The sequence below is a fragment of the Cellulosimicrobium funkei genome (assembly GCF_001019615.1).
GTDB classification, from domain to species: domain Bacteria; phylum Actinomycetota; class Actinomycetes; order Actinomycetales; family Cellulomonadaceae; genus Cellulosimicrobium; species Cellulosimicrobium cellulans_E.
Window position 1 is genome coordinate 513,468 of sequence record NZ_JNBQ01000001.1, and the last position, 47,560, is coordinate 561,027.

General features: G+C 75.0%; 46 protein-coding genes and 1 pseudogene. 26 read left to right on the plus strand and 21 right to left on the minus strand.

Features of this window, described 5'->3' with window-relative positions:
• The first annotated feature begins 255 nt into the window (after positions 1-255).
• The 4 genes from FB00_RS02250 (at position 256) to FB00_RS02265 (ending at position 4,557) form a co-directional block, all read left to right on the plus strand.
• On the plus strand, positions 256-1,314 hold the full coding sequence (locus FB00_RS02250; protein WP_419865511.1) for a carbohydrate ABC transporter permease: 1,059 nt from the start codon (positions 256-258) through the stop codon (positions 1,312-1,314).
• The gene (locus FB00_RS02255; protein WP_047231132.1) at positions 1,311-2,228 is read left to right on the plus strand and encodes a carbohydrate ABC transporter permease; all 918 of its coding nucleotides are present in this window, start codon (positions 1,311-1,313) and stop codon (positions 2,226-2,228) included. The genes FB00_RS02250 and FB00_RS02255 overlap by 4 nt, the downstream gene beginning before the upstream one ends.
• 155 nt (positions 2,229-2,383) lie before the next feature.
• A complete protein-coding gene (locus FB00_RS02260) occupies positions 2,384-3,775 on the plus strand; it encodes an ABC transporter substrate-binding protein (RefSeq protein WP_047231133.1) in 1,392 nt (463 codons plus the stop codon).
• Positions 3,772-4,557, plus strand: a complete 786-nt coding sequence (locus tag FB00_RS02265) for a glycerophosphodiester phosphodiesterase (RefSeq protein ID WP_047231134.1) — start codon at positions 3,772-3,774, stop codon at positions 4,555-4,557. Before FB00_RS02260 ends, FB00_RS02265 begins: the two co-directional genes overlap by 4 nt.
• 93 nt (positions 4,558-4,650) lie before the next feature.
• Here FB00_RS02265 and FB00_RS02270 read toward each other — a convergent pair whose 3' ends face one another.
• Positions 4,651-5,331, minus strand: a complete 681-nt coding sequence (locus FB00_RS02270; protein ID WP_047231135.1) for a hypothetical protein — start codon at positions 5,329-5,331, stop codon at positions 4,651-4,653.
• 187 nt (positions 5,332-5,518) lie between these two features.
• Here FB00_RS02270 and FB00_RS02275 point away from each other — a divergent pair, with 187 nt between their 5' ends.
• Complete coding sequence (locus tag FB00_RS02275; protein ID WP_047231136.1) at positions 5,519-5,944, plus strand: ChaB family protein; 426 nt, start codon at positions 5,519-5,521, stop codon at positions 5,942-5,944.
• A 137-nt stretch (positions 5,945-6,081) separates the two neighbouring features.
• Here FB00_RS02275 and FB00_RS02280 read toward each other — a convergent pair whose 3' ends face one another.
• The gene (locus FB00_RS02280) at positions 6,082-7,023 is read right to left on the minus strand and encodes a ribonuclease Z (protein WP_047231137.1); all 942 of its coding nucleotides are present in this window, start codon (positions 7,021-7,023) and stop codon (positions 6,082-6,084) included.
• 92 nt (positions 7,024-7,115) lie between these two features.
• On the opposite strand from FB00_RS02280, the gene FB00_RS02285 reads away from it, so the two are divergent.
• The 7 genes from FB00_RS02285 to FB00_RS20850 all read left to right on the plus strand — a co-directional run bounded on the left by FB00_RS02285 (position 7,116) and on the right by FB00_RS20850 (position 16,278).
• Entirely contained in the window at positions 7,116-7,805 is a 690-nt protein-coding gene (locus FB00_RS02285) for a histidine phosphatase family protein (RefSeq protein ID WP_047231138.1), read from the plus strand.
• Between the two features lie 56 nt (positions 7,806-7,861).
• Positions 7,862-8,731: a tryptophan 2,3-dioxygenase gene (gene kynA, locus FB00_RS02290; protein ID WP_047231139.1), complete on the plus strand. Its 870-nt coding sequence runs from the start codon at positions 7,862-7,864 to the stop codon at positions 8,729-8,731.
• A complete protein-coding gene (locus FB00_RS02295) occupies positions 8,728-9,858 on the plus strand; it encodes a hypothetical protein (protein WP_052877373.1) in 1,131 nt (376 codons plus the stop codon). The genes kynA and FB00_RS02295 overlap by 4 nt, the downstream gene beginning before the upstream one ends.
• The gene (locus FB00_RS02300; RefSeq protein WP_047231140.1) at positions 9,855-11,132 is read left to right on the plus strand and encodes a kynureninase; all 1,278 of its coding nucleotides are present in this window, start codon (positions 9,855-9,857) and stop codon (positions 11,130-11,132) included. Before FB00_RS02295 ends, FB00_RS02300 begins: the two co-directional genes overlap by 4 nt.
• Positions 11,129-11,989 carry a PaaX family transcriptional regulator C-terminal domain-containing protein gene (locus FB00_RS02305; RefSeq protein ID WP_047231141.1) on the plus strand — a complete coding sequence of 287 codons (861 nt, stop codon included), beginning with the start codon at positions 11,129-11,131 and terminating at the stop codon, positions 11,987-11,989. Before FB00_RS02300 ends, FB00_RS02305 begins: the two co-directional genes overlap by 4 nt.
• 215 nt (positions 11,990-12,204) lie before the next feature.
• A complete protein-coding gene (locus FB00_RS02310; protein WP_047231142.1) occupies positions 12,205-13,887 on the plus strand; it encodes a collagen-binding domain-containing protein in 1,683 nt (560 codons plus the stop codon).
• Between the two features lie 228 nt (positions 13,888-14,115).
• Positions 14,116-16,278, plus strand: coding sequence for a purple acid phosphatase family protein (locus tag FB00_RS20850; RefSeq protein WP_052877374.1), 2,163 nt, complete (start codon positions 14,116-14,118; stop codon positions 16,276-16,278).
• A gap of 71 nt (positions 16,279-16,349) precedes the next feature.
• On the opposite strand, the gene FB00_RS02320 is transcribed toward FB00_RS20850, so the two are convergent.
• Positions 16,350-17,726, minus strand: a complete 1,377-nt coding sequence (locus tag FB00_RS02320; RefSeq protein WP_082140869.1) for an ADP-ribosylglycohydrolase family protein — start codon at positions 17,724-17,726, stop codon at positions 16,350-16,352.
• Between the two features lie 26 nt (positions 17,727-17,752).
• On the opposite strand from FB00_RS02320, the gene FB00_RS02325 reads away from it, so the two are divergent.
• Positions 17,753-18,232 (plus strand): heme-degrading domain-containing protein, encoded by a 480-nt coding sequence (locus tag FB00_RS02325; protein WP_047231143.1) that lies wholly within the window; start codon positions 17,753-17,755, stop codon positions 18,230-18,232.
• Positions 18,233-18,360: 128 nt separating this feature from the next.
• Here the strand turns inward: FB00_RS02325 and FB00_RS02330 are convergent, their stop codons facing one another.
• Together FB00_RS02330 and FB00_RS02335 are read right to left on the minus strand one after the other, a co-directional pair.
• On the minus strand, positions 18,361-18,891 hold the full coding sequence (locus tag FB00_RS02330; RefSeq protein ID WP_052877375.1) for an Hsp20/alpha crystallin family protein: 531 nt from the start codon (positions 18,889-18,891) through the stop codon (positions 18,361-18,363).
• A gap of 157 nt (positions 18,892-19,048) precedes the next feature.
• Positions 19,049-19,750, minus strand: a complete 702-nt coding sequence (locus FB00_RS02335) for a DUF4097 family beta strand repeat-containing protein (protein ID WP_231581664.1) — start codon at positions 19,748-19,750, stop codon at positions 19,049-19,051.
• 192 nt (positions 19,751-19,942) lie between these two features.
• On the opposite strand from FB00_RS02335, the gene FB00_RS02340 reads away from it, so the two are divergent.
• On the plus strand, positions 19,943-20,677 hold the full coding sequence (locus FB00_RS02340; RefSeq protein WP_047231145.1) for a GbsR/MarR family transcriptional regulator: 735 nt from the start codon (positions 19,943-19,945) through the stop codon (positions 20,675-20,677).
• A gap of 18 nt (positions 20,678-20,695) precedes the next feature.
• On the opposite strand, the gene FB00_RS02345 is transcribed toward FB00_RS02340, so the two are convergent.
• Positions 20,696-21,706, minus strand: a complete 1,011-nt coding sequence (locus FB00_RS02345; RefSeq protein WP_047231146.1) for a hypothetical protein — start codon at positions 21,704-21,706, stop codon at positions 20,696-20,698.
• Entirely contained in the window at positions 21,703-23,043 is a 1,341-nt protein-coding gene (locus tag FB00_RS02350) for an exonuclease domain-containing protein (protein WP_047231315.1), read from the minus strand. Before FB00_RS02350 ends, FB00_RS02345 begins: the two co-directional genes overlap by 4 nt.
• A 208-nt stretch (positions 23,044-23,251) precedes the next feature.
• Between FB00_RS02350 and FB00_RS02355 the strand changes: the two genes are divergently transcribed.
• Together FB00_RS02355 and FB00_RS02360 are read left to right on the plus strand one after the other, a co-directional pair.
• Entirely contained in the window at positions 23,252-25,018 is a 1,767-nt protein-coding gene (locus FB00_RS02355; RefSeq protein ID WP_082140871.1) for a M28 family peptidase, read from the plus strand.
• 178 nt (positions 25,019-25,196) lie between these two features.
• Positions 25,197-26,366 (plus strand): hypothetical protein, encoded by a 1,170-nt coding sequence (locus tag FB00_RS02360; protein ID WP_047231147.1) that lies wholly within the window; start codon positions 25,197-25,199, stop codon positions 26,364-26,366.
• A gap of 3 nt (positions 26,367-26,369) precedes the next feature.
• Here the strand turns inward: FB00_RS02360 and FB00_RS02365 are convergent, their stop codons facing one another.
• The 8 genes from FB00_RS02365 to FB00_RS02400 form a co-directional block, all read right to left on the minus strand.
• A complete protein-coding gene (locus FB00_RS02365; RefSeq protein WP_047231148.1) occupies positions 26,370-27,053 on the minus strand; it encodes an SDR family oxidoreductase in 684 nt (227 codons plus the stop codon).
• Between the two features lie 165 nt (positions 27,054-27,218).
• On the minus strand, positions 27,219-27,812 hold the full coding sequence (locus FB00_RS20855) for a PASTA domain-containing protein (protein ID WP_052877377.1): 594 nt from the start codon (positions 27,810-27,812) through the stop codon (positions 27,219-27,221).
• Positions 27,813-27,924: 112 nt separating this feature from the next.
• On the minus strand, positions 27,925-29,241 hold the full coding sequence (locus FB00_RS02375; protein ID WP_197088717.1) for an NAD(P)/FAD-dependent oxidoreductase: 1,317 nt from the start codon (positions 29,239-29,241) through the stop codon (positions 27,925-27,927).
• Between the two features lie 454 nt (positions 29,242-29,695).
• Positions 29,696-31,492, minus strand: coding sequence for an AMP-binding protein (locus FB00_RS02380; RefSeq protein WP_047231149.1), 1,797 nt, complete (start codon positions 31,490-31,492; stop codon positions 29,696-29,698).
• Between the two features lie 79 nt (positions 31,493-31,571).
• A complete protein-coding gene (locus tag FB00_RS02385; protein WP_047231150.1) occupies positions 31,572-32,462 on the minus strand; it encodes an aminoglycoside phosphotransferase family protein in 891 nt (296 codons plus the stop codon).
• A gap of 29 nt (positions 32,463-32,491) precedes the next feature.
• The gene (locus tag FB00_RS02390; protein WP_082140872.1) at positions 32,492-33,988 is read right to left on the minus strand and encodes an amino acid permease; all 1,497 of its coding nucleotides are present in this window, start codon (positions 33,986-33,988) and stop codon (positions 32,492-32,494) included.
• Positions 33,989-34,090: 102 nt separating this feature from the next.
• Positions 34,091-34,378: a hypothetical protein gene (locus tag FB00_RS02395; RefSeq protein WP_047231151.1), complete on the minus strand. Its 288-nt coding sequence runs from the start codon at positions 34,376-34,378 to the stop codon at positions 34,091-34,093.
• 3 nt (positions 34,379-34,381) lie between these two features.
• Positions 34,382-34,924, minus strand: a complete 543-nt coding sequence (locus tag FB00_RS02400) for a hypothetical protein (protein WP_047231152.1) — start codon at positions 34,922-34,924, stop codon at positions 34,382-34,384.
• A gap of 151 nt (positions 34,925-35,075) precedes the next feature.
• Between FB00_RS02400 and FB00_RS02405 the strand changes: the two genes are divergently transcribed.
• Together FB00_RS02405 and FB00_RS02410 are read left to right on the plus strand one after the other, a co-directional pair.
• The gene (locus FB00_RS02405) at positions 35,076-36,140 is read left to right on the plus strand and encodes a C2 family cysteine protease (protein ID WP_156186267.1); all 1,065 of its coding nucleotides are present in this window, start codon (positions 35,076-35,078) and stop codon (positions 36,138-36,140) included.
• A 3-nt stretch (positions 36,141-36,143) separates the two neighbouring features.
• Positions 36,144-36,419 (plus strand): hypothetical protein, encoded by a 276-nt coding sequence (locus FB00_RS02410; RefSeq protein WP_047231154.1) that lies wholly within the window; start codon positions 36,144-36,146, stop codon positions 36,417-36,419.
• Positions 36,420-36,441: 22 nt separating this feature from the next.
• Here the strand turns inward: FB00_RS02410 and FB00_RS02415 are convergent, their stop codons facing one another.
• Complete coding sequence (locus tag FB00_RS02415) at positions 36,442-37,062, minus strand: class I SAM-dependent methyltransferase (protein WP_047231155.1); 621 nt, start codon at positions 37,060-37,062, stop codon at positions 36,442-36,444.
• A gap of 89 nt (positions 37,063-37,151) precedes the next feature.
• Here FB00_RS02415 and FB00_RS02420 point away from each other — a divergent pair, with 89 nt between their 5' ends.
• Entirely contained in the window at positions 37,152-37,907 is a 756-nt protein-coding gene (locus FB00_RS02420) for an MOSC domain-containing protein (protein ID WP_082140874.1), read from the plus strand.
• Between the two features lie 4 nt (positions 37,908-37,911).
• Here the strand turns inward: FB00_RS02420 and FB00_RS02425 are convergent, their stop codons facing one another.
• Both FB00_RS02425 and FB00_RS02430 read right to left on the minus strand, forming a co-directional pair.
• On the minus strand, positions 37,912-38,469 hold the full coding sequence (locus FB00_RS02425; RefSeq protein WP_047231321.1) for a PH domain-containing protein: 558 nt from the start codon (positions 38,467-38,469) through the stop codon (positions 37,912-37,914).
• Between the two features lie 66 nt (positions 38,470-38,535).
• Positions 38,536-39,183, minus strand: a complete 648-nt coding sequence (locus tag FB00_RS02430; RefSeq protein WP_047231156.1) for a histidine phosphatase family protein — start codon at positions 39,181-39,183, stop codon at positions 38,536-38,538.
• 308 nt (positions 39,184-39,491) lie between these two features.
• Between FB00_RS02430 and FB00_RS02435 the strand changes: the two genes are divergently transcribed.
• From FB00_RS02435 to FB00_RS02445, 3 genes are all read left to right on the plus strand, one after another.
• Complete coding sequence (locus FB00_RS02435) at positions 39,492-40,118, plus strand: DinB family protein (RefSeq protein ID WP_047231157.1); 627 nt, start codon at positions 39,492-39,494, stop codon at positions 40,116-40,118.
• A 50-nt stretch (positions 40,119-40,168) separates the two neighbouring features.
• Complete coding sequence (locus FB00_RS02440; protein ID WP_047231158.1) at positions 40,169-40,867, plus strand: DsbA family oxidoreductase; 699 nt, start codon at positions 40,169-40,171, stop codon at positions 40,865-40,867.
• Between the two features lie 157 nt (positions 40,868-41,024).
• On the plus strand, positions 41,025-41,204 hold the full coding sequence (locus tag FB00_RS02445; RefSeq protein ID WP_047231159.1) for a hypothetical protein: 180 nt from the start codon (positions 41,025-41,027) through the stop codon (positions 41,202-41,204).
• A 78-nt stretch (positions 41,205-41,282) separates the two neighbouring features.
• On the opposite strand, the gene FB00_RS02450 is transcribed toward FB00_RS02445, so the two are convergent.
• Both FB00_RS02450 and FB00_RS02455 read right to left on the minus strand, forming a co-directional pair.
• The gene (locus FB00_RS02450; RefSeq protein WP_231581665.1) at positions 41,283-42,242 is read right to left on the minus strand and encodes a DNA-3-methyladenine glycosylase family protein; all 960 of its coding nucleotides are present in this window, start codon (positions 42,240-42,242) and stop codon (positions 41,283-41,285) included.
• Between the two features lie 119 nt (positions 42,243-42,361).
• Positions 42,362-42,949, minus strand: a complete 588-nt coding sequence (locus FB00_RS02455; RefSeq protein ID WP_047231160.1) for a ribonuclease H family protein — start codon at positions 42,947-42,949, stop codon at positions 42,362-42,364.
• A 193-nt stretch (positions 42,950-43,142) separates the two neighbouring features.
• Here FB00_RS02455 and FB00_RS02460 point away from each other — a divergent pair, with 193 nt between their 5' ends.
• Positions 43,143-43,865 carry a DedA family protein gene (locus FB00_RS02460; protein WP_047231161.1) on the plus strand — a complete coding sequence of 241 codons (723 nt, stop codon included), beginning with the start codon at positions 43,143-43,145 and terminating at the stop codon, positions 43,863-43,865.
• An 86-nt stretch (positions 43,866-43,951) separates the two neighbouring features.
• Here the strand turns inward: FB00_RS02460 and FB00_RS02465 are convergent, their stop codons facing one another.
• A complete protein-coding gene (locus tag FB00_RS02465; protein WP_047231162.1) occupies positions 43,952-44,332 on the minus strand; it encodes an FKBP-type peptidyl-prolyl cis-trans isomerase in 381 nt (126 codons plus the stop codon).
• 136 nt (positions 44,333-44,468) lie between these two features.
• On the opposite strand from FB00_RS02465, the gene FB00_RS02470 reads away from it, so the two are divergent.
• The 3 genes and pseudogenes from FB00_RS02470 to FB00_RS02480 all read left to right on the plus strand — a co-directional run.
• A complete protein-coding gene (locus FB00_RS02470; RefSeq protein WP_082140875.1) occupies positions 44,469-45,623 on the plus strand; it encodes a VIT1/CCC1 transporter family protein in 1,155 nt (384 codons plus the stop codon).
• Between the two features lie 106 nt (positions 45,624-45,729).
• On the plus strand, positions 45,730-46,884 hold the full coding sequence (locus FB00_RS22955; protein ID WP_052877378.1) for a hypothetical protein: 1,155 nt from the start codon (positions 45,730-45,732) through the stop codon (positions 46,882-46,884).
• A gap of 84 nt (positions 46,885-46,968) precedes the next feature.
• Positions 46,969-47,560, plus strand: a pseudogene (locus tag FB00_RS02480) (hypothetical protein); the annotation flags it as partial.

Consider the following 47,560-nt stretch of genomic DNA (forward strand, 5'->3'; position numbering starts at 1 on the left):
CCGACGAGTGGCGCCGCGGGCGTCGTCGTGCCGCGAGGCCGTCAGGGCTCAGGGTGTCCGGCACGTTGCCGCTCCACAGGCCCAGGTGGCACTCCGGGCACGACGCGGTGAACGTTGCCCGAAGCCTCTTTCTGCACTCGGACATTCGGGGATCAAACCGGCGTGGCCGCTTCCTATGCTCGCCGTGGCCGCCCACCCGCAGGACGGGTGCCGCGCCGGCCGTGACCACCTCCCTCGTCCGAGCGGATCTGTCCTGTGACCACCGTCTTCACCCCGGCCGCCCCGGGTTCCCCCGGCGCGCCCCGCGCGTCCTCTTCGGCCGCCGCGGCCGACCCCGCCGCCGTACGACCCGGCGGCGCCGACGCACCGACCGGCCCTCCGCCGTCGGGCCCCGCCGACCGCGAGGTCCAGGCGCTGCACCGCAGCCGCCTGGGCGCGCGCCGGCGTCGACGGAACCTGCTGTGGGCGCTGCTGCTCGCGGGCCCGAACCTCGTGCTGCTGCTGGTGTTCGTCTACCGGCCGCTGCTCCAGAGCCTCTACCTCTCGACGCTCCAGTGGAACCTCGGGTCGCCGGTCGCGCGGCCGGTCGGGCTGGGCAACTACGTCGAGTGGTTCACCGCCCCGACGACGGGCCGCATCGTCACGACGACGTTCGTTTTCACGCTCGCCACGGTCGGCGGCGCGATGGTCCTCGGCCTGGGCCTGGCGCTGCTCCTCAACCGCCGCCTCAAGGGCCGCGGCGTCGCCCGGACCGTCGCGTTCGCGCCGTACGTGCTGTCGGGCTTCGCGGTCGGGATCCTGTGGCTGTTCATGTTCGACCCGCGCTACGGGCTGGTCCAGGAGCTGCTCGGCTGGGTCGGCGTCGCGTCGCCCCAGTGGTACACCCAGCGCCCGTGGCCGCTCGTGATGATCGTCGTCGTCTACCTGTGGAAGAACCTCGGGTACGTCGCCCTCATCTACCTGGCGGGACTCCAGTCGGTGCCCCAGGACCTCAAGGACGCGGCCGCGCTCGACGGCGCGTCGTCGGCGCGGGCGCTGCGCTCGATCATCCTGCCGCTGCTCACCCCGACGACGTTCTTCCTCGTCGTGACGATGCTCCTCGCGTCGCTCCAGTCCTTCGACATCATCAAGGCGATGACGCAGGGCGGCCCGCTCGGCTCGACGACGACGCTCATGTACTCGATCTACGAGGAGAGCTTCGTCAACGGGCGCGCCGGGTACGCGTCGGCGGTCGCCACGGTCCTGTTCCTCGTGCTGCTCGCGGTGACCGCGGTGCAGATGCGGTTCGTCCAGCGGAAGGTCCACTACGCATGAGCGCCGTCGCGCCCACCACGACCGGGCGCCCCGAGACCGCGCCCGCCACGCCCGCCGCGCTCGCGCCGCGCGCCCCCCGCACCCCTCGTGGCCGACGGCGCAGCCTCCAGCCCGGCGGCTATCTTGCCCTGGTCCTCGCGACCGTCGTGCTCGGCGCGCCGCTGGCGTGGATGGTGCTCGCGAGCATGAAGACGCCCGCCGAGCTGTACACCGTCCCGCTGCAGTGGCTCCCGGGCAGCCTCAACCTCGGCAACTACGCCCAGGCGGCGGACTCGATCCCGCTCGGGCGGCTGCTCGCCAACAGCGTCGGGATCACGGTCGTGGGTGCAGGTCTCAAGGTCGCGCTGGGCCTCACGTGCGCGTACGCGCTCGTGTTCCTCGACTTCCCGTTCAAGAAGGTCGTGTTCGGCCTCGTCATCGCGACGCTCATGATCCCGCCGCAGATCACGATCATCCCCAACTACACGCTCGTCGCGAGCCTCGGGTGGCTCAACACCTACCAGGGCATCCTCGTGCCCGGCCTCGCGAGCGCGTTCGGGACGTTCCTGTTCCGGCAGCACTTCCTCACGCTGCCGCGCTCGATCCTCGAGGCCGCCGAGCTCGACGGCGCGGGCCACTGGCGCAAGCTCTGGCGGTTCGTCGTGCCGATGAGCACGCCGACGCTCGCCGCCGTCGCGCTCGTGTCCGTCGTGACGGAGTGGAACGACTACCTGTGGCCGTTCCTCGTCATCGACCGCCCGGACAAGATGACGCTCCCCGTCGGACTGACGCTGCTCCAGAACACCGACGGCATGACGAACTGGGGCGTGCTGCTCGCCGCGACGGTCGTCGTGACCCTGCCGATCCTCGTCGTCTTCCTCGTCCTCCAGCGCCGCCTCGTCGCGGGCCTCACGGCCGGCGCCGTCACCGGCTGACACCCCGCGCCGTCGTGCCCGACGACGGCGCCCGCCCTGTGCGGACCCACGCACCCGCGTGCCCGCGCACCACCACCGAGCTCCCCGGCCCGCCCGCAGCGGTCCGGGTTCCCCGAAGCGCACCGACACCCGGTGCACGACCTGAAGGAGCACCTGTGTCCCACCGCACCGCACCCGTCGGCCGGCCCGCGCGCCGCCGTCGGGCCCGCGCCGCAGCCACCGCCCTCACGGCGGTCACCGCCCTCGCGCTCACCGCGTGCGCCGGCCCGAGCGTGGCCGGGGCCGACGGCGCCGGCACCGCGGGCGACGAGTCGACGGCCGAGGCCGTCGACTGGTCCGCCGTCGAGCCCGCGTCCGAGATCACGTGGTGGAGCAACCACCCCGGCACGTCCCAGGAGATCGAGCAGGAGCTCATCGACCGGTTCGAGGAGGAGTCCGGCATCACGGTCAACCTCGTCACGGCCGGCGCCAACTACGACGAGGTGGCCCAGCGCTTCCAGGCCGCGTCGCAGACCGACGAGCTCCCCGACGTCGTCATCGCGTCCGACGTGTGGTGGTTCCGCTACCACCTCAACGACCAGATCCTGCCGCTCGACGACGTGCTCGAGTTCGTCGAGGCCGACGCCGAGGACTTCCAGCCCGCGCTCTACGCGGACTACGAGTACGACGACCAGCACTGGGCCGTGCCCTACGCGCGCTCGACGCCGCTGTTCTACTACAACAAGGACCTGTGGACGGCGGCCGGCCTGCCCGACCGCGGCCCCGAGACGTGGGCCGAGCTCGAGGAGTGGGACGCGTCGCTCACGCCGCTCGTCCCGGCCGGCGGCTCGACGTTCGGCCTGTCCACCGGGCCGTCGTGGGGCGCGTGGTGGTTCGAGAACATGATCTGGGGCCAGGGCGGCGCGTACTCCGACGGGTTCGACCTCACGCTCGACTCGGAGGAGTCGGTCGCGGGCGGCCAGTTCCTGCACGAGCTGTTCCACGAGAAGGGCGTCGCGACGCTCTCCGCGGACGACGCGATGGTCGACTTCTCGTCCGGTCTCATCGCCTCGACCATCGGCTCGACGGGCTCGCTCAAGGGCGCGCTCGACGCGGCGTCGTTCGAGGTCGGCACGGCCTACCTGCCCGACGGCCCGGCCGGCGGCGGCACCCCCACCGGCGGGACCGGTCTCGCGATCCCGTCGTCGAAGTCGCCCGAGCAGCAGCTCGCCGCGGCGATGTTCCTCGCGTTCCTCACGAACACCGAGAACACCGCGTACTTCTCGCAGAACACCGGGTACATGCCGGTGCGCACGTCGGCCGTCGAGTCCGACACGATGAAGGCCATCTACGAGACGACGCCGCAGTTCCGCACCGCCGTCGACCAGCTCGCCGACAAGGCGCGCATCCAAGACGACGTCCGCGTGTTCGTCCCCGGCGCCGACGCGCTGCTCAACGAGGCGATCGAGCAGATCGTCATCGAGGGCGCGGACCCGGCGGCCGCGTTCGAGTCCGTCGCGCCGCGCATCGAGACGGCGTACCGCGAGAACGTGGAGCCGTACCTGTGACGGCGACGGCCCTCGCGCCCACGGGCGCCGCGCCGGACCGGGCCGCGCGCCCGCGCGTGATCGCGCACCGCGGCAACAGCTCGGTCGCGCCGCAGAACACGCTCGCCGCGTTCGAGGCGGCGTGGCGGTCCGGTGCGCACAGCATCGAGATCGACGTGCAGCTCACGGCCGACGGCGAGCCCGTCGTCATCCACGACGACACCGTGGACGCGACGACGTCCGGCAGCGGCACGGTCGCGCGGCTCGACCGCGCGGCGATCCGGGCGCTCGACGCCGGGTCGTGGTTCTCCCCGGCGTTCGGCGGCCAGCGCGTGCCGACGTTCGCCGAGGTCGTCGACCTCCTCGTGCGGCGGCCGGGCACCGACCTGCTGCTCGAGCTCAAGGGGTCGTGGACGGTCGAGCAGGTGCGGCGCGTCACCGGGCCGATCCGCTTCGCGGGCATCGCCGACCGGGTCGTGGCGCAGAGCTTCTGGCCCGAGACGGTCGCGGCGCTGCGCGAGGCCGACCCGGGCCTGCGCCGCGGGCTGCTCGTCGCGTCGCTCGACGACGACGTGCTCGCGCGGTGCGCCGAGCTCGACGTCGTGACGTGCAACCCGATGGGCCTGCTCCTCCTCGAGGACCCGGGGCTCGTGCAGCGCGTGCACGACGCCGGACTCGAGGTCGCGGTGTGGACGCTCAACGAGCCCGCGCACTGGGCAGCCGCCGTCGAGCTCGGCGTGGACGCGATCATCACCGACCGCCCGGACCGCCTCGCGGGCTGGCTCTCGGCCCGCCCGGTCTGAGCGGGGGCCGCCCCCGCCGAACCCGGGGTTCCTCCTCACGCCGCGTGCTGCGTGGGGAGGGACCCCGGGTTCGGCGTCTCGTCTGGTGCCGCCTCACCGCACGACGATCGTCGTGACGACGTCGGTGACGCTCGGTCGGCGCGGCGTCGACCCGAAGCCGAACCGGACGGGCGGGTCGACGTCGCGCAGGTCGCCGAGCGGCTCCCCGTCCCACGTCGTCTCCGCCGCGACGAGCGCGTGGACGTCGGTCGCGCCGTAGTGCTCGACGCGTCCCGGCCCGGCGCTGCCGCGCGTGCGGACTCCGCGCAGCAGCACCCGCGCGACCGGGTCGGTCAGGGGAGTCAGGTGCCGCGACGTCGCGACGCGACGGGGCACCGCGCGCAGCACGTGCCCCAACGACGTCCGGGGCCCGACGGCGAGCCGCGCCTCGAGCGGCCCGGCCACCACGTGCCAGTCCGGCAGGCGGCCGCGGCCTGCCGCTGCTTCCGCCACGTTCCCGGAACCGGCGGCGAGCGCGGCGTCGGCCGCGTCCGTCGGCTCGCCCGTCACGGCGACCGGCGTCAGGACGACGCGGTCGAAGCGGTAGGTCGACGCGACGAGGTCCGCGACCTGCGGCGACGGCGCGAGCAGGAGGCGCTCGCCGTCGGGGCGCTCGACCATGACGTCGGCGAACGCGCCGAACGGCGACGCGTCCCAGCGTCCGACGACGACGCGCGTCCCGGACGCCGTGCCCCACCCCGCGATGCGGCCACGGAACCGCAGGACGCTCGACATCCCGGCAGCGTAGGTCCGCCACCCCGGGCACGCTCTCGCTCGGACGCGGGGCCGCGCACCTCTGCCCTTCCCACCGTGCTGCCTCCCTGCCCGTCACCGACGTGACCCCGCTCGGCGCGCGAGCCCCCGCGCGCGGCGCGACGCTCGGAGGAGGCGGCGACCGCCGTCGGGCAGCAGGAGGTGACCCGTGCCGAAGACCACGCGCGACGGCGACGCGAAGCAGTCCGAGATCCCGAGCACGCTGCAGCGCTCCGACGAGAAGGCGCAGCGCACGTTCGCCAAGGCCTACGACGCCGCGAGGGAGCAGTACGGCTCCGAGGAGCGCGCGCGACGCGTCGCGTTCGCCGCGCTCAAGCACACGCACGAGAAGATCGGCGACCACTGGGAGCCCAAGGACGAGCCCGGCCCGTCCGACGAGAGGGCCGAGGAGGGCGGCCTCGACTCGACCACGGACACCGCCGGCGGCGTCGACGCGAACGCGAGCAAGGCGCACCTGCTCGACGTCGCGCGCCGCCTGGACGTCGACGGCCGGTCGACCATGACCAAGGACGAGCTCGTCGAGGCGATCCAGCGCGCCAACGACCGCGCGACCCGCCGCGCCCGCGGCGACTGACCGCGGCCCCCCGCGACCACGCCTCTACCTCGCGCCACCACGCCTCTACCTCGCCGAGGTAGAGCTCTGGTCCGGCGAGGTAGAGCCCTGGTTCCGCGAGGTAGAGCCGTGGTCCTCGGGCGGTCGGCTCGTCGGCGTCAGGCGGGGCGACGGCGGTGGGGGACGCGCACGCGGTCGAGGTCCTGCGCGACGGTGAGCTCGCCGTCGAACACCTCGCGCGCCTCGCGCCAGAACTCCGTCGGGTCGGGGTAGCGCTGCGAGAAGTGCGTGAGCACGAGGGACCGCACGCCGGCCTCGGCGGCGACGGTCGCGGCCTGCCGGGCCGTGAGGTGGCCCCAGCGCTCGGCCTGGTCGCGGTCGCGGTCGAGGAAGGTCGACTCGATGACGAGCAGGTCGACGCCGTCCGCGAGCCGGTGCACGGCGTCGCACAGGCGCGTGTCCATGACGAACGCGAACGACTGCCCGGGGCGCGGCCCGCTCACCTCGTCGAGGGTGACGGTCCGGCCGTCAGGCGTCGTGGCGCTGCCCGCGCGTCGCAGCTCGCCCACGGCCGGTCCGGCGAGCCCGTGGCGGGCGAGGAGCGCGGGGTCGAGCGACCGGCCGTCGGGCTCGTCGAGGCGGTAGCCCATCGCCTCCAGCGTGTGGTCGAGGCGCTCCGCGCGCAGCGTGAACCCCGGCTCGGGGCGCCCGGCCACGGGCGGGACGACGCCGTCCGTCGTGAGCGGCTGGAGCTCGAGGTGCCCGCGGCGGAAGTGGGCGCTCGCGTCGAGCAGGTGGTCGACCCACAGCTGCCCCGACGCCGGGTACGTCACCCCGATCGTGTGCCGCACGCCGTCGCCGCTGATGCGCTGGGAGACGCCCGCGAGGCCGAGGCTGTGGTCGCCGTGCAGGTGCGTGATCGCGATGCGCGTGAGGTCGGTCGCGGACACGCCCGCATACGTCATCTGCCGCTGCGTGCCCTCGCCGGGGTCGAAGAGGATCGCCTCGTCGTCCCAGAACAGGACGTAGCCGTTGTGGTTGCGCGTGCGGGTCGGGACCATGCTGGCCGTCCCGAGGACGACGAGCTCGCGGCGGGACATGGCCCCAGCCTGCCACGGCGCCTCTGCTCGTCGGGCGGCGCGTCGGGCGGCTCGTAGGGTGGCAGGAGACCGACCCCGAGATCCGGAGAACCATGCGCCTGCTCCTCGTCCGCCACGGACAGACCCCGTCCAACGTCGCCGGCCTGCTCGACACCGCCCTGCCCGGGCCGGGCCTCACCGCCCTCGGGGCGCGCCAGGCCGCGGCGATCCCGGACGCGCTCGCGGACCGTGTCGTCGACGGAGTCGCGGTCTCGACGCTCGTGCGCACGCACCTCACGGCCGGGCCGCTGGCCGAGCGGCACGGCTACGACCTGCTCGAGCTCGACGGGTTCCGCGAGGTCGACGCGGGCGACCTGGAGATGTCCGCCGAGCACGACGACCACGCGACCTACCTGGAGACGGTGTTCGCGTGGGGCCGCGGCGAGCCCGGCCGCCGGATGCCCGGCGGCCCCGACGGTACCGAGTTCCTCGCCCGCTACGACGACGCCGTCGCGGCCGTCGCGCGGACCGGGTGGGAGACCGCCGTCGTCGTGTCGCACGGTGCGGCGATCCGCGCGTGGGCGTGCGCGCGCGCCGCGGGCGTCGACGTCGACAGGCTCGCGTGGACCCCGCTCGCGAACACCGGGCTCGTCGAGGTCGAGGGGGACCCGGCGTCGGGCTGGCGGTTCGTCGGGCTGAGCGACGGGCCGCTGGGCGGCGCGTTCCTCGACGACCTCGTCGCGGAGGACCCGACGGGCGAGTCCGTCGACGAGGAGGAGCGCCGCGCCGCGGCGGACGACTGACCTCGACGCATCGCACAGATCTAGCGGTCGTCACGTTCGTGACATACGCTCGGCGGATGGCCGACGCACCGCTGCCCGCGCCGAACGAGCGCGCGCTCGAGTCCGACATCGTCACGGACCTGCGCGAGCAGATGACGTACGGGTCGTACCTGCACCTCGACACGCTGCTCGCCGCGCAGGAGCCCGTGAGCGACCCGGAGCACCACGACGAGATGCTGTTCATCGTCCAGCACCAGACGACGGAGCTCTGGCTCAAGCTCGTGCTGCACGAGCTGCTCTCCGCGCGCGACCTGCTCGCGGCCGACGAGCTGGGCGCCGCGCTCAAGCGCATCGCGCGCGTCAAGCATGTGCAGCGCACGCTCACCGAGCAGTGGTCCGTCCTCGCGACGCTCACGCCGAGCGAGTACGCGCAGTTCCGCGGGTACCTCGGGCACGCGTCGGGCTTCCAGTCGTGGCAGTACCGCGCGGTCGAGTTCCTGCTGGGCAACAAGAACGCGCGCATGCTCGACGTGTTCGACGCCGAGCCGGACGCCCGCGCCGAGCTCGCCCGGCTGCTCGCCGAGCCGAGCGTCTACGACGAGTTCCTGCGCCACCTCGCGCGGCACGGCCACGAGGTCCCGCAGCGCGTCCTCGACCGCGACGTCACCGTCGCGCACACGCTCGACGACGACCTCGTCGAGGTCTTCCGCCGCATCTACGACGACCCGGAGACGTACTGGTCGGCGTACGAGACGTGCGAGGAGCTCGTCGACCTCGAGGACAACTTCCAGCTCTGGCGGTTCCGCCACATGAAGACGGTGCTGCGCATCATCGGCACCAAGCGCGGCACGGGCGGGTCGAGCGGCGTCGGGTTCCTCCAGAAGGCGCTCGACCTCACGTTCTTCCCCGAGCTGTTCGCGGTGCGCACCGAGATCGGGCGGTCGTGAGGCTCGGCCGGGCGGGCGACGGCGGCACGTGGCTCCCGCCGTTCGTCGACGCGCACGTGCACCTCGGCCTCGTCGACCCCGTCGCGGTGCGGCGCGGTGGGATCGCGGTCGTGCACGACCTCGGGTGGGTGCCCGACGTCGCGCGCACGTGGCCCGGCCGGCCCGGCTTCCCGGAGGTCGCGTTCGCGGGCGCGTTCCTCACCGCGCCCGGCGGCTACCCGTCGGACCGGTCGTGGGCGCCGCCGGGGTCGGTCGAGGAGGTCGGCTCTCCCGAGGCGGCCGTCGCCGCCGTCGACCGCCAGGTCGCCGCAGGGGCGTCGTTCGTCAAGGTCGCCCTGCACTCCGACGCCGGTCCCGTGCCCGACGACGTCACGCTCGCCGCGCTCGTCGGCCACGCCCACGCGCAGGGCCGGGACGTCGTCGCGCACGTGGAGGGGAAGGGCATGGCGGCGCGCGCGTTCGAGGCCGGCGTCGACCGGCTCGCGCACGCCCCGTTCTCCGAGCGCCTGCCCGACGACCTGCTCGCCGCGATGGCCCACCCCCGCCCGTCGCCCCGCCAGCGCAACGAGCCGCGGCCTCTCGCCGAGCACGACCCTGCCCGCCGTCGAGCACGACTTGACGGTCGAAAAGGGCCGGATAACGACCCTCAGGTCGTGTTCGGCGGGTCGCGGGTGAGCTGGGTGAGCACGCTCGACGTCCACGGGTGGGGGAGCCCGACGGCCGAGCAGGACGTCGCGATCGACAACGTGCGGCGCTTCGTCGCGCTCGGCGGGACGGTCGTCTACGGCACCGACCTCGGCAACGGGCCGCTCCCGCCCGGCGTGAACGCCCGCGAGCTGCGGGCGCTCGCGGCCGCCGGCCTCGACGCGCGAGCGCTGGTCGGGGCCCTCACGCACGACGCCGCGGCCGAGCGCTGCGTCTCCGCGCGAGTGCTGCGTCCCGGGACGCAGCACTCGAGCACGGACGCAGCGCTCGCGACCTGGATCCCCGGCGACCCGCCCGAGCTCGACGACCTCGACGCCGTCGCCACGTGGCTCGCGCGCGCCGTCGTCGTCCGGCGCGACCCTGCCCGCGGCCCCGTACACGGCCTCGCCCACGACCCCGCCCCGCCGGAAGGACGACCATGACCGAGGACCACGCCGCCCGTTCCGCCGCGCTCGACGCCGCCGACCCGCTCGCGCGGTTCCGCGACGCGTTCGTCGACTCGGACGAGGTGACGGCGTACCTCGACGGGAACTCGCTCGGTCGGCCCACGCGCGCGTCGGCCGAGCGGCTCGCGCGGTTCGCGACGGAGCGCTGGGGCGCGCGGCTCATCCGCGGCTGGGACGAGGAGTGGTACGACCTCCCGCTGACGCTCGGCGACCGGATCGGCGCGGTGACGCTCGGCGCGGCGCCCGGGCAGACGTTCGTCGGCGACTCGACGACGGTGATCCTCTACAAGCTCGTGCGCGCCGCGCTCTCGGCGCCGCAGGTCTCGGGCCGTGACGAGATCGTGCTCGACGCCGGGAACTTCCCGACCGACCGCTACGTGCTGGAGGGCGTCGCGCGCGAGCACGGCGCGACGCTGCGCTGGATCACGCCGGACCACGACGCCGGGGTCACGCCCGAGCAGGTCGCCGCGGTGCTCTCCGACCGCACCGCGCTCGTGCTGCTGAGCCATGTCGCGTACCGGTCGGGGTACGTGAGCGACACCGCCGCCATCACGACGCTCGCGCACGACGCCGGGGCGCTCGTCCTGTGGGACCTGTGCCACTCCGCGGGCGCGGTCCCGGTCGAGCTCGACGCGTGGGGCGTCGACCTCGCGGCGGGCTGCACGTACAAGTACCTCAACGGGGGTCCCGGCGCGCCGGCGTTCGGCTACGTGCGCGCCGACCTCCAGGGCGCGCTCACGCAGCCGATCCAGGGCTGGATGGGGAGCGCGGCGCCGTTCGAGATGGGCCCGGCGTACGCGCCGCACGACGGCGTCCGGCGCTTCCTCTCGGGGACGCCCGCGATCGTCGGGATGCTCGCGATGCAGGACATGCTCGACCTCGTCGACGCCGCCGGGATGCCGGCGGTCCGCGCGAAGTCCGTCGCGCTCACCGAGCACGCGACCGCCCTCGTGGACGACCTCCTGCTCCCGCTCGGCGCGCGGTACGCGTCGCCGCGCGACCCGGACCGCCGGGGGAGCCACGTCACCGTCGACCACGACGCGTTCGAGGCGACGCTCCCGCTCCTGTGGGAGCGCGGCGTCATCCCCGACTTCCGTCGCCCGGACGGTCTGCGCCTCGGCCTGTCCCCGCTCTCCACGAGCTTCGAGGAGGTGCGGGTCGGCGTCGAGGCGGTCCGCGACGCGCTGCTCGAGGTGCTCGGCGCCCGGGCGACCACGGGCGCGTCGGCGGGCGCGGACGGCACCGCGTGATCCTCGACGACCTCGACTCCCGGCCCGGGAGCACGACGTCGCTGCTGCGCACCGTCGTCGGGCTGTACCTGCGCGACGTCGGCGGGGTGGTCGCGGTAGCCGACCTCGTCGAGCTGCTGGGCGCGCTCGACGTCCCGCCCGTCGGCGCGCGCGGCGCGGTCTCGCGGGCGAAGGCCAGGGGGCTGCTCGCCCCGGAGACCGTCGACGGCCGGGCCGGCTACCGGCTCGCGCCTGGCGCCGGCCGGATGCTGGAGCAGGGTGACCGGCGGATCTTCGCCTACCGCCAGCAGGGCGAGGACGACCCGTGGTGCCTCGTGTCGTACTCGCTGCCGGAGGAGCGGCGCGCCGCGCGCCACCAGCTCCGGCGGCACCTCGCGTGGATCGGCGCGGGAACCGTCGCGGACGGGCTGTGGATCGCGCCGGGCCACCTCGTGGACGAGGTCGAGGAGATCCTCCTGGCGCTGGAGGTCCGCGACGCCGCGACGGTGTTCCTCGCGGGGGCGCCGCGCGTCGCGGGGTCGTTCGCGGACGCGGCGGCGCGGTGGTGGGACCTCGACCGGGTCGCGGCGCTGCACCGCGCGTTCCTCGCGCGGCACGGTGCCTCCCGTGCAGGTCGTGGCTCGGTGCCCGACGGCGGCCCGCCCGTCACGGAGGACGGCCCGCCGCGCGCCGCGTTCGCCCGGTGGGTACGCGCCGTCGACGACTGGCGGCCGATCCCGTACGCGGACCCGGGCCTGCCTCCTTCGGCGCTGCCCGCCGACTGGCCCGGCACGTCGAGCATCGCCCGGTTCGGCGACCTCCGGGCGGTCCTCGCGGCAGGCGCGCGCGAACACGTCCGCGCCGTCACGGGCCGCTGACCAGGGCAGAAGGCCGGAGCGTCGTGCTCCGCGGGTGGACCCGATCCGGAAATCGCCGACAGTTGCGGAGGCATCGGCCACCACGCGTGGTGGGGTTGCTCACACCGGTGTGACTTCACCCGGGTCTCAGACCTGGACGAGCGTCCAAGTCTGCCTACGGTGGTCGGGACGGGTCGTCCGACCCCGTCGCCCGCGACACCGAGACCCAGGTAGTGATGACCCGCTCGACCCTGACACCTGAACAGCAGACCCCCTCGACCCCCCGCCGCTCTCGCCGACGCCCGGCCGCCGCGCTCCTCTCCGTCGGCCTCCTCGCTGGTGCGGGTCTCGTCGTCCCCGCGACGAGCGCCACGGCCGCCGACGCGGTCAACCCGTTCGACCTGGCCGGTGGCTTCAGCGTCTACGCACGCGAGGACGCCCGCCTCGACAACCACGAGACGGAGGGGTCCGTCGCCGTCGGTGGCGAGCTGAGCGTCCGGGCCGAGGGCGGCATGTACGCGATCGTCCACCAGGTGGCCGGGACCGCCGACTACACGATCCCGACCGTCGACGGCGACCCGACCCGTCTGCTCGTCGGGTCCTACGCGCCGACGTCCGGGCTGGCGCAGATCACGAACGCCGGGGTCCCGGCCGACAGCGGCGCCGAGCTCGAGGGCTACCTCAAGGTCGTCGGTGACGACCCCGCGTTCGACACCTACCAGCGCGGCGACTGGGTGCGGTACCGCACCGAGGTCGACGAGGCCCCGTCGATCGATGCGACCAACCAGAAGTGGCCCGACGGCGCGACGACCGTGGCGACCCAGCGCGACTCCGTCGCCGCGTACGTGGAGGCGGGCGCCACGGAGACGGCCGAGGTGCGCCAGTGCCTCGCGGACCTGGTTCCTAGCGGCTCGGCCCACGTGCTCTCGGTGGCCGAGGACGTCGGCGACCGCGTCGTGCTCTCGGCGCTCGAGCCCGGGCGCCCGAACGTCGTCGACTACGCCACCATCGCGGACGCGTACACGGTGCAGTTCGCGGACGGCGTGCTCCCGTCGGCCGACACCCCGCTGGTCGTCTCCGTCCCCGCGGGGACGACCGACCTGCGCGGCTCGGTGTTCGGCGCCGAGGGTGCGGCGGCCCGCTCCGTCCTGTGGGACCTCTCGCAGCTCGAGGGCCCGGTCACCCTCGGCACCGGCGGGACGCGTCTCGACGGGTCGGTCTACGCGCCGACCGCGGACCTGACGGTCGAGGCGGCCCCGCTCGACGGCCAGGTCGTCGCGCAGAACCTCACGCTGCTCGGCGGCGAGGCGCACGCCTATCTCTTCGCCGGCTCGATCCCGTGCGCCACCGAGCCCGTCGTGGAGACCGGCAGCCTCACGGTCACCAAGCGCGTCGCGGGTGACGCCGCCTCCACCGTTCCGGCGGGGACGACCTTCACCGTCGCGTACGACGCCGACGGGTCGACGGGCGAGCTCACCGTGCCCGTGGGTGGCTCCGCGACCGTCGCCGACCTCCCGCTCGGCACCGAGGTCGTGCTGTCCGAGCCGGGTCTCCCCGCCGTGGACGGGGTCGAGTGGGGCGAGCCGACGTGGCAGGTCGACGGCGCCGCCGTCGAGCCGGGCGACGACGGGACCGTGCGCGTCGAGATCGGCACCACGGCGGACGTCGCGGTGGTGCTGACCAACACGGCGGACACGCCGGTCGAGCCGACGCCCACGCCTTCGACCCCCACCCCGACCGAGCCCACGCCCCCGACCGTGCCGGTCACGCCCGACGCGCCGACGCCGCCTGCCGCCGACGGCGGCTCCGACGGCCTGGCCACGACCGGCGTGCAGGCCTGGGGCGTCGCGCTCGCGGCGACCGTGCTGGTCGTGCTCGGCGTCACGGTCCTCGTCCTGCGCCGCCGCCAGGACGCCTGACCCGCGACCTCGCACGCCCGACGCCGCGTCCCCGATCTCGGGGGCGCGGCGTCGTCGTGTTCGGGCGCGCCCTGGACGGCCACCTGCGCGCCGTCGGGAGTTCACCGGGCGGACGGGTGCCCGCCACCCCGGCTCCGTACGGTGACAGCGCTTCCCACCACGGGTCCGGCGCCGCCACGGTGGTCCGACGGTCGTCGCCGCGCGGACCCCTGACCTGCGAAGGAACCCATGAACCCGCACGCCTCCCGGCCGCCCGGCGCGCTCGCGCGCGCGGCGGCGTCGGCGCTCGCCGTCTCGCTCGTCGGCACGGTGCTCGTCGCCGCGACCGCGACCTCGACGGCCGCCGCCGACGAGTCCCTGCTCTCGACGTCCGGCACGACCTGGCGCTACCTCGACGACAACACGAACCCGGCCGGTACCTCGGCCGGCACTGCGGCGGACCAGCGCGCGTGGACGACCACCGCGTTCGACGACTCCGCGTGGAAGACCGCGACCGGTGCGTTCGGCGCCAAGCGCGGTGCCGCGACGGGGATCGGCGCCGCGTTCCCCATCACCACGCTCCTCACCCAGTACATCGAGGGCACGACGACGGACGTGCCCACGTTCTTCTTCCGCACCGACGTGGAGCTCACCGCGGCGGACCTCGACGGCGTCCCCGCGTTCGAGGGCGAGATCGTCTACGACGACGCCGCGATCGTCTACGTGAACGGCGAGGAGGTCGTGCGCCTGGGCGACGACGGCCGCGAGATCACCGAGAACCTCCAGTACCACGGCAACGGCCGCACGGACCCGGTGACGGGCACGTTCGTCATCCCCTCCGACGCGTTCGCGCCGGGCGAGAACACGATCTCGGTCGCGCTCTACCAGGACGCGCCGACGAGCTCGGACATCTACCTCGACGTGCGCTCGCTCGTCCCGACGCACGGCGAGGTGCGCGACGTCGCCCTCAACGTCGGCGCGGACGAGACGCAGGCCAACGTCGCGTGGTTCTCGACCCTCCCCGGCGCGGGCGAGGTGCAGTGGACCCGTGCCGACGCAGCGGGCGGCGAGGTCGACTGGCAGGCGGCCGCGACCTCGTCGTCCCGGGACGGCACGGCCGCGGACGGCTCGACCTACCACCACGCCACGATCACCGGCCTCGAGGAGGACTCGGCCTACGCGTACCGCGTCGGCAGCGCGAGCACCGGCTGGTCCGCGCCGACGACGTTCACCACGGGCACGTTCGGCGACGAGTTCAGCGCGCTGTTCATCGGCGACGCGCAGATCGGCGCGAGCGGCAACGCGACGAACGACGCCACACGGTGGGCCGCCAACCTCGACACGATGACCGCGCGGCACCCGGACACCGCGTTCCTCATCTCCGCGGGCGACCAGGTGGAGAACGCGGGGAGCACCGCGCAGTACGCCGGGTTCCTCGCGCCGCGCCAGATGCGCGAGCTGCGCTTCGCCGTCCAGGACGGCAACCACGACACCGCGTCGGCGCTCTACGACCAGCACTACGCGATGCCGAACCTCTCGACCGAGCAGCGCCGCGACTACTGGTACGCGTACAACAACGTGCTCGTCGTCGCGATCGACTCGAACGACTCCGACCCGGCCGAGATCGCCGGCCACGAGGCCTTCCTGCGCGACGTCATCGGCACGCACGGTGACGCGTACGACTGGGTCGTCGTGACGTTCCACCACTCGCTCTACAGCCAGGCGTTCCACTCGCGCGACACCGACGTGGTGCGCATGCGCGAGGCGCTGTCGCCCGTCTTCAGCGACCTGGGCGTCGACCTCGTCCTCGCGGGCCACGACCACATCTACACGCGGTCGTACCTCATGGAGGGCGCGACGCCCGTCGTCCCGGCCGAGGCGCCGGCCGAGGGCGACGTGCTCACCCCGGACGAGGACCAGGTCCTCTACCTCACGGGCAACTCGTCGTCGGGGTCGAAGTTCTACGACTTCGACGGCGCCAAGCCGTGGACGGCGCGCTGGGAGCAGTCGCGCGAGGCCAGCTACTCCGACCTGGACGTCACGCCCACGTCCCTGACCGTCACCACCTACGCGACCGGGTCGCAGCGCGTCGTCGACCGGGTGACGCTCCAGCGCGAGGACGCGGCGGGCCCCGCGCTCGACGCCGAGACCAGCGCGCGCTGCCTCGCCGGCACGGCGTACGTCGCGGTCCGCGCGACGAACACGGGCGACGTGCCCGCCGACGTCACGCTCGCGACGCCGTTCGGCACGCGGACGTTCGCGGCGGTCGCGCCGGGCAAGGCCGCGTACCAGTCGTTCTCGACGCGGTCCGTCGCGGCCGAGGCGGGATCCGTCACCGTGAGGGGCGCGCTGCCCGACGGCGGAGCCTCCTCCGCGCAGGACGTGGCCTACCCGGCGGTCACCTGCGGCTGAACCTCCCTGCCGAACCCGGGGTCGTTCCCCAGCGCACGCTCGCGCTGGGGAACGACCCCGGGTTCGGCGTCTCAGGAGGTCGCGTCGTCGAGCGGCTCGACGACGATCCCGCCGAAGCGGGCGTCGCGCGCCCGGTGCTCGACGCCGCCGATCCAGACGCGCCCGCTCCGCACCGCGTCGGACGCGGGGGAGCGGTCGAGGTAGTGCGCCTGGTAGCCGCCGCCGAAGTCCACGTTCGTCAGCGAGACGGCGCGACCCGCCTCGTCGGTGACATCGGCCTCGCACCACGCGCACACGTGCCGCGGGTAGCGAGGGTTCTCGCGGAGCAGCGTGCCGCACAGCGGGCAGTACTGCGTGCGCACCGCCTCGGCGCCGGCCGGCGCGAGCGCGCCCGTGCGGACGAGGCCGCCCTGCGCGGTGCGCCGGGCGAGCGCGGTGAGCTGGCGCCGCGCGATCCCGGGCCAGCCGTGGACGGCCCGCGCCCACTCGTCCGGCACGGCGCGGGCTCCGTAGCGCGCGCCGAGGAGCGCGCCGGCGATGGCCGCGACCGTGTCGGTGTCGCCGCCGATCGAGACGGCGGCCTGGAGCGCGGCCGCGAGGTGGTCGCGGTGGGCGAACGTCGAACCCTGCGGCGCGGCGGTCGTCGCGATCGCGTGCCACGCCGCCTGGAGAGCGGTGACGGTGAAGCCGTTCTGCCGCAGGTCGGCCGTGGGCCGCGCGAGCTCGGCGTCCGCGATCCATGCGGACCAGCGCGCCGCCGCGTCCGGGTCGAGGAGGTCCAGCCCCGCGCGCGCGTCGAGACGCTGCTCCGTCACGGCGACGCGCACCGCCTCCGACCAGAGCACGCACGACTCGGCGGCGAGCGGGTCGGTGTGCGTGATCTCCGCGACGGCCCGGGCCGCGCGGGCGGTCGCGTCCCGGTCGTCGAGAGCGACCAGCCCGACGACGCCCGTGCGCATGAGCGCGCCGTTCCCGGCCGTGCGTCCGGTCGCCGCGTGCAGGGCGGCCGACGCCTCGCGCAGGCGCGTCGCGGCGGGTCCCCGGCGGGCGGCGGCGTCGCGCAGCACGGCGGCGGTCTGCGCCCCGACGTCGGTCGCGCCCCCGGTGCGCCACGCCTCGAACGCGGCCGCGACCTCGTCGAGCGGGGTCGCGCCGAACGCGTCCGGGACCTGGGAGAGCACGTCGTGGGCGGCCGTGACCCGGGCGACGCACACCGACATCTGGGTGTCGTCGCTCCACTCGCCGGGGGCGTACGGGCCGAGGCCGCCGCCGCGCATGACCGCCACCGCCTCCGGCTGCCCCGGGCCGGGCGGCTGCGCGAACTCGTACGGCACCCCGAGCGCGTCGCCCGCCGCCTGGGCGAGCAGCACGCCCGACGCGCGGTCGAGCAGCCCGTGGTCGAGCGGGTCGAGGGGTTCGCGGGAGGGCGGAGGCGGCGTCGTCGTCACGGCGTGATCGTGCCACGATGAGCGGCATGACGACGACGCCCGACGACCTCGCCGCCCTCATCGCCTCCGTCGAGGCGGACGAGCGTGACCTCGTGCTCCGCACCTTCACGCACGACGACGCGTGGCGGCTCGGCTGCCTGCTCGTCGAGCTCGCCGACGAGCGCGACCTGCCCGTGACGATCGACGTCCGCAAGGGCCCGCAGCAGGTGTTCCACGCCGCGCGCGAGGGCACGACCCCGGACAACGACTCGTGGGTCGAGCGCAAGGTGCGGGTCGTCGAGCGGTTCGGGGCGTCGTCGTACCTCGTGGGCCTGCGCGCCCGCGCGAAGGGGACGACGTTCGCCGAGCAGCACCAGCTCCCGCTCCAGGAGTACGCCGCCCACGGCGGCGCCTTCCCGATCCGTGTCGACGGCGTCGGGATCGTCGGCGTCGTGACGGTGTCCGGGCTCGCCCAGGGGGACGACCACGCGCTGGTCACCGAGGCCCTGCGGTCCTTCCTCCGCTGAGCCGGGCAGACGGACGGGGCCGGCACCCGAGGGTGCCGGCCCCGTCCGTGGTCCGGTCGCGCAGGGGGCGGGCGCGACCGGGGTCGGAGCGCCGACGCGACGTCGTCCGCCGCGCCGGCGGTGCGGCGTCAGGCCGCGCGCGTGACCTCGATGCGCTGGGGAGCACGGCCGGCGAACACGCCGGCGACGGTCACGGTGAGCACGCCCGCGTCGTAGGACGCGCGGACGGCGTCGGCCTCCGCGGTCTTCGGCAGGGTGACGGTGCGGCGGAACTCGCCGAACCGCACCTCACGGATGCGGCGCCCTGCCGGGGCGGCCTCGGCCGCCTCGTCGGTGCTGGCCCCGTCCGTCCCCGCCTCGGGCTGCTCGCCCTCGGTCTCGGACGTCTCGGCCGCGGGGGCCTCGACGGCACGCTGGTCGCGACGCTCGCCGCGGACGACGAGGCGACGGCCCTCGAGCTCGACAGTCACGTCGCGCTCGGGGTCGACGCCCGGCACGTCGAACCGGGCGACGAGGTCGTCGCCCTCGCGGTAGACGTCGGCGGCGGGCGCGTAGCCGGACCGCGCGGCGGGCGCGCCGACCGGGCGCGTCCAGAGCTGGCGCACGACGCGCTCGGTGGGGAGCGGGCGGAACGGCGCCACGGTGTAGGTGCTGATCATGGGGACCTCCAGGTTCCGTGCCACGGTCTGCCCGTGGCGTCCTGACCTGTCCAACCTTGAGCGGGACCGGCTCAGTCCCGAGTTCGCGCACGACGAACGCCGCCCGCCTTCTGGGTGGAAGACGGGCGGCGCGGAGAGCGGAGCTTAGAGGCCGTGCTCAGAGGCTGTGCGCGGTGATGTCGCCGTGCGTCGTGGTCGCGCGGATGTCGAGAGCGGCGGTGCCGTCGTTGCGGAGCGAGTTGCTCACCCGGCCGTACCCGGTGCTCGCGTCGAGCGTCGCGGACACCCCGGATGCTGCCGCGACCGCGACGTCGCCCAGCTGGGTGCTGAGCACGACCGTGCCGCGCTCCGCCTCGGCGACCCGGACGTCTCCCTTCGCGGTGGTGATCTCCGCGGGGCCGGTCAGACGACCGACCGAGACGTCGCCGGCCTGGGTGACCAGACGGACGGATGCCGCCTCGTCGAGCGTGATCGCGCCGTACTCGTCCGCGGCGGTGACGTCGCCGAGCCGGCCGACGCCGCGCAGCTCGCCGCTGCCCGTGACCTCGACGTGCGACCCGGCAGGAAGCTGGATCGTCACCTCGACGGCACCGGACGGTCCGAAGGCCTCGTGCTTCGCCGGCGCGGCCGCGACGCGGACGACGCCGTCGTGGTGCTCGACCGTGGTGCGCTCGGCGGCCGTCACGTCGCGGTTCTTGGACGCGTCGAGCGGGAGGACCTCGACGACGGTGTCGGCCCGGCCCGAGGCGATGAGCTGGACCCGGGCGGCGGGGGCGTCGATGACGGCGGTGATCGGGGCGGGGGTGTCGAACGTGTGCATCGTGATCAACTCCTGGAAGGTCGTCCTGGTGATTTCCAACACCGTGAACGCTACGTAGCGTTCACGGTGACGGCAAGAGCAATGTTGCTGTGAGTGGGCATATGCGCAGGTAATCGGACATAAACTGGTGCAATGGCGCAGGTGCAACGCAACGTGAGGCGTCGTCTGCGTTGCATCGATGGCAGGTGAACGCTAGCCTCGGGCGGTCGGCACGAGCGGAGGAGGACCACCATGCCCGGAGGAAGGCTCACCAGGCAGGAGCGCCAGCAGATCGCCCTCGGGCTGGCCGACGACCTCGCGTACGCGGAGATCGCCCGCCGGCTGGACCGACCGACGTCGACCGTCACGCGCGAGGTGATGCGCAACGGCGGACCCGGCGCCTACCGGCCCGACCTCGCGCAGCACGCCACCGAGCGCCGCGCGCGCCGCCGCCGGGAGCCGGGTCCGGCCACCGCGTCGTCGCCGTCCCGAGGTGCCGACGCCGTCCGCGAGTACGAGGAGACGTTCACGGCGCTCTTCATGCAGCAGGGCCTGCCGCGGATCGCGGCGGGGGTGCTGACGTGCCTCTACACCGCCGACACGGGCAGCCTCACGGCCGCCGAGCTCGTCGAGCGTCTTCGGGTGAGCCCGGCGTCGATCTCCAAGGCCATCCCCGTCCTGGAGAGCCACGGTCTGGTCGTGCGCGAGCGGGGCGAGGGCCGCCGCGAGCGCTACGTCGCCGACGGCGACGTCTGGTTCCAGTCGATGATCGCCGCGGCGCGGAACAACGCCCAGCTCGCCGAGACGGCTCGCCAGGGGGTCGCGATCCTCGGACGGAGCAGCCCCGCCGGCGCGCGGCTCGAGAACATGGCGCGCTTCCTCGACTTCGTGGGGGAGAGCATCGCCCGGGCGGCCGAGCAGGCGCGCGATCTCCTCACCACCCCGGGAGACGCCGTCGGGGAAGACCGCACCACTGCGAAGGACTGAACCGTCTGCGCACCGCGCTCACCCGCGGCGCGCGGCACGCCGGGCCTTGCGGGCGGCGGCGGCGCGCTCCTCCGCCTCGTCGAGCCGCGCGTCGGCGCCGTCGAGCGACTCCTGCGCCGCGGCCGCGGCGTCGCGCGCCTCGGCGAGCCGCGCGCGCAGGTCCTCGCGCTCGTCGGCGAGCCGGGCCAGCTCGTCCTCGACGCGCCCGAGCTTGTCCTCCACCTGCCCGACGGCGTCGCCCGCCGCGCGCACGCGCGTGTCTGCCTCGTCGCGCTCGGCCTCGAGGCGGTCGACCTCGGCCGCCGTCTCCTCGACCTCCCGCTCGGCGGCCGCCACGGCGTCCTCCTCGGGAGGCGCGCCGTCGGCCGGGCGGGTGTCGGCCCGCGCGGACCGGGCGCCGGGCGTCGTGCTCGTCTCCGGGTCCGCGGCTCCGGGCCCGCCCGCGCCCGCGGTGCCGCCGGTCCGCGCCCGGAGCTCGACGACGTCGGCGGGTTCGCCTCCCTCGTCGACGATCCCGAACCCGACGTGCTGGAGGGCCTGCGACAACCGACCGGCGCGGACGAGCGCGCCCGCGTCCGGGTCCATGACGGCGGCGGTGAGCGTCTCGGCGAGCCGGTCGAGCGCCGTCGCGGACACGGCCCGGCCGGCGACCTCTCCCGCGTCGCGCAGCTCGGCCACGACGCGCTCCACGCGCTCGCGCCGCAGCCGGTCGAGCGTCCTGATGCGCGTGCGGTCGCGGTCGGTCGTCGCGTCGCGCAGCTCGTCGCCCAGGCTGACGAGCGCGGCGACGTCGTCGGGCCGCTCGCGCGCGACCTGGTTGACGACCCACGCGGCGACGGTCGGCTTCGCGAGCCGGCCCACGCGCTCGGCGCCGACCGCGTCCCCCGACGCCTTGATCTCCTTCGCCGCCGCGGTGCGGGCGACCACGAACTGCTCGAGCGGCAGCGCGAAGAGCCCGTCGACGAGCGCGTCGACGTCGGTACCGTCCCCGACCGGGGCGTCGGCGCCGCGCGGGGCCTTCGGACTCATGACGCCCAGCGTCGCACCCCGGTGCCGGACGTGCGCCCGCTCGCCGGCTCGCCCCGGGCGGCGAGCAGCGCCGCGAAGGCCGTCTCGGTGACGACGGGGATGCCGTAACGGCGGGCGGTGCGGGCCTTGGTCGAGAGCGAGTCCGGGTCGGCGGCGACGACGAGCCGGCTCCGGCGCGTCACGTAGGGCCAGGGGGAGAGGCCGGCGGCACGCACGTCGCGCTCCCAGGCCTCGCGCGTGCGCGACATCGACCCGGTGAGCACGACCTCGTCGCCGTCCGCGAGCACGAACGCCGGGCGCGGTGCGACGGCCAGCTCCGCGGCGAGCCGTGCTCCGAGCGCCGCCTCGACGGCTCCGGCGACGTCGTCGGCGTCGAGGCCGAGCTGGCCCGCGACCTCGTGCAGGGCGGGGTCGTCGCGGACGGAGCCGCCGTCGTCGCGGTCGCCCGCGGAGGTCGCGCCGTCGAGGGCGTCGAGCTCCGCCCGGGCGAGGGCGGTCAGGTAGTCGCGGTGCACGCTCTCGACCGTGGCGCGGTCGAGCCCGGCCCGCCGCGCCTCGGCGAGGAGCGCGGCACGCTCCGAGTGCGAGACGTAGCGGTCGAGGAGCGCGGCGTCGAGCAGTCGCAGGTAGGTCGCGGTGTCGACGTCCGGGCGCTCGGTCCGTGCGGGCGCGGCACCCGCGCGGGCGCCCGGCGCCTCGTCGAGCCCGGCGAGCCAGTGACCGTGGGCGCGGCTCGCGCCCCGCAGGACCGGCTCCACGCCGGGGAGCGCGGCGGGCAGCGACCACCGCACCCCGTCGGCCGCGGCGCGCGCCACGTCCCAGCACTCGTCGTCGGCCGCCACGTCGAGGTAGTACCCGAGCAGCCCCGCGGTGGCGCGCGCGTCGCCCAGGGCCGAGTGGACGCCGTCGTGCACGACGCCCACCGCCGCGCAGCACGCGGCGAGCGCGCGCGAGCCCGTGAGGTAGCGGCTCGCGAGCTGCTGCGTGCACAGGCACGCGACGGGGTCGATCGCCGCGGCGATCCCGGCGCGCCCGATCTCGGCGCGCAGGAAGCGCGTGTCGAACGCGGCGTTGTGCGCCACGAGGACGCGCCCGGCGAGCAGGCGCAGGAGCGCAGGGGCGACGCGGTCGAACGTCGGGGCGAGCGCGACGTCGGCCGCCGCGATGCCGTGGACGTGCTGCGGCCCGAGGTCGCGCTCGGGGTTGACCAGGGTGGACCACTCGTCCTCGACCTGGCCCGCGGCGTCGACCAGCACCACCGCGACCTCGGCCACCCGGTCGCCGAGGCGAGGGGAGAACCCCGTGGTCTCGAGGTCGACGACGGCGAATCCGGGCACGGGCACAGTCTGCCCGACGCCGCCCACGTCTCGTGCCCGCCGTGCTCAGGTCGGTGCGCAGGGGATTCGCACAGGGGTTTCGCGCAAGCCCCCGTGGGCCTACGCTCGCGAGCACACGAGCCTCCGCAGCGTCGCGTCTCGTGTGCGACTCGGCCGGACCCCGACACGACCGGGGTCGGTCGGCGGGGGCCACTGTCGAGGAGGATGCGTGAGACCACGAACGATCGTCCCGTCTGCCGCCGCCGCGAGCCTCGTGCTCGCGGCTCTGACCGCAGCGCCCGTCGGCGCTGCCCCCGGAGGCGGCCTCCGAGCCGCTGACGGGCCGCCCCCGCTCGAGGACCTCGTCACCGGCGACGCGGTCATGCAGCGGCTCCAGGACTTCCAGGACATCGCGGACGCCAACGGCGGCAACCGCGCGATGGAGACGCCCGGCTACGAGGCGAGCGCCGTCTACGTCGAGGACGCCCTGCGGGCCGCGGGCTACGAGCCCGAGCGCCAGTACTTTACGTTCGAGGACCTGGTCATCGACGACCTGTCCCTCACCGCGGCCGGCGTCGAGGTGACGTCGGACGTCTACCCGGCCGAGTTCGCGCCGGACACCCCGGACGACGGCGTCACGGGCCCGATCGTCCAGCCCGCCGACGCGCTCGTCCAGGGCTGCACGGCCGAGACCTGGGACGGGGTCGCCGTCACCGGGGCCGTGGCCCTGGTCAGCCGCGGCTCGTGCCCGTTCGCGGACAAGGCCCGGTTCGCCGCGGAGGCCGGCGCCGCCGCCGTGATCCTCTACAACAACACCGACGGCGCGCTGAACCCGACCCTCGGCGAGGAGAGCGACGTCTGGGTCCCGACCGTGGGCATCACGCAGGCCGACGGCCAGGCGATCCTCGCGGCGATCACGGGCGGCGCCGAGGCGGTCGCGACCTACGACCTCCAGACGCACGTCGAGGAGTTCGAGACGTTCAACGTGCTCGCCCAGACGCCGGGCGGCCGCGACCACAACGTCGTCATGATCGGCGCACACCTCGACGGCGTCGAGGACGGGCCGGGCATCAACGACAACGGCTCGGGTTCCGCGGCGATCCTCGAGGTCGCGGTGCAGCTCGCCGCGGCGACCGACGGCGGCCAGGACGTCGAGAACGCCGTCCGGTTCGCGTGGTGGGGCGCGGAGGAGGTCGGGCTCCGCGGCTCGACCCACTACGTGAGCGACCTCGCCGCGAACGACCCCGAGGCGCTCGACGACATCGCGACGTACCTCAACTTCGACATGGTCGGCTCGCCGAACTACATCATCGGCGTGTACGACGCGAACGAGTCGACGTACCCCGCGCCCGTCGAGGTGCCGCCGGGCTCGGCGGAGACCGAGGCGGTGTTCACCGACTACTTCGACGGCATCGACCAGCCCTGGGTCGACACCGAGTTCTCCGGACGTTCCGACTACCAGGCGTTCATCGAGAACGGCGTCCCGGCGTCCGGCCTGTTCACCGGCGCGGACGGCTCGAAGACGGCCGAGGAGGTCGCGCTGTTCGGCGGCACCGAGGGCATCTTCTACGACCCGAACTACCACTCGCCGGCCGACACGATCGACAACGTCGACGCGACCGCGCTCGACATCATGTCGCGCGCGATCGGTCACGCGGTGGCGGCGCTGTCCGAGGACACGTTCGCGATCAACGGCGTGGGCAACCCGCGCGTCGACGCGATCGAGGCGGAGGCACGGTGCCTGAACGGCACCGCCTACGTCGCCGTCCGTGCGACCAACGGCGAGGACGAGCCCGTCTCGCTGCGCCTCGTCACGCCGTTCGGGCAGCGGGCGTTCGGTCAGGTCGCGCCCGACGCGAACGCGTACCAGTCGTTCGCCACGCGGTCGGCGTCGGTCGACGCCGGCACCGTGAGCGTCGTCGCGCGCCTCGCGGGCGGCGGGGAGAACCACTCGCAGACGTACGACGTCGCGTACGACGCGATCGCCTGCGGCTGACGCAGGGTCGTTAGACGGGCGGGGCCGTCCTCCACGGGGAGGGCGGCCCCGCCTGCGTCCGCGGGCGAGCGCCGAGCGCCGAGCGCCGTGCGGTGCGACGGGTCGGCGGGGTCGCCCCCGCCGGGTCTACGCTGGCCCGCGGTGCGCCGTCGGGCGGCGCGACGGACAGGGGGGTCACGTGGCGAAGGAACCGTTCCTCACGACGACGGACGACGAGCCGGGCGAGGGCCCCGACCTTCCCGGCACGACGTCGGGCGACGAGCGCAGCACCCTCGCGCGGCTGCTCGGCGAGAAGCGCCTCCTGCGCGTCCCCGCCCTCCCGGCGCTGCCGCGACCCACGCTCCCGCGGCCCCCGTTCTCGCTCCCCGTCCCGCTCCCCGGCCGACGCGCGCGGCGCGACGACGTCGACCCGGCGCGCGAGTCGGCTCCCGAACCTGACCTCGACACCGCGCTCGAGGACGCGCTCGTCGAGGCGCTCACGGACGACGCTGCCGTGGCCGACGGCGCCGACGGCGCGGACGACGGTCCGCTCGACGACGCCGCGGACGGCGGCGCGTTCGACGAGGTCGTCGCGGAGTGGGTGCGGCGCGCGATCGCGGCCTACCCGCGGCCGTCGTACCCGATCGAGCGCGAGTGGGACGTGTCGGTCCAGGGGGTCGTGCGGCTCGTCCCGTACGTGCCGAGGTTCGCGACGGCGCCGCTCGCGCTGCTCGACCGGTTCGGCGCCGTCACGATCGGCCCGCAGCGGGTGGGACTCGACGGCAAGGACGTGGACTGGGACCGCGTGGTCGAGGTCCGCACGGCGCCCGCGTGGACGTGCCTGTCGGCCGAGGCGCTGGAGGTGAACCTCGCACAGTACGTCGTGGCGCTGCCCCCGCTGCCCGGCCGCGCGTGGGTGCTGCGCAAGATCAGCGAGCTCCTGCTCTCGCTCTACCTCGCCGTGCTGCCGCCGGACGCGGACGGCGACGACGTCGTCGCCGACGCGCACGCGCTGCTCGGCGCGACCGGCGACGAGGGCGAGGCCGCGGACCGGCCCGACGGCGACGCGGACGTGGCCCACGCCGACGTGCCACCGGACCCGATGTTCGACCGGGTGGTCACGCAGGTCGTCTACCAGCGGCGGTTCGGGACGGGCGAGGCGCAGGCGAGCACGACGTCCGTCCTGCTCCAGCTCGCGCTGCGCGGCGCGACGGACACGATCGTCCGCACGGCCGCGGAGCGCGGGGTCGAGGTCGTGCACGTCCGCGCCGAGGACACGAGCGTCGGATCGGTCGTGGCGCGCGCGGCGACGTGGCGCCGCACGGCGCTCGACCTGCGCGACCGCGTGGACCGACGCCTCGGGCGCTGACGGCTACCGGTCGAGCGCCTCGAGGATGGGGGTGTCGCCGGCGGTGAACCGGACGAAGCGGCCGACCGTCGCAGGGGTGCGCACGGCCTGCGCGACGACCATCGCGACGTCCGCGCGCGAGACCTGCGAGGCCGCGCCGCCCGGGACGTCGTCGGCGCCGTCGAGCCCGTCGGCACCGTCCCCGACGATGCGGATCGCGCCGGTCGGGTCGTCGTCGGTGAGCGTGCCCGGCCCGAGGATGGTCCAGTCGAGGTCGGTGCCGCGCAGGTGGTCGTCGGAGGCGAGCTTGGCGTCCGCGTAGGCGAAGAAGCTCGAGTCCGGGTCGACGCCGTGGTCCGGCACGGACCCGATCCACGAGACCATCAGGTAGCGGCTCACGCCGGCGGCCGCGGCGGCGTCCATGGTGCGGCTCGCGGCGTCCCGGTCGACGGCGTAGGTGCGCTCCGGGTCCCCGCCGCCCGCCCCGGCGGACCACACGACGGCGTCGAACCCGCCGAGCGCGGCGGCGAGCTCGTCGACGGAGGAGTGCTCGACGTCGAGCAGGAGCGGCTCGCCGCCCAGGCGGCGGACGAGCGGGAGCTGTTCCTCGGCGCGCACGATCCCGGTCACGGCGGCGTCGTGGTCGACGAGGATCGGGACGAGCAGCCGGCCCACCTTGCCGTGGGCACCGACGAGGGCGATCTTCATGCGGCGGACTCCTGTCTGCTGGCGTCGAGATCGACCCGAGCGGGCGAGATCGACCCTCAGGGGACCGATCTCGAGACGGTCAGGTCGATCTCGCGGTGAGGATCCCACCGTGCTCTGCCGAGGCCGACGCCGCCACCCGGGACGGCGTCAGGGCGCCGGAAGGCGTCAGGGGCACTGTCGCGCGTTGGGCGCCGCGGCGAGCGTCACGGTCGCCGACCCGCGGAGGAGGTCGCCGCCCGCAGGGTCCTGGGCGCACACGGTCCAGCCGTTCGACGCCCCCGGCAGGGTGCCCGCGCCCGGGTTGCGCGCGTCGACCACGACGACGCTCGCGGCGCCGCGCTTCTCGAGGTCTGCGCGTGCCTGCTTGAGCTTGGTCTCCACGAGGTTCGGCATCGGGAACGCGGGCTCGATCTCGACCGAGACCTCGACGCCGTCGGACCCGCCGGGCGGGACCGGAGCACCCGGCCCGGTGGTCGGGGAGCCGGTGGGGTCGTCGGTGGGCTCGGTCGTCGGGCCGGGCGTGGGGGCCGCGGTCGGGATCGCGGTGGGCGACGGCGTCGGCGTCCCGGGACCACCGGGCAGCGCCTCGGCGCGGCACCCGGCCAGCGCCGCCACGGCCACGGCGGCGAGCACGACGACGCGCGCGCGCCGCGGCACCGTCGTGCCGGCGCGAGCCGCGCGGTGCGCTCCGCGCTGCTGCGAGAGGTTCTTCTGCGTTCGGTCCGTCGTCGTCGACGGTGCCGTCGTTCGTCCTGCCACCACACGTGCCCCCGGTTGCCCCTGCAAACTTGCCTGCGTCTTCGAGGGTACGTGACGGTCGCGCCGGGTGCGGCCGGGGGAGGCGTCGAGAGCGGGTGATCCTCGGGGCGCCTCAGCCGCGGCGGGGCGTCGTGCGCTTGGGCGGCCGGACGGTCGGGACGTCGCCGACGATGGGGATCGGGCGACGGTGGAACGGGAACCCGTAGCGCGTGACCAGGCCGGCGAGCGTCGTCAGCCGGTTGCGCGGCCCGATGAGCCCCATGATGTGGACGAACAGCCACGCGAGCCACGCCACGCCGCGCGTGAGGCGCAGCCTCCCGACGACCTCGGCGATCGCCGCGCGCCGGCCGATGACCGCCATGGTGCCCTTGTCGAAGTAGCGCAGGGACGTCGTCGGGCGCCCGGCGATCAGCGCCTCGATGTTCCGCGCGACCTGCTCGCCCGACTGGATCGCGGGCTGTGCGAGCTGCGGCAGCCCGGCGGGCGAGATCGCGATGTCGCCCGCCGCGAAGACGCCCGGCAGGCCCTCGACCTGGAGGTCGTCGCCGACGACGACACGCCCGCCCTCGCCGCGCGGCAGGCCCCAGTCGTCGACCTCCTCGTGCGGGTGGACGCCGGCCGACCAGACCGTGAGGTCGGAGCGGATGCGCGTGCCGTCGGTGAGCACGACGGCGTCCGGCAGCACCTCCGCGACCCCTGCCCCCAGGTGCAGGCCGACGCCGCGGCGGCGCAGCTCCTCCGCCGCGTACCGGCGCAGCCTCGGGTGGAACGACTTGAGCACCTCGCCGCCGCGTTGGACGATCTTCACCTCGAACGCGTCGCCGTGGATCTCGGGGTAGGCGGGGCGCAGGCCCGCGGTGCGCAGCTCGGCGAGCGCCCCCGCGACCTCGACGCCCGTCGCGCCGCCGCCCACGACCACGACGCGCAGCCCCTCGTCGGTCCCGGGGTTCGCCGCTGCCTTCTCGAGGCGGATGAAGAGCGTGTCGCGGATCTTCATCGCCTGGGACCGCGAGTACATGGGGAACGAGTTCTCCTTGGCGCCCGGGGTGCCGAAGAAGTTCGCCGTGACGCCGTTCGCGACGACGAGGTAGTCGTAGTCGACCCACTCGTCGTTGAGGAGGTGGATGCGCCGCGCCTCGTGGTCGATGCCGACGAGGTGCTCGTGCACGACCCGCACGTTCTTCTGCTTGAGCCGCAGCCCGCGCAGGAAGTAGGTGACGTCGCCCGGGTTCAGCCCGCCCGTCGCGACCTGGTAGAGCAGCGGCTGGAACGTGTTGTAGACGCGGCGGTCCACGAGCGTCACGCGCACGGGCGCCTTGGCGAGCCCCTTGACGACGGCGAGCCCGGCGAACCCCGCGCCGACCACCACGACGTGCGGCAGGGAGTCGGGGGCTGCCGGACCAGGCGCAGCGGTGACGGGCTCGGGCACGGGGCCTCCTCGGGGCGACGGGGTGGGAGAGCGCCGGTGCCCGCCCGCCTGCGTCGCGGACGTCGCCGACGACGTCTGCCAGGTTACGGCGAACCCCGCCCCCGCGCCGAACAGGGCGCTGTGGGGCGAGGTAGAGCCGTGGTCGCGCGAGGTAGAGCCGTGGTTCTTGTGCTCGACGGCGTGTGGTTGCGTTGGGTGGTCGGGGTGGGTGGTGGTGCCGCGTCTACCATCCGCCGCTCGTTCCTCGCGGCTCCCGCCAGGCCCGCCACGACGCGGCACCACCACCCACCCCGCCCTACGTCGTCTCACCCTGGTCCTTGCTCACCCGGGGGACCGCAGAACCCGCATGACCAGGGCTCTCCTTCGGCGGGCCTGGGTTCTCCTTCGGCGGACCACGGTTCTGCTTCGGCGGACCCCGGTTCTACCTCGGCAGTCGCCGGGTCGTCGCCGGGTGTCAGGCGCGGTGGTGCTCGACGTCGTCGCGGTCCAGGAGGTCCTCGCGGACGACGCGGCGCAGGACCTTGCCGATCTGGGAGCGTGGGAGCTCCGGCACGACGGCGAGCGTGCGGGGCAGGGCGTAGCGGGCGAGGCGCTTCTCGCCCCACTCGCGCACGGCGGCGAGGTCGACGCGCGGGGGCGAGGCGGCGTCGTCCGCGTCGTCGAGCACGACGACGGCGGCGACGTGCTCGTCCGAGCCGCTGCCCGGCACGCCCACGACGGCGACGTCGCGGACGCCCGGCATCCCGCGCAGGTGGTCCTCCACCTGGGAGGGGTACACCTTGAAGCCGCCGGTGACGATCATCTCCTTGATGCGGTCGACGAGCGTGACGAGGCCGGCGTCGGGGCCGTCGAGCGCGACCCGGACGACGTCGCCGGTACGCAGCCAGCCGTCGTCGAGGAGCTGGTGCGCGGTCTCCTCGGGGCGGTTCCAGTAGCCGCGGAACACCTGCGGGCCGCGCACGAGGAGCTCGCCGCGCACGGTGCGGGGCGCGGCGGGGTCGTCCGTGGGCTCGGGGTCGGCGTCGCGCAGGTCGCCGGCGTCGAGCGCGTCGGCGTCGACCACGCGGATCTCGGTGCTGGGGAAGGGGAGGCCGAGCGTGCCGGGGCGGCGGTCGTCGGAGCACGGGTTGCCGAGCGAGATCGGGGACGTCTCGGTCATGCCGTAGCCCTCGATGAGGAGCCCGCCCGTCGCGTCCTCCCAGCGCCGCGCGGTCTCGGCGGTGATGGGCATCGCGCCCGCGAACGCGAGGCGGATCGAGGTGAGGTCGGAGCCCGCCCCGGTCGTGTCGGCGGCCGCCGTGACGATGCGGTCGAACATGGGCGCGACGCCGGGCAGGAACGTCGCGGGGCGGCGCGCCTGCGCGGCGACGAACGCCTGCGGGTCGAACTTGGGGAACGCGACGAGCGTCGCGCCGATGCGCGCGGGCAGGGTGAGGCAGAACGTCAGCCCGAACGCGTGGAAGAAGGGCAGCACGCCGTAGACGGTCTCGGCACCCTCCTCGAACGTCGCCCACGCCTGACCCTGCACGACGTTCGCGACGAGGTTGCGGTGCGTCAGCACCGCGCCCTTGGGGGTGCCCGTGGTGCCGCCGGTGTACTGGAGGAGCGCGACGTCGTCGGCGCCCGGGTGGGGGAGCGCCGGCGGGAGCGCCCGCGCGCGCCGGACGAGGTCGTGCCAGTCGGGGACGCCCGCGGGCACGGGCCCGCGCAGCGCGTCGCGCTGGGCCCGCGCGCGGGCGACGGGCAGGCGGAGCGCGAGGCGGCTCGCGCGGGGCAGGTCGCGCGCGATGTCGAGCCCGACGACGGTGCGCAGCCCGGGCGCGTGCGCGCGGGCCTCGAGCACGGCGGGGACGGTCTTGGTCCACACGACGGCGACGCTCGCGCCGGAGTCGGAGAGCTGGTGGGCGAGCTCGTCGGCGGTGTACGTGGGGTTGTGCTCGACCACGACGGCGCCCAGGCGCTGGACGGCGTAGAACGCGACGACGTGCGACGTGCTGTTGGGCAGCACGAGCGCGACGCGGTCGCCGTGGCGCACGCCGAGGTCGTGCAGGGCGCTCGCGGCGCGCTCGACCTGCGCGACGAGCCGCGCGTAGGTCGTGGTCTCGCCGAAGAAGTCGACCGCGACACGGTCCGGCCAGCGCTCGGCCGCGCGGTAGAGGGCGGCCGTGACCGGCTCGTCGGGGATCTCGACGTCCGTCGGGACGCCGGGAGCGTAGCGGTCGGTCCACGGCCTCGTCGCCAGAGTGTTCACTACGCCACCGTAACCTACGGTTGCGTAGGTTCTGTGCGGCCTCGGTGCCGAGCAGGAGCGGACGGCGCGCGGCGAGGCGTCATCCCGCCAGGACGCGGTCGAGCGCCGCCCGGCCCGCGGGCCCCCAGCGGGCCTTGCCGCCAGGAAGGCCCCGGTCCCCGTTCTGCCCCATGAGCAGGAGGAAGAGGGCCTTGAGCGCCGCCAGCCCGCGCGCGCGGCGGACCGTCGCGTCGTCGGCGCGCGCGTAGGCGTCGAAGAACCGCGCGGCGGTGCCGGCGGGCAGCAGCACCCAGGCGGCGGCGAGGTCCCACGCCGGGTCGCCGGCGAACAGGTCGCCGAAGTCGACGACGCCCGCGAGCGTCCCGTCCGCGACGACGACGTTCGCGGGGTGGAGGTCCCCGTGCACCCACACGGGCGGCCCCTCCCACGCCGGGGCCGCGACGGCGTCGGCCCAGACGGACCGGACGGCGGCGGCGTCGTCGGGGGCGACGGCGCGCAGGAACCCCTCGAAGCCGTCCGTCGCGTCGCGGGGGTGGGCGCCCCGGTCCGTGGACGTCGGCGCGTCGGCGGGCGCCCCCACGTGCAGCGCCCGGAGGAAGCCCGCCAGCGCGTCGGCGGCGTGCGCGCCCCGCGTGATCGTGCCGTGGTCCAGCGGCTCGCCGGGGACCCAGGTCATGACCGTCCAGTGCCGCGGGAGGCGCGCGGACGGCTCGCCGCACCGCACGGGCGTGGGCACGGGGAGCGGCAGGCGCGGCGCGAGCACGGGCAGCCACCGCCGCTCCTTGAGCTGGGGCTCCGGTGTCGGGTCCATGCGCTGCACCCGGACGGCCAGGTCGTCCCCGAGCCGCCACATCTGGTTCCCCCAGCCGCCCGCGACCTCGCGGAGCGGCAGCCCGGCGAGGTCGGGGTGCTGCTCCTCCAGAGCCTCGCGGACGAGGTCGGCGGTGGTCCCGGTCTCCGTGGCGCTCATGCGCGCCCACGGTACCGACGCGTCGGCACCTACGCGGCGACGTCGCCCTTCAGCGGGTCCCGGCCGGCGACGGAGTGCCGGTAGCCGTAGATCGCGTAGATGACGAGACCCACGACGACCCAGCCGAGGAACCGGAGCCACGTGAGCGTCGTGAGGTTTGCCATGAGCCAGAGGCACGCGACGCCGGACACGATCGGCAGCACGGGCGACCACGGCACCTTGAACGAGCGCTGCAGGTCGGGCCGCGAGCGGCGCAGGATCGGGATGCCGAAGCTCACGAGGACGAACGCGGAGAGCGTCCCGATGTTGATCATCTCCTCGAGCAGCTCCACCTGGGAGAGCCCGGCGATGAGCGCCACGACGATGCCCACCCCCACCTGGAGGCGGACCGGCGTGTGGTACCGGTGCGAGGTCCGCGAGATGCCGCGGGGGAGGAGCCCGTCGCGGCTCATCGCGAACACGACGCGCGTGAGGCCGAGCAGCAGCACCATGATCACCGTCGTCAGCCCGATGAGGATGCCGACGGAGATCACGCGGCCGGCCCAGTCCGCGCCCACGAGGATGAACGCCGTCGTGAGCGACGGCGCGTCGGACTCCGCGAGCTCGGTGTACGACACCATGCCCGTCACGACGAGCGTCACGAGGATGTACAGGACGGTGACGATCGCGAGGCCGCCGAGGATGCCGCGCGGGAGCGTGCGCTGCGGGTCCTTGGCCTCCTCGGCCGTGGTCGCGACGACGTCGAACCCGATGAACGCGAAGAACACGAGCGCGGCGCCCGCGAGCAGGCCCATGACCCCGTACGTCGTGGGCTCGAGCCCCGTGAGGAAGCCGACCAGCGGCTGCTCGAGCGCCGACTGCTCCGGCGCGGGCTGGGCGGGCGGCACGAACGGCGAGTAGTTCGAGGCGTCGACGAAGAAGAACCCGACCACGATGACGAACAGCGTGATGCCGACCTTGATGACCGTGAACACGCTGTTGACGCGCGTGCTGAGCTTGGTGCCGATCGCGAGCAGCGCGGTGAACACCGCGACGATGAACACCGGGCCCCACTCGAGGTCGACCGGACCGATCGGGATCGTCAGCGGCAGGTCGATGCCGAACAGCCCCAACGCGTCACCGAGGTAGACGCCCCAGAACTTCGCGATGACCGCCGACGCGAGCAGCATCTCCAGGATGAGGTCCCACCCGATGATCCAGGCGACGAGCTCGCCCATCGTCGCGTAGGAGAACGTGTACGCCGACCCGGCGACGGGGATCGCGGACGCGAACTCGGCGTAGCACATGACGGCCAGGGCGCACACGATCGACGCGATGACGAACGAGACGATGACGCTGGGCCCCGCGTAGTTCGCGGCGGCCGTCGCGCCGACGGAGAAGATGCCCGCGCCGACCGCGACCGCGACCCCGAGGACCGCGAGGTCCCAGGAGGTCAGGCTGCGCTTGAGCGAGCGTTCCGGGTCGTCGATCGCCGCGAGCGAGTCCTCGACGGACTTGCGACGGAACAGGCCGGTCCTCGTGGCCACGGGTTCGCCTCCCCGGCGTCGGTGACAGGTCCGTCCATTGAACCGGTCCCGCGCCGACGTCGCGCGGTGGCGGTCCGGTCGCCCGTCCCCGGCCGGCGACCGTCAGGCCGGGTGCCAGCGCGCTCCCCAGCGGCGGGTCAGGCGGCCGCCCGACGTCGCGGCGTGGGCGCGCACCCCGGCCTCCACCGCGTCGGCGACCGCGTGCGCGGCCGCGTCCGTGTCGGCGAGGAAGCGGACGGTGACGCGGGCCTCGCCGCGCACGACGCCGACGTCGTACGCCTCGACCGTCGTCAGGGCGCGCGCCGCCGCCGCGGCGGCGGGGAGCACGGCCTCGGGGTCGGCGCCCGGGCGCAGCAGGCCCACGGCGAGGGTCACGCGGTACGACGGCACGGCTCAGCCGAGCTCCGGCAGGCCGGCCTCGTCGCACGGGTCGAGGTCGACCGGGCCGGACACGTCGAGGCGGACCAGGTCGCCGTCGGCGGTCACGCGCACCGACCACCCCGCCGGGTCCGTGGCCTCGACCGAGGCGGACCCGCCGTGCTCGGCCTCGACCACGTCGGACGGCTCGCCGAACCCGTGCTCGTCGAGCACCGGGGCGATCGCGTCGGGGACGTCGGCGAGCAGGCCGTACGCGTCCTCGCCCCCCGGCGTGGCCCGGGCGTCGGGGAGGAAGACGACGCAGCGACCGTCGTCCTGCGCCGTCGCCGTGGCGCCCCCGTCGTCGTCGGTCCAGCCGTCCGCGCCGTAGACGTCGTGGACGGCAGCGAGGACGTCCTGGCGGGTCTGCTCGTACGCCGTGACGGCGTCCGGCGCGGGCGGCTCCGCCGGCTCGTCGGCGCCGCACGCGGCCACGGTGGCGAGGGCAGCCAGCACGAGCACCACCCCCGCGGCCCGCGCGGGCGCGCTCTCGCGCCGTGTCGTGGCCTGCTCCGTCATGGGTCCCCCTCGGTCGTCGCGTGCGCGTCCGCGGGGGACGCTACCAGCGCCGTCGGACGCGCGGCCCGCCGCGTGGATGGGGAGCACGACCCATGGACCGGCGTGGGCGCGCGGCGGTACGGTCTCGGCGACCTGCGGGCGAGGGGGAGACATGAGCGGGATGTACGGGGCGGACGTCGCACAGCTGCGACAGCTCGGACAGCGGTTGTCCGAGGCCGCCGACAGGCTGACGTCGCTGCGCGGCGAGCTCGACGCGCTGGTGACGTCCAGCCCCTGGGAGGGGCCGGACGGCGACGCGCTGCGCGGTGAGTGGTCCACGTCGCACGGCCCGGCCGTCGCCGCGGTCGGAGCGGTCCTCGGGGACGCGGCGACCGCCGTCGTGCGCCAGGCCGACCAGCAGGAGAGCGCGAGCACGGACGGCGCCGCCGGATCCAATGGCGGCGGGTCCGGCGGGGGCGGCGGCGACCGCAGCACGCCGGGCGAGGACGGCGACCGGCCCGGCGACCCGGACCTCACCGACGACCTCGGCGACTACGAGGACGTCCCGCCGATCGACCTCGAGAACGAGGACTTCTCGATCGACGACATCAACCAGGGGCAGGTCGGGGACTGCTGGTTCCTCGCCGGCCTGGGCGCGGTCACGACGACCGACCCGAACTTCCTGCGCGAGCACATCCGGCTCAACGACGACGGCACGTACACCGTGACGATGTACAAGGACGGCGAGCCGGTCGAGATCGTCGTGGAGCCGACGGTGCCGGAGAACGGCGTCGGCGGCCAGAACGGCGAGCCGAACTGGGTCTCGATCTACGAGAAGGCGGCGGCCGAGTACTTCGGCGGCGACTACCAGGACATCGACGGCGGCCACTCCGACGACGCCTTCGAGGCCATCACGGGCCGTCCGGCCGAGCGGTCGGGCGAGCTCAGCCTCTCCGACATCCAGGACCGGTTGAAGGACGGGCCCGTCGCCGTGGGCACGGAGGACGACGACGCCTTCTGGTTCTGGGAGGACGAGGTCGACGACAGCCGCATCGTCCCCAACCACGCGTACGTCGTCACCGAGGTCAAGGAGGTGGACGGCGAGCTGAAGATCCACGTCGTCAACCCGTGGGGACCCGGCGGCGGGATGCTGGACGGTGAGCAGAAGGTCGGCGACCTCTGGCTCACCGAGCAGGAGTACAAGGAGAACTTCGACTCGGTCTACACGGGAGGCTGACGCATGGCAGGCAACGACGAGGTGCGCCGGGCGCGGGTCCCGCAGGGGGCGCAGGCGGAGTTCGCCGACGTGCGGGTGGGCGTGATGCGCGTCGGCGTCGGCGCAGGGCGCGCGCTCGCGCAGCTCGCGGTCCGCTCGCCGCGCGGCGAGGACGTCCTGCGGGCGGACCTCGGGGACACGATCGACCTGCACGGCGCGGGCATGCTCCACGTCGACGACGTGGAGGGGGAGCCAGGGACGTCGAGCGGCGCGGTCACGTTCACGTTCACGCCCGCCTGAGCCGCGCGGTCGGCGCCGGCGCTCAGCCTGCCGCGTCGGCGGAGAGCACCGCGACGAGGAAGTCGGCGTCCGGGGTCCACGGGCGCAGGTCCCACGTCGCGAGGGCGAGGTCGAGGTGCAGCCCGGCCTCCTCGGCGTCGGCGAGGAACCGCTCGGGCGAGTAGCCACGCCCGGTCCCGAAGCCGACGACGGCCCGTCCGCCCGGCGCGAGGTGCGCGCGGAAGCGGCGCAGGACCTCGACCTCGGTCCCGGGCGCCAGGAACGTCATGACGTTGCCCGCGCAAACGACCGCGTCGAACGGCTCCGTGACATCCTCGGACGGCAGGTCGAGCTCGGCCAGGTCGCCCACGCGCCAGTCGGGCCCCGGGTGGTCGGCGCGCGCGGCCTCGATCAGCACCGGGTCGACGTCGACCCCGACGACGGTGTGGCCGTGCGCGAACAGCTTCGCGCCGACGCGTCCCGGCCCGCACCCGGCGTCGAGCACCCGTGAGCCACGGGGCAGCATGGCGTCGACCAGCCGCGCCTCGCCCGCGAGGTCGGCGCCACGGGCCGCCATCGCCCGGAACCGCTCGACGTACCAGGTGGAGTGCGACGGGTCGGCGGCGGTCTTCTGCTCCCAGCGCGAGGGACGGGTGGCGCTCATGCCGACGACGCTACCCGCGCGGGGTGAGACCGGTCCCGTGACCTTGGTCCCCGGTGTCCTCCGCCTCGGCGCGCTGCGAGAATCGGAGGATGTCTCCCGCCGCACCGCCCGCCGCACCGCCCGCCGCACCCGGCACCGCGCCCGTGACCGACCTCGCCTCCAGCGCCCCGACGGGCGAGGTCCTCGCCGTGTGCCGCGTGCACGCGCTCCTGCCCGACGCGGGGCCCGTCGGCGTCACCGCGATCGACAAGCGGCCCGTGGACGGGCCGGTGAAGGTGCGACGCCTCGGTCTCTACGCCGACCTCCAGGCCGACCGGGCGAACCACGGCGGCGAGGAGCAGGCCGTGTACGCGTACGGGCAGGACGACGCCGACTGGTGGGTCGGGCAGCTCGAGCGCGAGGTCCCGCCCGGCCTGTTCGGGGAGAACCTGCGCGTGCGAGGCATCCCCGTGAGCGAGGCCGTCGTGGGGGAGCGCTGGTCCGTCGGTACCGCGCTGCTCGAGGTCACCCAGCCCAGGACGCCGTGCTCGACGTTCGCGCGCCGGCTCGGCGAGGACAAGTGGGTCAAGCGCTTCACCGCCGCGAACCGGACGGGCGCGTACCTGCGGGTCGTGCGCAACGGCGAGCTGCGCGCGGGGGACGCGGTGACGGTGTGCTACCGGCCCGAGCACGGCGTGACCCTCGCCGACTGGTTCGGGGCGTGGAACGCGCGCGGCGCGGACCCCGAGCGCGCGGTGGACGTCGCGCGCCGCCTCATCGTCGCGCACCTCGAGGGCGACGTCGCGCTGACGGACGAGATGCTGGCCCGCGCCGAGATCGCGGTCGGGCGGGGCATCGAGGACTGACGCGTCAGCGCTCCGCGCGCGGGATGCGCGGGGCGCGCGGGCCGCGGGGCGGCTCGTTCGGCGGCCACTCGCCGTCGTCGGAGCCGTCGTCGGCGGTGAAGAGGAGGTCGTGCAGGCGGACCTGGACGTTCTCGACGTCGGGGACGTCGTGCAGGTTCAGCCCCGGCTTGTCGGTCGCGTCGGAGATGACGAGCGTCCCGCACCCGAAGATCCGGTCGATCGGGCCCTTCTCGTAGTTCACGTCGTTGATGCGGTACAGCGGGATGTCGCGTCCGGTGCGCGTGATGATGCCCGAGCGCATCGCGATGCGCTTGTTCGTCACGGTGTACTCCGTGGTCCGCCAGCGCAGCCACGGCACCAGCACCCAGACGATCGCCGCGACGAGGGCGAGGCCCGCGACGACCCAGCGGACGACGTCGTTCGGGACGAGCACGACCGCCACGACGACGACCGCGACGAGGGCGACCAGCAGCACGAACGGCCAGAACAGCGCCTTCGCGTGCTCCTTGAGCTCCATGACGACGTGCTCGCCCTCGGTGAGGTGCTTCTCGCTCAGACCCATGGGCAGCATGGTGCCACCTCGCGGTCCGCGGGGGGAGAGCCGTCCCGCCGTCGGCCGTCCCGGGGGTCAGTCCTGTGCCGAGAGGTTCCAGCCCTCGATCGTGCGCAGCCCGTGCCCGTACCCCAGCAGGCAGATCGCGGCGGTGCCGAGCTCGAACCGCGCTCCCAGGCCGGGGTCGACGCCGAGCCACACGGTCGCGAGGACACGGAGCAGGTGCCCGTGCGCGAACAGGACGACGTCCTCGCCACCCTGCAAGGTCGGCTCGACGCGCCGGAGCACGCGCCCGGCCCGGTCGGCCACGTCCGTGAGCTCCTCGCCCCGGTGGCCGTTCGCCGCCGCGAGGACGTTGACGCCGTCCCGGAAGATCAGCCACTCGTGGCCCAGCTGCTCGCCGACGTCGACCGCGGTCCGTCCGTCGACGGGACCGTAGTCCCACTCGGCGAGGTCGTCGTCGGTCTCCGAGTCCGGGAACCCGGCGAGGTCGGCGGTGCGTCGCGCGCGCTGGCGCGGGCTCGAGAGCACGACGGCGGGGCGTCGACCCCGGCGGTCGGCCCACCGCTGGAGCCACACGCCGGCCGCGACGGCCTGCTGCTCGCCCGCGACCGTGAGGGGGATGTCCGACCGGCCGGTGTGGCGGCCGCTCGCGCTCCACTCGGTCTCGCCGTGGCGCACGAGGACGAGCTGCGGGTCGGGGACGGTGTCGGTCGCGGTCACGGGTCGGCCTTCCTGCGGGGGTCCTCCAGCAGGATCACCCGGGGACGCCCGGGGCGCGCGTCGGGGGTGTCAGCCGGGGACGCCGTCGACGCCGTTGATCGCAAGGAACACGACGAGGGCGCCGAGCAGGACGACGGCGATCCCGGTCGCGACGAGCAGGACGGTGCGGGGGCGGACGCGCACGGGGACTCCGGAGGTCGGGGGTGGGACGGTCGACCCCATTCTCGCGCGCCGGGGTGGGTGGTCCCCGTTAGCGTCGGTACGGACACGGAGGGGCGGCGACGACGCCGCCGGGGAGGGGGGACGAGATGGTGCACGAGACGGCGGACGGGGAGATCGCGTACGGGAGCCCGGAGTTCGACTGGTCGATCCTCACGGTACCGACGGCGCTCGCGGTCGTGCGCGGCCAGCTCGGGTTCTCGTGGCTCGAGGTCGCGGAACGGCTCGCGACCCTCACCCAGGCGGAGCTCGAGTGGGAGCCCGGCCCGGACTCGTTGCGCGTCGTGCGGCGCCGCACCGAGCGCACGCCGCGCACGCTCGGCGTCGGCGACTGGGTGATGGAGTGGCCGGACGGCCCGGACTCGTCGCAGCCGCGGACGATCGGGTGGCTGGTCGCGCACCTCACCGAGGCCTTCTTCGAGCGGTGGGAGTGGACGTTCGGACCCCACGAGCGCCGTCGCGACGCGGTGGCATTCTCGGGCGAGGTCGGTGCCGCCGTCGCGGGGCTGCGGCACGAGGTGGACCGGTGGCGGGCGGGGGTTGACGCGCTGCCGGACGAGGGGGCGTTCACGGTCGGGCTCAGCCAGGCGACGGAGATCGACGCGCAGTCGCCGTTCGTCCACCTCGTCGCGCACATGAACCGTGAGCTGATCCACCACGGCGCGGAGATCATGGTGCTGCAGGACCTCTACCGTGCGGCGAACGTCACGCCCTGACGCTCGGCCCGGGGGGAATCGTGCGGTCATCCAGATGGTTGAACGGTCACATGACGACGAACAGCCCCGCCGCGACGGACGCGACGGCCCCCACCGTGAAGATCGACATCTGGTCCGACGTCGCGTGCCCCTGGTGCTACGTCGGCAAGCGGCGCCTCGAGACGGCGCTCGGTCGGCTCGCCGAGGCCGGCGACGGCCCGCAGGTCGACATCGAGTACCACTCGTTCGAGCTGGCGCCGGACACCCCGGTCGACTTCGACGGCACCGAGGTGGACTTCCTCGCGGGGCACAAGGGCATGCCGCGCGCGCAGGTCGAGCAGATGCTCGGGCAGATGACCCAGCTCGCCGCCGCCGAGGGTCTGAGCTACGACTTCGACGCGCTCCAGCACACCAAGACCCTCACCGCCCACGAGCTGCTGCACCACGCGAAGGCGCACGGCAAGCAGGTCGAGATGAAGGAGCGCCTCCTCAAGGCGTACTTCGAGGAGGGGCGGCACGTGGGGCGCGTCCAGGAGCTCGCGGACCTCGCGGCCGAGGTCGGGCTCGACCGCGCCGAGGCCGTCGCGGCCCTCGAGGACGGCCGCTACGCCGACGACGTGCAGGCGGACATCGACCAGGCGCGTGCCTACGGGATCAACGGGGTGCCGTTCTTCGTGGTCGACGGCCGGTACGGCGTCTCGGGCGCCCAGGACCCGGCGGTCTTCGTCCAGGTGCTCCAGCAGGCCGTCGCGGAGCGCGACGCCGCCTGACCTGTCCGCTCTGCGAGACCAGGTTCGGAGAGCGACGTATCTCACACCCCGGTGCGGTGGACCTGCGACTCGGTATCACCGAGACTGGGATGCAGCCCGCACCGACGCCGGCTCCACACGTGCACCGGCGCCCGTGATTCCCACGAGGAGGCCTCAGATGACCGACACCACGACGAACCTCTACCACTCCATCGCGAACCCGCGCCGCACCACGCTCATGAGCGTGAGCGCCGCGGACGCGGCCGCCCCGCACCGCGAGACCGCGCCGTCGCTCAAGCTCGTGGGCGCGGACGACGCCGCGGTCTGCGTCGACGGGGTGTGCGCGCTCCCCGAGTAGACCCGTGAGCGCAGGAAAGAGTCGCCGGAACGCCAGGTTCCGGCGGCTCTTTCGTGTCTTCAGGGAGGCGCGTGGCCGTCAGTTCGACCGGTGGTCCTGGATCGAGAGGCGCGGCCCGCGCCGAGGCGCGTGCGCCCTGCCGGAGAGCTCCAGGAGCCGGACGACGCGATAGCGGTGCGGGGAGTACGGCGCGAGGAGCTCGAGCATGCGCTCGTCGTCGACGCGCTCGCCGACGAGCGCCCAGCCGACCGCCTTGGCGAGGTGGTAGTCGCCCACGGACACGGCGTCGGCGTCGCCCAGCGCGCGCTGCGCGACCTCGGCCGCGGTCCACACGCCCACGCCGGGGACCGCCTGGAGCCGGGCGTGCGCGGCGGCGGAGCCCTGCGCGTCGAGCAGCGCGCCGCACTCCTCGAGTCGGCGGGCGACGCGCGCGGCCGCGACCACGGTCCGCGCACGACCCGGGTCGACGTTCGCCCGGTGCCAGTCCCACGACGGGACGCGCGCCCACGTGGCGGCGTCGGGCACGACGAGCATCCCGGCGTCGCCCGCGGGACCGGGTGCGCGCTCGCCGTACCGGCGCAGGAGCCAGCCCCACGACCGCCACGCGGCGACCGTCTGGACGCGCTGCTCGAGGATCGCGGGGACGAGCGCCTCCAGCACGCGACCGGTGCGGGGGATGCGCAGCCCGGTGCTGCGCCGGTGCGCGTCGCGCAGGGGCGCGGGCGGGACGAAGCCGGTGTCGTCGTCGTGCTCGCCCAGCAGGTGGGGGAGGGCGTCGAGCGCCTCCTGGGCGCCCGGTCCCCAGGCGTGCCCGACGACGTCGCGCGGCCCGGTCTGGGCGAGGCGGCAGGTCGCGGGGCCGGCGGGCATCCGCGTCGTGCGCCAGACGTCCCCGGACGGCGTGCGGCGGAACGTCGGGTCGTAGGGCCCGCGGGAGAGCCGCCCGAGCGTGAGGTGCAGGTCCAGGGGTCGGTCCGACCGGACACGCCGGACGAGCGCTCCACCGACCACGGCGCGCGGGCTCGGCAGGACGGTCACCGGACCATCGTCCCACCCGCCGCCGACGGCCGAGCACGTCGTTGCGCGCCGTCGAGCACGACGTTGATGTCGTTATCCGCTCGATAGCGACACCAAGGTCGTGTTCGGCGGGTGAGGGGTCAGTCGAACAGGGTGTCCATGTCCCACGCGGGCTCGGGCGCCGGCTGCCTCGGCGCCGGGGCGTGCGTGGCGACGGGTGTGGCGGCGGGCACCCGGCCCGCGGGGCGCGTGGGGTCGCCGAGCTCAGGGACGAGCGTGCCGTCGAGGTCGCCGCGACCGGCGGCCCAGTCCTGGGCGGCGAGTCCCGCGAGCTGGTCGGCGCGCTCGTTGAACGGGTCGCCGACGTGGCCGCGCACCCAGCGGAACCGCACCGGCCCCGCGCGCTCGGTGATGACCCGGTCGATCGCCTGCACGAGCTCGAGGTTCTTCACCGGCTGCCCGCCCGCGGTGCGCCACCCCTTGCGCTTCCAGGCGACGACCCACTCCGACGCGCACTTGATGGCGTACTGGGAGTCGGACTCGATGAGCAGCGGCTCCGCGCCCGGGTGCGCGCGGACCGCCTGGAGCAGCGCGGTCAGCTCGGCGACCTGGTTGGTCCCGCTCACGGCGCCGCCGGAGTCGAACGTGCCGTCGTGGTTGATCCACGCCCACCCGATGGCGCCGCCCGGGTTGCTCAGGCACGAGCCGTCGGTGCTGACAGTGATCACAGCGCTCCTCGATCACGGACGTCCCCGCCCGCCGGCTGCGGCGCGGGGAGGCGAATGCGTCGAGCCACATTGTCCCCCGGACCGGAGGGTCGTGGGACCACGCGTCCGCGGGCGGCTGGTCGGGGTCGCCTCAGGGGAGAACCGGGGGGATACCCCATGGTGCCGGGCGTGCGTGCGGTCAAGGCTGGGACGCATGGTCGCGTGGGTCGTGGAGCTGTGGGGACAGGTCGAGGCGTGGCTGCTCGCGCTCGTCGACTCCGTGTGGGCGCTGCCGACGCTCTTCGCGACGACCGCGGGCGACGGGTTCTTCCCGCCGATCCCGGGCGAGACGGTCATCGTGATGCTCGCGGTGGGCGCCCAGTCCGGCGGGGGCGTCGCCTGGGGGCTCGTGCTGCTCGTCGCGGCGCTCGGCGCCTGGTGCGGCGACCAGCTCGCCTACGCGCTCGGGCGGGCGCTGGGCACGCGCGCGCTGCCGGCGCTGCGCGGCCCGCGGGGTCAGCGTGCCGTCGCGTGGGCGACGCGGTCGCTCGACCGACGCGGGGCGTCCGTCGTCCTGGGCGCGCGCTTCGTCCCCGTCGGGCGGACGGCGGTCAACGTGACGGCGGGGGCCGTGGGCTTCTCGCGCCGCCGCTTCATGGCGCTCTCCGCCGTCGCCTCGGTCGCCTGGGCCACGTACTCGGTCCTCATCGGCACGCTCGCCGCCGCCTGGGTCGGCGACAGCCCGCTCCTCGCCGTCGTGGTGGGGGTCGTCGGCGGGATCCTCCTGGGCGTCCTCGTCGACACCGTGGTCCGCCTCCGGGCGGCCCGCCGGGAGCGGGACGCCGTGGTGCCGGGGCCCGTCACGAGCCCGGTGCCCGGTGACGGCACCCCGGAGACGGACCCCGCGCTGGTCGCCTGCCCCGGCCCGGCGCGGTAGGGCCTGGTCGCACGCCGGTCGTCCGCAGGGCGAAGCAGGAGGGCCCCGGTCGACGACCGGGGCCCTCTTGTGCGTCAGCGGGTCGGTCAGGACACGCCGAGCAGGTCGATCACGAAGATCAGCGTCTTGCCGGACAGGCGGTGGCCGCCGCCCGCGGGGCCGTAGGCGAGCTCCGGCGGCACGACGAGCTTGCGCCGCCCGCCCACCTTCATGCCGGGGATGCCCTGCTGCCAGCCCGCGATGAGGCTGCGCAGCGGGAAGTTGATCGACTCCCCGCGGTTCCACGAGGCGTCGAACTCCTCACCCGTCTCGTACTCGACGCCGAGGTAGTGCACGTTCACGGTCGCGCCCGGCGTGGCCTCCGGGCCGTCGCCGACGGTGATGTCCTCGACGACGAGCTCCGTGGGCGCGGGGCCCTCCGGCGCGTCGACCTCGGGGCGGGACAGCTCGTTCTCTCCAGTGGTCATGCTCCGATCCAACCACGACGGCGGACGACGGGCGGGCCCGAGGTTGGGGGCGCCCGGAACACCGGTCGGGGGGACCCCCGGACCCGCGTTCGGCCGCGCGCAACACGGCGCGGCCGAAGATCGCCATCATGGAGGCATGTCCTCCACGCCTGAGCCGCACACCGGCCTGCCCGCCGGCACCCCGCGCGGGGTGCCGTCGGGCGCGGACCCGGCCCCCGCCGTCGGGCACCGACCGACCCCGCAGGAGATCCGGCGGTGGCGCCGGTTCCTCGCCGACGAGCGCGCGGAGGCCGCGGTCTACCGGGACCTCGCGAGCCGACGGAGCGGGGAGGAGCGCGACATCCTCCTGGCGCTCGCGGACGCGGAGAAGCGGCACGAGCGGCACTGGCTCGACCTGCTCGGCGACGACGTCGGCAAGCCGCTGCGCGGCGACTGGCGCACCCGGACGCTCGGCTGGCTCGCGCGCCGGTTCGGCGGCGTGTTCGTCCTCGCCCTCGCGCAGCGCGCCGAGGCGCGCTCGACGTACGACACCGACGCCGACGCGACACCCACGATGGCCGCGGACGAGCGGATCCACGAGGAGGTCGTGCGGGGGCTCGCGACGCGGGGGCGCAACCGCATGTCGGGGACGTTCCGCGCCGCGGTGTTCGGCGCGAACGACGGGCTCGTGTCCAACCTCGCGCTGATCCTCGGCATCGGGGCGTCGGGGGCCTCGAACAGCACCGTCCTCCTCTCGGGGCTCGCCGGCCTGCTCGCGGGCGCGCTGTCGATGGGCGCGGGGGAGTACGTGTCGGTGCGGTCGCAGCGCGAGCTGCTCGACGCCTCGACCCCCAGCCCGCAGGCGTCCGCCGCGCTGCCGGACCTCGACGTCGACGCGAACGAGCTCGCGCTCGTCTACCGGGCGCGCGGCATGGCACCCGCCGAGGCCGAGGACCACGCCGCCGACGTCCTCGCGACGTACACGCAGCAGACCGTCATCGCCCCGCCGCCCAGCGCGGACGAGCACGAGACGCACGGCACGGCCATGGGGGCGGCGGTGTCGTCGTTCCTGTTCTTCGCGTCCGGCGCGCTCATCCCCGTGCTGCCCTACCTCTTCGGCCTCACGGGGTTCGTCGCCGTGGGTGTCGCGGCGCTCCTCGTGGGGATCGCGCTCCTCGCGACCGGCGCGACGGTCGGCCTGCTCTCGGGGACGTCGCCGCTGACGCGCGCGCTGCGGCAGATCGGCATCGGCTTCGGCGCGGCGGCCGCGACCTACCTCCTCGGCCTGGTGTTCGGGGCAACCGTCGGGTGAAAACGGACGCTCCCGGTGGTGAGCGTCACACGGGCATGCCTACCGTGACCCCGGGACGGGCCTGTCGGCCCGCCGTTCGCTGCACCGACGACCCACGGGGCACACGATGGACGCGACGCACGACGCGCAGGGCAGGCGCGCACCAGCCGCCCGTCGCTGGCTCGTGCGCGCGCTCGTGGCCGGTGGCGGTCTCGGTGCCGGCCTCGCGTTCGCCGTCGCGACGGCGGGTGGGGCGTCCGCCGCGGACGACCCGCTCGGGCTCGGCAAGGCCCTGTCGCCCGTGACCTCGACGGTCCAGACCGTCGTGGACCCGGTCGTGCAGGAGGTCGTCAAGCCCGTCGTGCGCGACGTCGTCGCCCCCGTCGTCCAGCCGGCCGCCCCGGTCGTCGAGAAGGTCGTGACCCCGGCCGCGCCCGTGGTCGAGGAGGTCGTACGACCCGTCGCCCCGGTGGTGGAGCAGGTGGTCACACCGGCCGCCCCGGTGGTCGAGCAGGTCGTGGCGCCGGTGGCACCCGTCGTGCAGCCCGTGACCGACGCCGTCGCGCCCGTGACCACGCCGGTCCTCGACGCGGTCGTGCCGGCCGCGACGCCGGTGGTCGAGGCGGTCGCCCCGGTGGTGAACCCGGTCCTCGAGACCGTGGCGCCGGCGCTCGACCCGGTCGCGCCCGTCCTGGAGGCGCTGACCCCGGTCCTCGACGTCCTGGCGCCGGTCACCGACCCTGTCCTCGGTCCCGTCACCGGGCCGCTCACGCCGCTGGACCCGCTCGCGCCCGTGCTGCCCGAGGCGCCCGGGCCGGGCCCGGAGGTTGCGGGCCCGTCCGATCCGGCGGAGCCGGGAAGCTCCGCGCCGAACACTCCTGACCCCGGCCCGGCGGCTCCGTCGGCGTCGGCCGGCGTGCCCCCGTCCGCACCGGCGACCGGAGTGGATCGCGCGGGCCCGACCGCGTCGCCCGGCGCCCGGTCCGGCGCGCCGCAGCCAGGGCTCGACGGTGGCGTCCTCCTCGCCGCGGTCGACGCTCCGCCGGGCACGGTCGCGCCTGCGGGCGGTCCCGCGTCACCCGGCGGCATCCCCGCCGACGGCGGCCTCGGTACCACGCCCGCGCCCTCCGGCAGCGCGCAGCGCGCCGGGTCGGGCGGCGACCTCGCGGCGGTCGGCCACGGCGCCGACGCCCCCTCCCTCTCGTCCTGGACCGCCGTCGTGGACGACGCGCGGTCGAAGCACCCCTCGACGTTCTTCGAGGTCCCCGTCTCTCCTGCCTGAGGTGGTCCGTCGCCGCGCGTCGCGCGGCAGACGCGACCCGGCGCCGTCGTGCGCCACCACCTTTGAGCAGGAAAGAGACCGATCATGCACACCTTCGTTCGGCGCGCGCTGCGCACAGCGCTCGTCACAGGCGGCCTCGTGGTCGTCGGGGCCGGAGCGGCCCACGCAGCCGAGGGCGACCTCCTCGGCGACCTCGGGCTGGACGTCTCGGTCGAGGCTCCGCTGAGCCAGGTGACCGAGGTTCTGCCCGACGTCTCGGTCGACGTGCCCGTGCACGTCCCCGTGACCGTGTCCGACGTCGCGGTGGGCGCCCTCGGCGACGCGACCGTGACCTCGACCGCCGCGCCGGCCGCCGAGCCGGCGCCCGCTCCGGAGCCCGCCCCGGCGGGTCCGGCGGACATCGACGTGGACGTCCCGGTGACGGTTCCCGTCGACGTGTCGGGTGTCGCCGTCGGCGTCCTGGGCGACGCCGCGGTGGCGCCGGCCGCGGACCCGGAGCCGGCGCCCGCACCGGCTCCCGCCCCCGCGCCGACGCACGCGGAGGACGTGGACGTCGACGTGCCCGTGACGGTTCCCGTCGACGTGTCCGGCGTCGCGGTGGGCGTCCTGGGCGACGCGGCGGTCACGCCGGCCCCGGCGGCTCCGGCCGCCCCGGCCGACGGTACCGACGACGGTG

Bases quoted from the DNA above. Each gene is read 5' to 3' on its own strand.
- FB00_RS02285 (WP_047231138.1), top strand. From the start codon at position 7,116: ATGCGCCTGCTCCTCGTCCGCCACGGACAGACCCCGTCCAACGTCGCC.
- kynA (WP_047231139.1), top strand. From the start codon at position 7,862: ATGGCCGACGCACCGCTGCCCGCGCCGAACGAGCGCGCGCTCGAGTCC.
- FB00_RS02415 (WP_047231155.1), bottom strand. From the start codon at position 37,062: ATGAGCGCCACCCGTCCCTCGCGCTGGGAGCAGAAGACCGCCGCCGAC.
- FB00_RS02270 (WP_047231135.1), bottom strand. From the start codon at position 5,331: ATGTCGAGCGTCCTGCGGTTCCGTGGCCGCATCGCGGGGTGGGGCACG.
- FB00_RS02405 (WP_156186267.1), top strand. From the start codon at position 35,076: ATGAGCGGGATGTACGGGGCGGACGTCGCACAGCTGCGACAGCTCGGA.
- FB00_RS20850 (WP_052877374.1), top strand. From the start codon at position 14,116: ATGAACCCGCACGCCTCCCGGCCGCCCGGCGCGCTCGCGCGCGCGGCG.
- FB00_RS02325 (WP_047231143.1), top strand. From the start codon at position 17,753: ATGACGACGACGCCCGACGACCTCGCCGCCCTCATCGCCTCCGTCGAG.
- FB00_RS02400 (WP_047231152.1), bottom strand. From the start codon at position 34,924: ATGACGGAGCAGGCCACGACACGGCGCGAGAGCGCGCCCGCGCGGGCC.
- FB00_RS02465 (WP_047231162.1), bottom strand. From the start codon at position 44,332: ATGACCACTGGAGAGAACGAGCTGTCCCGCCCCGAGGTCGACGCGCCG.
- FB00_RS02425 (WP_047231321.1), bottom strand. From the start codon at position 38,469: ATGGGTCTGAGCGAGAAGCACCTCACCGAGGGCGAGCACGTCGTCATG.
- FB00_RS02330 (WP_052877375.1), bottom strand. From the start codon at position 18,891: ATGATCAGCACCTACACCGTGGCGCCGTTCCGCCCGCTCCCCACCGAG.
- FB00_RS02365 (WP_047231148.1), bottom strand. From the start codon at position 27,053: ATGAAGATCGCCCTCGTCGGTGCCCACGGCAAGGTGGGCCGGCTGCTC.
- FB00_RS02445 (WP_047231159.1), top strand. From the start codon at position 41,025: ATGACCGACACCACGACGAACCTCTACCACTCCATCGCGAACCCGCGC.
- FB00_RS02460 (WP_047231161.1), top strand. From the start codon at position 43,143: ATGGTCGCGTGGGTCGTGGAGCTGTGGGGACAGGTCGAGGCGTGGCTG.
- FB00_RS02410 (WP_047231154.1), top strand. From the start codon at position 36,144: ATGGCAGGCAACGACGAGGTGCGCCGGGCGCGGGTCCCGCAGGGGGCG.
- FB00_RS02300 (WP_047231140.1), top strand. From the start codon at position 9,855: ATGACCGAGGACCACGCCGCCCGTTCCGCCGCGCTCGACGCCGCCGAC.
- FB00_RS02280 (WP_047231137.1), bottom strand. From the start codon at position 7,023: ATGTCCCGCCGCGAGCTCGTCGTCCTCGGGACGGCCAGCATGGTCCCG.
- FB00_RS02345 (WP_047231146.1), bottom strand. From the start codon at position 21,706: ATGAGTCCGAAGGCCCCGCGCGGCGCCGACGCCCCGGTCGGGGACGGT.
- FB00_RS02420 (WP_082140874.1), top strand. From the start codon at position 37,152: ATGTCTCCCGCCGCACCGCCCGCCGCACCGCCCGCCGCACCCGGCACC.
- FB00_RS02470 (WP_082140875.1), top strand. From the start codon at position 44,469: ATGTCCTCCACGCCTGAGCCGCACACCGGCCTGCCCGCCGGCACCCCG.
- FB00_RS02255 (WP_047231132.1), top strand. From the start codon at position 1,311: ATGAGCGCCGTCGCGCCCACCACGACCGGGCGCCCCGAGACCGCGCCC.
- FB00_RS02440 (WP_047231158.1), top strand. From the start codon at position 40,169: ATGACGACGAACAGCCCCGCCGCGACGGACGCGACGGCCCCCACCGTG.
- FB00_RS02310 (WP_047231142.1), top strand. From the start codon at position 12,205: ATGACCCGCTCGACCCTGACACCTGAACAGCAGACCCCCTCGACCCCC.
- FB00_RS02435 (WP_047231157.1), top strand. From the start codon at position 39,492: ATGGTGCACGAGACGGCGGACGGGGAGATCGCGTACGGGAGCCCGGAG.
- FB00_RS02340 (WP_047231145.1), top strand. From the start codon at position 19,943: ATGCCCGGAGGAAGGCTCACCAGGCAGGAGCGCCAGCAGATCGCCCTC.
- FB00_RS02385 (WP_047231150.1), bottom strand. From the start codon at position 32,462: ATGAGCGCCACGGAGACCGGGACCACCGCCGACCTCGTCCGCGAGGCT.
- FB00_RS22955 (WP_052877378.1), top strand. From the start codon at position 45,730: ATGGACGCGACGCACGACGCGCAGGGCAGGCGCGCACCAGCCGCCCGT.